This is a genomic window from Streptomyces sp. NPDC001634, assembly GCF_040298185.1.
In the GTDB taxonomy this organism is placed as follows: Bacteria; Actinomycetota; Actinomycetes; order Streptomycetales; family Streptomycetaceae; genus Streptomyces.
This window is the reverse complement of the sequence record NZ_JBEOZU010000001.1, coordinates 131,675-188,170: the sequence shown is the minus strand read 5'-3', so window position 1 is coordinate 188,170 and position 56,496 is coordinate 131,675. Positions and strand designations below refer to the sequence as shown.

The window sequence follows — 56,496 nt, the reverse complement described above, 5'->3', positions numbered from 1 at the left end:
TGCGGCAACGGCCAGCACAGCCGCCGCGACACGAGCGACTCCACGGCGGGACAGAACCCACCAGAGGGCGGCCGCGGTGAGGGCGAGGCCCACGAGTCCGGCCACGAGCAGCAGCAGGCCGCGCCAACCTCCATAGACCAAGGGCAGCAACGCGGCTGACGGTGCCGCAAGCAGAGCTGTCCTGGCCGCCCAGCTCTGCCGACGGTGAAGATTTTCTCTCGTTGCCGACCGCATAAGCCCCGCCAAGCCCCGTCAAAACCCGTCAAGACCCGCCGCAAGACCCGTCATACGCGGAACGTGTTCCCGCCGGTCTTCAATCCACTCGGTCGTGAGTCCACTCGGTTCGTGAATCCAATCAGGCGGCTGTGTCGTGAGCCCAGATATGGGTGCAATTAGGGCACTGCAGATGAACCACGTGCCCGACGTTGGACAGCAGGTACCGCCAGTGGTGCCGACAAGTGCGGCCCGCCAGGCAGATCTCGCAGTCCTCGTGGTCCCGGCACTGCGGGCAGGGGAGCCAGGCTCGGCGCCCGTCGTCGGCGTGCGGATCAATCGGCAGCATGGCCGTCCCCGAGGTCCGCGGGCAGCACTCCGGCGGCCACGAGGCGGTCGTAGATCTCCTGCTGCTCGTCGTCGAGGCCGGAGTAGAGCATGCGGTACGCCGCGTCCTCCCCCTCCAGCGCGGCCATCGGATCCCAGTCGGGTCCCATGGCGGCGAGGAACTCCGCTCGCCGACGCGCCTCGTCGGCGGTGAGATCCATCTCGAATATGTGACTGTCAGGGGTGCTCTCGTGGACCATGAGCGGGCTTTTCTGCAGGAAACCGGGCAGCTGTTCGACCTTTCTATCAGGGATGGTCCGTTTTCCGGACAGGGCCGACCCGAGATCCTGGTCACGTGGTCGGGCGGCTCTGTGGCGGCCTCCTGGCCGCGTCTCACCCTGCCCGGCCCGCGGGCCGGGCAGGAACTACCGTTGAGGGCAGCAGGCCCCATGGGTCCAGGGGTGGCACGGCCGGCGCGTCCTTCCTCGGCTCGGGGGCGGAGTCTCGCGAGACAGGGGGTGCGGCGGCATGACGGAGTCCGGCAGCAACCCACTGATCCGCAGGACCGACCCGCCGAGGGGAGACGTTCTGGCACCGTCCGTGCCGGAGACGGCCCTCCTCGCCCTGCGCACCATGGGCGACGGACTGCTGACCGTCGACGACGACTGGCGCATCGCCTTCGTCAACGAAGAGGCCGAGCGGCTGCTCGGCAACGGCCGGGCGCTGCTCGGAAGCGTCCTGTGGGACATCCCCGCGAGCCGTGTCCCTCCCCTGGAGGGCCAGTGCCGCCGGGCCCGCGCCGAGGGCACGCCGATCGGCTTCGAACTGCGCTGGCCGGCCGATCAGCGGCTGTATCACATACGGATCGTGCCCACGCGGGGCACGGGTCTTGCGGTCACCTTCGTCGACGTGACGGATCAGCTGCTGCGGGACAACGCGCGGATCGCGGCCGAGCGGAGCACCCGCATGAGCGAGCTGACCATGGCGCTCGCCGAAGCCGTGACGTCGAGGGACGTGGTCCGTGCGGTCGCGGACCACGTTCTGCCGCCCTTCGGCGCCGACGGGCTGGTGGTGGAGGAGCTCGAGGGTCCGCGTATGCGCGTGATCGACTCCATCGGATACCCCCGGGAGTTCCTCGACCGGATCGACGGAATCACGCTGGCCGCCAACACCGCGGTCACCGACGCACTCCGTACCCGTACTCCCAGGTTCATCGAATCGCCTGCCGAGTTCGACCGTGTGTATCCCGCCATGGCGAAGCTGACGAGGGCGTCGCCCAAGAACGCCTGGGTCTTCCTCCCGCTCATCGCCTCCGGGCGTGCCATCGGCTGCTGTGTCGTCTCCTTCTCCCGGCCGCGTTCCTTCAGCGAGGAGGAACGCGCCCTGCTCACGGCGCTCTCGGGTCTGGTCGCCCAAGCCCTGGAGCGGGCACGCCTGTACGACGTGGAGCACACACGCGCGCAGGGACTCCAGCGCGGCCTGCTCCCCAGGACGCTGCCCTCCCTGCCCGCCGTCGACGCCGCGGCCCGCTACCTGCCCGCGGGCCAGGGCGACGAGGTGGGAGGGGACTGGTACGACCTCATCCCGCTCTCCGCGGACCGCGTCGCCATGGTGATCGGCGACGTCATGGGACACGGAATCGCCGAAGCCGCCACCATGGGGCGGCTGCGTACCGCGGTCCGTACCCTCGCCGACCTGGAGATGGATCCGGACGAACTGCTCAGCCATCTCAACGAACTGGTCGGCGACCTGGGTCACGACTACTACGCCACGTGCACCTACGCCGTCTTCGACCCGGTCGCCCAGACCTGCACGATCTCCCTGGCCGGTCACCCGCCGCCCGTCATCGTCCGTCGCGACGGCACCGTGCACTGCCCGGACCTGGTCACCAATCCGCCGCTGGGCGCCGCCACGCCTCCCTTCGAGGTCCACGAGCTGCGCCTGCCGGGGGAGAGCCTGCTCGTCTACTGCACGGACGGCCTGGTCGAATCCACCACCCGGGACATGGGCCAGGGGCTGGACCAGCTCCAGCAGACGCTGACGCGGGCGGTGGCCCGCACGTCGTACTTCGCGGCCGGAGGTCCGGGCGACGGCCACGGCTCACTCGACGAGCTGTGCGACGTCGTCATATCGGCCCTGCTGCCCGATCGTGAGCAGACCGACGACGATGCGGCGCTGCTCATCGCCCACACCTCCTGCACCCCTCCCGGCGACGTCGCCACCTGCAGCCTGCCGGAGGATCCCCGGGCGGCCGGGCAGGCCCGCGAGTACGTCCGTGGGCAGCTGACCGTGTGGGACCTGGAGGACCTCGTCATGACCACCGAACTGCTGGTGAGCGAGCTGGTCGGCAACGTGGTCCGCCATGCCAAGGGCCCCATCCGCCTGCGCCTGGTGCGCAGCCGGACCCTGACCTGCGAGGTCTACGACGGGAGCCTGACCACTCCCCGCATCCGTCGCGCCGGGCACACCGACGAGGGCGGCCGGGGTCTGCAGCTGGTGGCGGCCCTGTCACGGCGGTGGGGCACCCGTTTCCTGCACGACGGCAAGTGCCTCTGGGCCGAACAGGGCCTTCCGCAACGCACCTGACTCAGCGCACCGCTCCGGAACGGCGAGCAACCGGGTCGCCGGACTGCACTTCTTCAACCCGGTTCCCGTGCAGGCTCTGGTGGAGATCAGTGGATGTGGAAGCCACCGTTGACGTCGTACGTCGCGCCGGTGACGTAACCGGATTCGGGTCGGGCCAGGAAGGCGACGACCTCGGCCACGTCCTCGACGCTGCCGAGGCGGCCCATCGGGATGCCGGCGATCAGGGCGGCCCTGTGGGACTCGTCCAGCCTGCCCTGGGTGATGTCCGTGTCGATCAGGCTCGGGGCAACCGAGTTGACGGTGACCCCGAAGGGACCGAGCTCGCGGGCGAGTGACCGGGAGAAGCCGAGGAGGGCGGCCTTGGAAGCCGAGTAGGCGACCCCTCCGAAGACCCCGCCACCGCGTTCGGCCGAGACGGAGGACAGGAAGATGATCCGGCCGAATCCGCGTTCGACCATTCCCGCTGCGACGCGGTGGGTGACCAGGAAGCCACCGCGCACATTGACCTCGAAGATCCGGTCCCATTCCGCGGGCGCAACGTCGAGGAAGGGAGTCGGGGATGTGATCCCCGCGTTGTTGACCAGGACACCGACCGGAGGAAGAGCGGCCTCGACCTCCGTGATCGCGGCGTCCACCGCGTCGGCGTCGGTCACGTCCGCACAGTGGGCGGAGATCTTCACCCCGTACCGGGCGGCGACTTCGCGGGCCGTTTCCCGTGCGCCCTCCTCGTCCAGGTCCAGAACGGCGATGTGGTAGCCGCCGGCGGCGAGCGCGTGCGCGGTGGCACGGCCGATGCCGCGGCGGGATCCCGCTCCGGTCACGACGGCGGTGCGGGGCGTGTGCTCGATGACCATACGGCTCTCCTGCGCGTGAGGGTCCGGTCACGGACAGGGTGGCCGAGATGTGGCGGGCCGCCCAAGGACCGCGACCAGAACCGTCACAGTCGGACGATGACCAGGGCGATGTCGTCGCGGGCGCCGCCGGCCACGCCGAGGCGGGCCAGCAGTGCGTCGGCCAGACGTTCCGGGCCCAGGGTGCTGGAGCGGCCGAGGGCGTCGGTCAGGCGGGCCAGGCCGGCCCCGATGTGCTCGCCGCGGCGTTCGATCAGCCCGTCGGTGTAGAGCACGAGCGTGTCCCCGGGGCTGTACGTCTGGCCGGCCTGGGGGCGGGGCAGGTGCTGGGGCCGGGCGGCCAGGGGCGGGTCGGTGGCCTGGTCGAGCAGGTCGCACGTGCCGTCCGGGTGGACCAGGACCGGAGGCGGGTGTCCGGCGCTGCTGTAGATGATCAAGTGGCTTCTGGTGTCCACCATCGCCTTGATGGCGGTGGTGTTCAGTGCCCCCTCGACCGATCGGGCGTACAGGCCCAGCACCTCCAGGGCCTGGGCGGGCCGCTCCAGCGCCCGGATGGCCGCGCTCAGCGCGCTGCGGAGCATCCCCATGACGGCAGCGGCCTCCAGGCCATGGCCGACGACGTCGCCGACCGCCACCGCGTAGCGGGTGTCGGACAGGTCGATCAGGTCGTACCAGTCGCCGCACACGTTCAGGGACCCGGTGGCAGGCAGATAGCGCACCGCGACGTTCTCGTGCCGGGCCAGGTCCGGTGCCTGGAGCATGGCCTCCTGCAGCGCGACGGCCACCTGGCGTTCACGGTTGTGGGCGAGCCGCAGCTCCTCGTTCAGCAGCTGCAGCTCGCGCGCCCGCGCATACAGCTCGGCCTCCAGCGCCTCCCGCTCGGTGAGCTGCCTGGGCGGCGGCTGGTCTCCCCTTTCATGCGTCTGGATGTACGCGGTCACGTCCTCCACCCGGTGGATGATCCACGCCACGCTCCCGTCCTGCTTCAGGATCGGGGTGTTGACCGGCGACCACCAGCGCTCCTCGAACACACCGGGCCGGCCCATGACGGGGATGTCGTACTTCTGCATCGCCATCGTGTCGGGCTCCCGGGAGACCAGGACCCGGTGCAGCGACGCGTTCAGGTTCCGCACCCCGTCGGCCTCGGGGTCGGCCGGGTTGTCCGGGAAGGCCTCGAAGATGTGCTGCCCGATCAGGTCCTCCCGGGTGCGCCTGGTCGCGTCCAGGTAGGCCTGATTGACCTCCACGATGATCAGGTCGGGGGCCAGTACCAGGTAGGGGCTGGGCGTGGCGGCGAACAGAGCCTCGTAGTCCATCGCTGCCATCGTCACCGTCTCCCTCTGCGCGCCTCCCCCGCTGCCCCGCCCCCTTCACGCTACGATCCGCGCAGCTCGGACGCCCACCGCGACGATACCGACCGTTCGAGCGGCCTCGGCAGCCGGCACGGACGGGCACCTGCTGCGCGATCACCGCCCGTCGCTATGCCACGGCCTCCGGCTCGGCCTCCCGGGGCTCCCCCGCCTTCTCGAACTGCGTCCGGTTCAGCTCCGCGTACCGCCCGCCCGCCGCGAGCAGTTCCTCGTGCGTGCCCCGCTCCACGATCCGGCCGGACTCGACGACGAGGATCACGTCGGCGGCCCGTACGGTGGACAGGCGGTGGGCGATGACCACGGCGGTGCGGCCCTCCAGGGCTTCCGTCAGGGCCTCCTGCACGGCCGCCTCCGAGGTGTTGTCCAGATGGGCGGTGGCCTCGTCGAGGATGACGACGCGCTGGCGGGCCAGCAGCAGCCGGGCGATGGTCACGCGCTGGCGTTCGCCGCCGGAGAGCCGGTAGCCACGCTCGCCGACGACGGTGTCGAGGCCGTCGGGCAGGGATCGTACGAGGTCGTCGAGGCGGGCCCGGCGCAGCACGTCCCACAGCTGGTCCTCGGTCGCGTCCGGGCGGGCCAGCAGCAGATTGGCCCGTACGGTGTCGTGGAACAGGTGGCCGTCCTGCGTGACCATGCCGAGGGTGGCGCGCAGGGACTCGGCGCTCAGGTCGCGGACGTCGACGCCGCCGATACGGACGGCGCCCTCGTCCACGTCGTAGAGCCGCGGGAGCAGTCCGGCGATGGTGGACTTGCCGGCGCCGGAGGAGCCCACGAGTGCCACCGTCTGCCCGGGTTCGGCGCGGAAGGAGATGCTGCGCAGGACCTCGGACCCGCCGCGGGTGTCCAGGGTCGCCACCTCCTCCAGCGAGGCGAGGGAGACCTTGTCGGCGGCGGGGTAGCCGAAGCGGACGTTCTCGAACTCCACCGAGACCGGGCCTTTCGGGACCGTACGCGGCTCGGGCTTCTCCTCGATCAGCGGCTTCAGGTCCAGTACTTCGAAGACGCGCTCGAAGCTGACCAGGGCGCTCATGACCTCGACCCGGGCACCCGCGAGGGAGGTGAGCGGGGCGTAGAGCCGGGTGAGCAGCAGCGCCAGGGAGACGACGGAGCCCGGCTGCAGGGTGCCGCGCAGGGCGAACCAGCCACCCAGGCCGTAGACCAGCGCCAGTGCCAGGGCGGAGACGAGGGTCAGCGCCGTGATGAACGCCGACTGGGCCATCGCCGTGCGCACGCCGATGTCCCGCACCCGGGCGGCCCGCGCCGCGAACTCGGCGGACTCGTCCTCGGGCCGCCCGAAGAGCTTGATGAGCGTGGCGCCGGGCGCCGAGAAGCGCTCGGTCATCCGGGTGCCCATCGCGGCGTTGAGGTCGGCGGCCTCCCGCTGCAGCCGTGCCATCCGGCGGCCCATCCGCCGCGCCGGGACCACGAAGACCGGGAGCAGCACCAGGGCGAGCAGGGTGATCTGCCAGGACAGGGTGAGCATCACGGCGAGCGTGAGGAGCAGCGTGACCAGGTTGCCGACGACGCCCGACAGGGTGTTGCTGAAGGCGCGCTGGGCGCCGATGACGTCGTTGTTGAGACGACTGACCAGCGCACCCGTACGAGTACGCATGAAGAACGCGACCGGCATGCGCTGCACATGATCGAACACAGCTGTCCGCAGATCGAGGATGAGCCCCTCCCCGAGGGTGGCCGAAAGACGGCGGCCGAGGAGCCCGAGCGCCGCCTCGGCGAGCGCGATGAGGGCGATGAGCAACGACAGTCGTACGACCGTGCTCCGGTCGCCGTGCGACACGATCGCGTCGACGACGCGCCCGGCGAGCACGGGGGTGGCGACGGCGAGCAGCGCGGTCACCACGCTGAGCACGACGAACTGTGCGATGCGACGGCGGTGCGGGCGGGCGAACGCGCCGATGCGGCGCAGGGTGGCGCGGGCGAAGGGGCGGCGCTCCTGCTGCGCGGTCATGACGCTGTGCAGCTGCTGCCAGGCGGTGGTCTCCATGCTCATGGGACAGACGTTAGAACCTCGAGCATTCTTGAGGTCAATGCGCGGGATACGACGTGCACGCAGGCGCTGGTCCCCCGGGCGGCACCCGCGCACTCGCACCCCTGCGCTCCCGGGCCTTGCCCGGCGTGTCAGCCGCCGTCCGCGCGCCCGCAACCTCACGTTGGTGCAGTGTGGAAAACCTCTCCCGATGTGACTGCCGTACGTCTCCCTCAGGGACTCCCCAGACGTGTTCCGGTCCGCCAGGTCCTGTGCCTGCTCCCGCTCGTCCTCGTGCTCGTGGTCGCGGTGCGGCACCGGTCGGTGCTCGCGGAGGGCTTCGGCCATCTCCGGTCGGCCGAGTGGCCGTGGCTGGTGGCCGCCGCCGGCGCGACCTGCCTGACCTGGGTCGCCGCCGCCTTCACCCGGCAGGGCGCGGTGGTGGAACGGCTGCCCGCGCGCCGGCTGCTCGCCACGCAGTTCGCGGCGGGCGCGGCCAACCACCTGCTGCCGACCGGTCTGGGTGCGAGCGCCGTCAACCTGCGGTTCATGACGGTGTGTGGAGTGCCGCTCGCCCGCTCGTCGGCGGCACTCGCGCTGTACCTGCTCGCCGAGTCGGTCACGCGGACCGGTCTGCTGCTGGCCCTGCTGATCGCGTTCCCGGACGCCCTCCGGCTCGGCACGGTCGTCCCCACCTCGGCGACCGGCCCGCTCCTGTTCGCGGTAGTGGTGGCGGTGTGCGTCGCGGCGACGGTTGTCCTGGTCGTACGGCGGCTGCGTACGGCCGTGTTCTCCTTCCTGCGCACGGCGCTGTGCGAGGCCCGCTCGGTGCACAGCCGCCCCTCCCGCGCGCTCGCCCTGTGGGGCGGCTCGCTGGCCTTCCCCGCGCTGCAGGCGGCCGGACTGACCGCGGTGGGGCAGGCGTTGGACCTTCCGGTGCCGCCCGCGCACATGGCGATCGCGTATCTGGCGGCGACGGTGGCGGTCGCCGCCGTGCCCACGCCCGGCGGCATCGGCTCGGTCGAGGCGGCGCTGATCGTCGCGCTGGTCGCGGCGGGCGGCCCGGTGGCGGTGGCGACCGCGGTGGTGCTGGCGTACCGGATCATCACGGTGTGGCTGCCGCTGGTGCCGGGGGCGCTGACGTTGGGGGCGCTGGTGCGCCTGAAGGTGATCTGAGGACGGACACCGACCAGTACTCCGGAGTAACGTCGGCCGGGCCAGCCCTCACCCGCTTGTGAAAGGGGCAGCCCGATGCCGGTCCGGATCGAACGTCAGGGGTATGTCACCACCGTCGTACTCTCCCGCCCCGAGGCCCGGAACGCGGTGGACGGGCCGACCGCCGCCGCGCTCGTGGCCGCCTTCCGTGAGTTCGAGGCGGACGACTCTGCGCGGGTGGCGGTGTTGTGGGGCGAGGGCGGGACGTTCTGCGCGGGCGCCGATCTGAAGGCGATCGGGACCGAGCGGGGCAACCGGGTCGCCGAGGACGGCGACGGTCCGATGGGGCCCACCCGGCTGCGGCTGTCCAAGCCGGTGATCGCGGCGGTCGCGGGGCATGCGGTGGCGGGCGGTCTGGAGCTCGCGCTCTGGTGCGATCTGCGGGTCGCCGAACAGGACGCGGTGTTCGGGGTCTTCTGCCGCCGCTGGGGCGTACCGCTCGTCGACGGCGGGACGGTGCGGCTGCCGCGGCTGATCGGCACCAGCCGGGCGATGGACATGATCCTCACCGGCCGTCCGGTGCCGGCCCGGGAGGCGTACGAGACAGGGCTGGCCAACCGCGTCGTGCCGACGGGCCGGGCCCGCGCCGAGGCCGAGGAACTGGCCGCCGCCGTCGCCCGCTTCCCCCAGGCCTGTTTGCGCAGTGACCGGGCCTCCGTCCTCGACCAGGAAGGGCTGGACGAGACGACGGCCATGCGGGGCGAACTGCGGTACGGCATGGGCGTGCTGGCGGCGAGCCTGGAGGGCGCGGCCCGGTTCGCGGCGGGGGCCGGGCGGCACGGGTCGTTCACGGATCTGTGACAGCAGGCCGAGCGGGTCCGGCCCTCCAGGGCCTGTCTTTCGGATCAGCTCGACGTCGCGGGCCCTGGCACGCACTCCCCAGAGGGGGCTCGATGGGCCGCAAGACACCGTCCCCATCGGCCGATCTGATCCGAAAGTCGAGCCCTAGTCGTGACGAGCCGTGATCCGCACGGGTCCGCCGCGCGGATCGACCGCACCGACCCAGTGCCCGACGACATGGACGGGCCGGTTCGGTACCGCCGTGCCGTGCAGCCTGTGGCGGTGCAGGAGACGGCCGTCCTGGGTGACCGTCAGCAGCGGGCGGGCCAGGAACTCCGAGGTGCGGAGCGCGAATACGTACGCGTCGGCCGGTGCGAGACGGTTCGGGGCGATCCAGCGCAGGGGCGGCTCGACGAGGACGCGCAGCGCCGGCGGCCACGGCTCTCCCGCCAGATGGTCGACCACGTGGCGGGCGGCGCGCTCGCCCTCCCGGGCCACGGCGTCCGCGCTCTCCACGGCGTGCAGCACGTTGCCGACGGCGAACACGCCCTCCCGACCGGTGCGGAACGCGCCGTCGACGGCCGGTCCACGGGTGCCCGGGTCCAGTTCCAGGCCGCCGCGCCGGGCCAGTTCGTTCTCGGGCACGAAGTCGCCGGTGAAGACGACGGTGTCGCAGGCGAGGGTAGTGGTGCGGCCGTCGCGGTGACGCAGCCCGACACCGCTCAGCAGGCCGTGCCCGAACAGTTCGGTCACGGCGGCACCGGTCAGCAGGGGGATCCCCCGGCGCAGACGGGCATCGGCCGCCCGTACGGGAGGTGCCTGGTGCCGTGGCAGGTCGGTGACCATCGCGGAGACGGCGACCCCGGCGGCCCGCAGCGTGTCGACGGCCACATAGCTCACGTCTTCCGCACCGACCACCACCGCCCGCTCACCGATGCGCTGTCCATGGCCGTGGACGGCCCGCAGCAGCTCGCCCGTGGTGAACACCCCGGCGGGTCGGGTGCCCGCCACCAGCCGTGCGGCACGCGGCCGTTCACGGGCTCCGGTGGCGAGGACGACCGCCCGGGCGGTGATCGTCTCATGGCCGTCCGGGCTGACGGTGTCCACGGCGAGCGGCCCGGACCAGCCGAGCGCGGTGACGCCGGTCCGCACGACCGCCCCGGCCTCTTCGGCGGCCCCGGCCTTCCGGCGTGCCGCCCCGGGCCGGCGCAGACGGGGCACTCCCCCGGCCGCCGGTTCCCTCTCCAGCACCTCGACGCGTCCGGCTCCGGCGGCGGCCAGCCGCGCGGCGACCGCGAGACCGGCGGGTCCGGCCCCGACGACCAGCACGTCCACGGCCCTCACGGTCGCCGCCCTTCGAAGAGCTCGCGTACGGCCGCCCCGCAGTAGAACCCCTGGCAGCGGCCGCCGCGCGCCCGGGTGCGGCGGCGCAGTCCGTCGAGGCTGTGCGGCGGGACCGTACTGGCGAGGGCGTCGCGGATCTCGCCGCGGGTGACGCGTTCGCAGTGGCAGACGAGAGTGCCGTACTCGGGGTCGGCGGCGATGAGGTCGGGCCGCTGGTAGGGGCGTGGGAAGGCCTCGCCCAGGTTGGGCATGCGCACCGGCGCCGGTTCCTCCGGCTCCCTCAGGTCGAGGCCGCTCTCGGCGAGCAGCCCGGTCACGTACCAGGCGATGGCCATGGACGCGGTCAGGCCCGTGGAGCGGATACCGCCGACGGTGACGTACCCCTGCTCGGGATGGGCGCGGATCCGGTAGTCGTCGTGCTCGGTGGCCGCGCGCAGTCCGGCGTAGACGGCGGTGACCTCCTCGTCGAGCAGGTCCGGCAGGATCCGGCGCCCCTTGTCCCGCAGCAGCGCGAGCCCCTCCGGCGTCGATCCGGTCGCCGTCCTGTCGTCCAGGTCCTCTGCGGTCGGCCCGAGCAGGACGTTCCCGTACACGGTCGGGGACACCAGGACTCCCTTGCCGAGGGCCGTCGGGACGGGGAGCAGGATGTGGTGGACCAGTTCCCTGGCGAACTTGTCGAAGACGATGAGCTGGCCGCGGCGCGGAGTGACGGTGAAGTCGCTGTGGCCGAGGTGCCGGTCGAGTTCGTCGGAGCCCAGGCCCGCCGCGTTGACGAGATGGCGGGCGCGCAGGGTGCCGCGGGTGGTGTGCAGGATGCCCGGACCCGCCGTCCTCACCCGGCAGTTGAGGTGCAGGTCGGCGCCGCTCCGCACTGCCTGGGTGGCGTATGCGAGGGTCGTCGTCCAGGGGCAGATGATGCTCTCGTCCGGGATGTGCAGGGCGCCGAGGGCGCCGGGGCCGAGGTGCGGTTCGCGGGCGTACACCTCGTCGGGGCCGAGGAGCCGGCCCTCCTCGTAGCCGTTCTTCTGCGCCTTGGCCGCCAGCCCGGGGAGCGCGGCGAGCTGTTCGGAGTCCCAGGCGACCAGCAGGGCGCCGACGCGTTCGACGGGGATCCCCGACTCGGCGGCGTACGCGGCGAGCCGGTTGGCCCCCTCCCGTACGAGCCGGGCCTCCAGCGAGCCCGGTACGGCGTCGAAACCGGTGTGCAGGATCGCCGTGTTGGCCTTGGAGGTGCCCTGGCCGACATCGTCCTGGGCCTCGACGAGGGCGATGCGCAGCCGTGGGTGACGGGCGAGTTCGCGGGCGATCGCACAGCCGACGACGCCCGCGCCGACGATGGCGACGTCGTACGGCATCTCCGGCAGCGCGCCGCTGGTGGTGACCGTCATACGGGCGTCCCGTCGAGCAGGGCGGCGACGGCCGTACGGAAGCGGGCGAGGCGGTCGGCGGCCTCGGCGGCCGGGATGCGCGGCTCGTAGACGGCGGAGGGCCGCCAGGCCGGCAGGGCCTGGTCGAGGGTGAGGGCCGGGTCGTGGCCGAGACGGGCGGCGGCGCCGACGCCGAGCGCGGTGGTGTCGGGCAGCTGCGACACCTCGACGGGGAGTTGGACCAGATCGGCCTGGGTCTGCATGAGCAGGGCCGAGCGGGTCAGGCCGCCGTCGACGCGCAGGGCGGTGAGCGGGGTGCCCAGATCGGCGGCGGCCGCTTCGGCGAGGGCGGCGACCTGGGCCGCGATGCCCTCGCACAGGGCGCGCACGACATGGCCCGCTGTGGTGTCGAGGCCGAGTCCGGTGAGCGAGCCGCGCAGATCGCCGCGCCACCAGGGGGCGGCGAGTCCGGCGAGCGCCGGGACGAAGGTGACGCCTCCGCTGTCGGGCACGGTGGCGCCGACCGGGTCGAGGTCCGCGCCGCCGGAGATGACGCCCAGGTCGGCGAGCCAGCGCACCGCGGACGCGGCGGTGTACACCTGCCCGTCGAGGCAGTAGGAGGTATGTCCGGCCAGTCGCCAGGCGACGCAGCTCACCAGCCCGGAGGTGCCGCGCCGGGGTGCGTCCCCGGTGTGCGCGAGCAGGAACGCGCCGGTTCCATAGGTGCACTTGGCGCTTCCGGGCTCGGTCACACGCTGGGCGAGGAGCGCCGCCTGCTGGTCCACGAGCAGCCCGGTGAGGGGGATACCGGGTCCGAAGGCGGTCGTGGTGCCGACGGGCGCCGCCGCGTCCACGATCTGCGGCAGCCGCTCCCCGGACAGCCCGAAGACGTCGAGCGCGGCCGGTGACCACTCCACCCGGTCCAGATCGAGGAGCTGGGTACGGCCGGCGGTGGCGGCGTCGGTGACGAAGGCCCCCGCCAGCCGGTGCACGAGCCACACGTCACTGGTCGTCACGACCCCGTCCCGGGTGAGGTGACGTCGTATCCAGGCCATTTTCGGGGCGGCGAAGTACGGGTCGAGTGGCAGCCCGGTCAGATGCCGTAACTCGTCGGCGTGCGGGGCGAGTTCGGTGCACATGCCCTCGGCACGGCGGTCCTGCCACACGAGCGCGTCGGTCAGCGGCCTGCCCGTGTCCGGGTCCCAGGCGAGAACGGTCTCGCCCTGGTTGGCGAGTCCCACGGCCACGACGGGCTCGCCCGCCTCGGCGAGCGCGCGGCGGCCGGCGGTCACGACGGAGTCGTACAAGTCGGCCGGATCCACCTCGACGAGTCCGCCGGGCAGATGGCGGGGGCGTACGGGGGCGGTGGCCGAGCCGATCACACCGCGCTCCGGGCACAGGACGAGTGCCTTGGTGCCGGAGGTGCCCTGGTCGACGGCGAGCACCGCACCACCGGTCATGATCCGCCCCGTCCGTCCGCCCTGATCATCGTGCGCCAGCCTGGCTCAGGCGGCGAGCGGACGTCAATGGCGGCTCTCCGTCGGCCCGGTGACGGACGGACACCGTCATACGGCAGGATGAATCCTCGCCCCGGACGGCGAACAACTGTCCGGAGGTGATGGTGCATCCCGTGATTCGAGCAGGTGGCAAGGTGACGACTCCTCACATCCGGCCCAGGGGCCCTCTCTCCCGTTCCGGAGGTGACCGGTGAACCGCGCGCTGACCCTGGACGATCTCATCCTCGCCGGTATCGCTCTGGCCGCCGGCGTGGTGGCGGCCTTCCTGTCGCGCACCCTGCTGCGCTGGCTGGCCAAGCACGCCAAGCGCACCCGCTGGAGCGGCGACGACGTCATCGTGGACGCTCTTCGGACGGTGACGCCGTGGGCGGCGATCGCGGGCGGTGCGGCAGCCGCGGGCGCGGTCCTGCCGCTGACACGGACGGTTCAGCACCACGTCAACCAGGTCCTGACCGTACTGCTCATCTTCGTGGTGACGGTCTCGGCGGCCCGGGTGATCGCCGGGCTGGTGCAGACGGTCACACAGTCCCGCTCCGGGGTCGCCGGATCGGCCACGATCTTCGTCAACATCACCCGGATCCTGGTCCTGGCGATCGGCTTCCTGGTGATGCTGCAGACGCTGGGCATCTCCATAGCGCCGCTGCTCACGGCCCTGGGTGTCGGCGGTCTCGCGGTCGCGCTCGCCCTCCAGGACACCCTCGCGAACCTCTTCGCGGGCATCCACATCCTCGCCTCGAAGACCGTCCAGCCCGGCGACTACATCCGGCTGAGCAGCGGCGAGGAGGGCTATGTCGTCGACATCAACTGGCGGCAGACGACCGTCCGTCAGCTCTCCAACAACCTGGTGGTCGTCCCCAACGGTCAGCTCGCGAAGACGAACATGACCAACTTCACACGTCCCGAGCAGCAGTTGACCGTCCTGGTGCAGGTGGGGGTCGCCTACGACAGCGACCTGGAGCACGTCGAGCGCGTGACCACCGAGGTCGTCGCCGAGGTGATGACCGAGATCACCGGCGCCGTGCCCGAGCACGAGCCGGCGGTGCGCTTCCACACCTTCGGCGACTCCCGGATCGGTTTCACGGTGATCCTCGGCGTCGGCGAGTTCAGCGACCAGTACCGGATCAAGCACGAGTTCATCAAGCGTCTGCACAAGCGGTACCGGGCGGAGGGCATCCGCATCCCGGCTCCGGCGCGGACGGTGGCGATCCAGCAGGGCTCGGTGCCGATCCCGCAGCAGCGGAGCCCGCAGGACGCGGGGGTCGAGCAGGGCGGAGGGGCCTCCGCCCTGCTCGACTGACGGCTCAGAGCGTCGCCGAGGCGTCGTGGTACTGCCCGTCCCTCCGGCTGTGCGGCGCGGCGAGGGAGGGGGGCACAGGCGTCACAGTCCAGTCCGGGTGGCCGGGCATCCGCGGCGTCGTCGTGCCGTACAGCCAGTCCCGCAGGAAGCCGGACTGGTCCTGGCCGGAAACCTCCGAGGCGACGGCGATGTAGTCCTCCGTCGTCGCCGAGGAGCCCCGGTGTCGCTCCAGGAAGGTCCGCTCGATGGCATTGAAGACGTCCTCGCCCACCACCTGCCGCAATGCGTACAGGACGAGGACACCGCCCAGATAGCGTTGGCTGTCGAACAGGTTGACGGCGTTGGGCGCGGCGACCGGTCCGGAGGCCTTGCGCCACTGGTCGCCACGGGAGTAGGTGTCCTTCATCCGGGCTTCCATGGTCGTCAGGCCCAGGGAGTCGGCCCAGCCGCGCTCGTAGCGGTACAGCAGCCCGTAGAAGTCGGCGTGCCCCTCGTTCAGCCACAGGTCGGCCCAGGTGGCGGGGCTGACCATGTTGCCGAAGTACGAGTGGACCAGCTCGTGCATCATGTGCGAGCCGATCTTCTTCTCCTCCTGGAGCAGGAAGTTCGGCTTGTACAGGGTGAGTGTCTGTGTCTCCAGGCCCGTGAAGCCGAAGGCGTTCGGGTCGTCGGAGTTGCAGGGAAGCAGTCCGTACGTCTCGAACGGGAAGGCGCCCAGCTTCGGCTCCAGCCACTCCAGCAGGCCCGGGGTCAGGGCGAGTGCCGGCTCCAGGGCCGCGGCGCGCGCGGTCGGGACGACGTCGCGCAGACGCAGTCCGTGCGGGCCCTGCCGGTTCTTGATCACATAGTCGCCGACCGTGATCTGGACGAGTTCGGTGGCCATCGGGAAGCGGGAGCGGTACGCGTAGGTCGTACGGCCGTCCCGGCACCAGGTGCCGACGAGGGTGCCGTTGGCGACGCCGACGAGGCCGTCCGGCACGGTGATCCGGAAGGTGAAGCGGGCCTTGTCGGAGGGGTGGTCGTTGCACGGGAAGACGGTGTGCGCCGAGTCGGGCTGGCCGGCCGTGGCGAAGCCGTCCTGGGTGACGACCCAGCCCGTGTGCGGGAGGGCTTTCGCCGGGTCGGCGCCGTACTCGACGTCGATCACGACGCAGCGGCCGTCCCTCAATGTCCGGCAAGGTGTGATGCGGAGCTTCTCGTCGACCAGATCGAAGGTCGCGCTCCGTCCGTCTACGCACACGGAACGTACGTCGAGGCCGAGGCAGTCCAGCGAGAGGCGCGACAGGTCCTGGAGGGTCTCCACGGTCAGGCGGGCGGTGGCGTCGACGCGGCGGGTCCCGGAGTCGTACGAGAGGTCCAGGTCGTACGCCGTCACGCGGTAACCGCCGTTGCCGAGCGCGGGGAAGACAGGGTCGCCGACGGTCTCGGCGCCGGGGGTTGCGGTCCGCCCCGGGGCATCGGCGCGGGCGGTGGGGGCGGTGGTCACGGACACGGCCGCGGTGCCTATGAGGGCGGCCGCCGGGGCCGTCACTCTGCTGCGATATCTCATGGGTCGCTTTCGCTCGGGCGGCCGGGTGGTCGGATCCGGCCGTCGGATGGAAGGTGCGAACTCTTTCCTTGACCGCAAGATCAGACGCTTCGGTTCCGGGCAAGGATGCACAGGGCGTCCCGGAGTGCGGACGGACCCCTGTCGAACCGAGGGCGATCACGAGATATCTTGATGTCGAGCAATGTTGCAGACGTGGAGCGGAGCACCCGGTGACTGACTCGACCATCATTTACACGCACACTGACGAGGCCCCGGCCCTGGCGACGTATTCCTTCCTGCCGGTGGTCCAGGCGTACGCCTCGCAGGCGGGTGTGACTGTGGAGACCCGTGACATCTCGCTGGCCGGGCGCATCCTCGCGGTCTTCCCCGAGTACCTGACCGAGGACCAGCGGATCGGTGACCACCTCGCGGAGCTGGGCGCGCTGGCCAAGACCCCCGCCGCCAACATCATCAAGCTGCCGAACGTCTCGGCGTCCGTCCCGCAGCTGAAGGCCGCCGTCGCCGAGCTGCAGGGCCAGGGCTACGCACTGCCGGACTACCCGGACGAGCCGAAGACCGACGAGGAGCGGGACATCCGCGCCCGTTACGACAAGATCAAGGGCTCCGCCGTGAACCCGGTCCTGCGTGAGGGCAACTCCGACCGCCGGGCCCCCGCATCGGTCAAGAACTACGCCAAGACCCACCCGCACCGCATGGGCGCCTGGACCTCCGAGTCCAAGACCAATGTGGCGACCATGGGCGTGGACGACTTCTGCTCCACCGAGAAGTCCGCGGTGATCTCCGAGGCCGGTTCGCTGCGCATCGAGCTGAAGGGCGACGACGGCTCCACCACCGTGCTGCGCGAGTCCGTACCGGTCCTCGAGGACGAGGTCGTCGACGCCTCCGTGATGCGCGTCGCCGCCCTGCGCGAGTTCCTGACGGCGCAGGTCGCACGCGCCAAGGAGGAGGGCGTTCTCTTCTCCGTGCACCTGAAGGCCACGATGATGAAGGTCTCCGACCCGATCATCTTCGGTCACGTGGTGCGCGCCTTCTTCCCCAAGACGTTCGCGAAGTACGGTGAGACGTTCGCCGCGGCCGGTCTGACCCCGAACGACGGTCTGGGCGGCATCTTCAAGGGCCTTGAGGGCCTGCCCAACGGCGACGAGATCAAGGCCTCCTTCGACGCCGAGCTGGCCGAGGGCCCGGCGCTGGCGATGGTCGACTCCGACAAGGGCATCACCAACCTGCACGTCCCCTCCGACGTGATCGTCGACGCCTCCATGCCGGCCATGATCCGCACCTCCGGCCACATGTGGGGCCCGGACGGCCAGGAGGCCGACACCCTCGCGGTCCTGCCGGACTCCTCCTACTCCGGCGTCTACCAGGCCGTCATCGACGACTGCCGCGCCCACGGCGCCTACGACCCGTCGACCATGGGCTCCGTGCCCAACGTCGGGCTCATGGCGCAGAAGGCCGAGGAGTACGGCAGCCACGACAAGACCTTCGAGATCCCGGTCACCGGCACGGTCCGCCTGGTCGACCAGGCCGGCAACGTCGTCCTGGAGCAGACGGTCTCCGCCGGCGACATCTTCCGCGCCTGCCAGACCAAGGACGCCCCGATCAAGGACTGGGTGAAGCTCGCCGTCACCCGCGCCCGCGCCACCGGCGACCCGGCGGTGTTCTGGCTGGACGAGACCCGCGCCCACGACGCCAACCTGATCGCCAAGGTCCAGCAGTACCTGCAGGAGCACGACACCGAGGGCCTGGACATCCGCATCCTGTCCCCGGTCGAGGCCACCAAGCTGTCCGTCGAGCGCATCCGCCGCGGCGAGAACACCATCTCCGTCACCGGCAACGTGCTCCGTGACTACCTCACGGACCTGTTCCCGATCCTGGAGCTGGGCACCAGCGCCAAGATGCTGTCGGTCGTCCCGCTGATGGCGGGCGGCGGCCTCTTCGAGACGGGTGCCGGCGGCTCTGCCCCGAAGCACGTCCAGCAGCTGGTCAAGGAGAACTACCTGCGCTGGGACTCGCTCGGCGAGTTCTTCGCCCTAGTGCCGTCCTTCGAGCAGTACGCGAAGACCACCGGCAACGCCCGCGCCCAGGTCCTCGCCGACACCCTCGACCGCGCCACGGCGACCTTCCTCAACGAGGACAAGTCCCCGACCCGTCGCGTCGGCGGCATCGACAACCGCGGCAGCCACTTCTACCTGTCCCTGTACTGGGCGCAGGAGCTGGCCCAGCAGACCGACGACGCGGAGCTGGCCAAGGCGTTCGCCCCGCTCGCCGAGACGCTCTCCGCCAACGAGCAGAAGATCGTCGACGAGCTGCTCGCCGTCCAGGGCAAGCCGGCCGACATCGGCGGCTACTACCAGCCCGACCCGGCCAAGGCCGCCGCGGTCATGCGCCCGTCGGCGACCTGGAACGAGGCGCTGGCGTCGCTCGCGTAAGCACCTCCTGCGGGGCACCCGCATCCGCATGACAGCCGTCCCGGCCGGATCCGATCCGGCCGGGGCGGTCGCGCATCCGTCCCCTCGGTCCTTCCCCTGGTCGGCGACGCAGGGCACTCCCGAGCATCAGCTCGACTGGTCGGAGCGACGGGACCTACGACGCCGCCTGCTGCCCGGGGGCCTCGGCGTCGGGGTGGGTCAGGCCCAGGTGGTCGCGCAGGGTCGCGCCCTCGTACTCCGTGCGGAACACGCCGCGTTCCTGGAGCAGCGGGACCACGGTGTCGGCGAAGGCGTCGAGTCCGCCGGGGGTGATGTGCGGGACGAGGATGAACCCGTCCGACGCGTCGGCCTGGACGAAGTCGTTGATGGTCTGCGCCACGGTCGCCGGGGAGCCCACGAAGGTCTGCCGGTTACCGGTGTTGATGACCAGGTCACGGATGGACCAGTTGTTCGCGGCGGCCGGCTCCCGCCACTCCCGGGCGGTGGCCGGCGGGTCGCGGTACATCCGCACCTGGGCGCGACCGCGCGCGATGTGGTGTTCGCCGAGCTCGGGGTCGATGTCGGGGAGCGGACCGTCCGGGTCGTAGGCGGACAGGTCGCGGTTCCAGACGAACTCCAGGTGTTTGATCGCCGTGGCGCCGCTGACCTGCGCCCTGCGCACCTCACGGGCCAGTTCCTCCGCCTCCGCGTCCGTGTCGCCGAGGACGAAGGTCGCGGCGGGCAGGATGAGCAGCTGGTCGGGGCGGCGGCCGTACTTGGCCAGGCGGCCCTTGACGTCCGTGTAGAAGGCCCGGCCCGGCTCGAGGGCGCTGTAGCGGCTGAAGATCGCGTCGGCACTGAGGGAAGGTCAGGAGCAACAGAGCGCGCCGGCCACGCGCAGCAGATCGATGTGGGGCCGGGAGTGGAGGCGGACGGCGTGGAGTGCACGCGTCACGTCCGCCACCTCCGTCCGTCGGGCTCGGCGGACCGCGCCGCCTGCATATCGTCGGAACAACGCCCTGGCCGCACCGTCTGTTCCTGCGTGCGGACCTGGAGGATCGTGGTGCGGCGACGCAGGGTGAAGCCGATCGACTCGTACAGCCGGATCGCCTGCGTGTTGTCCGCGCGGGCATGGAGGAACGGGGTGTCGCCGTGCTCCCGGATGCCGGCCGCGACTGCGCGGACCAGCCGGGTGGCCAAACCTCGGCCGCGGTGGGCAGGATCGGTGCAGACCGCGCTGATCTCGGTCCAGCCGGGCAGCCGCAGACGCTCACCGGCCACGGCGATCAGCCGGCCGTGGTGCCGGATGCCGAGGTAGGTGCCGAGTTCTACGGTGCGGTCCAGGAACGGCCCCGGCCTGGTGCGGGCGACCAGGTCCAGGATCTCGGGGACATCGTCCGGTCCGAGCCGTACGGCGTCGGGAGCCTCTTCGGCCCGCAGTGCGGTGTCGACGAGCTGGACGCCCTGTCCGGCCCCGACGATCTCCCAGCCGTCGGGGACGGTGTCGGCTCCCTTGATCCGTACGGCGTTTCCCGGACCGATGAGAGTGCGCAGATCGGCCCAGGCGTGCGGGTCGGCGGGATCGGCGAGGGCGGCGAAGGCGTAGACGTCCGCCGGGTAGCGGGCGGCGTCGCCTGCGCGCTCGGCGAAGCGGGCATGGTACGGACCGTCCAGTGCGGCCCATACGGCGTTGTCGAGGAGGCTCGTGGCCGGTGCCTCAAGGGCTTCGCCACCGCGGACGACGGTCTCGGAGGTCACGGTGGCGAAGTCCTTTCGGCGTACGGTCGGTCCGTTGGGGTGCGGCAGGTGATCAGGAGTTGTCGAGCGGCAGGCCGGGCGGGTTGATCTCGGACGTGGCGACGGCCTCGTTGGACAGGTTCCAGGCGGCCAGCCACTTTGCGTACTGACCGTTCCTGATCAGGTAGTTGATGGCGTCGGCGACGGGCTTGGCCAGTCCGCTGTCCTTCTTCGCGGTCGCCGCGATCAGTCCCTGGAGGGACTCGCCGGCACCGGAGAACTTGCCCGCGTTACGGGTCGCCTGAGGCGTGTTCGCGGTCTGGGTGATGTGGTAAGCGATGCCGGGGTTGGGTCCGAAGTAAGCGTCTATCTTCCCGCTGGACAGCGCCAGATAGGTGCCGTTGCGGTCCGGGAAGTACTTGACGGTGAGCTTCTTGCCCTCCTTCTCCAGCTTCGCCTTCCACTCCAGCAGAATCTTCTCCTGGTTGGTGCCGGAGCCGACGGAGACCGTCTTGCCCGCGAGGTTCTCGTAATTGCCGTCGAAGTTCCAGGTGCTCTTCTTCGGCACCTCGAAGGCGAGGTTGTCCTGACGGTAGGAGGCGAACTCGTACTTCTTCTTGCGCTCCTCGGTGTCGGTGACGTTCGAGAAGGCGACGTCGACCTTGCCGCTGTCGATGCCGACGAAGAGGTTCTCCCACGTCGAGTTCTTCAGCTCGGGCTTGAGGCCGAGGACCGCGGCCACCAGTCGGCCGAAGTCGGGCTCGGCGCCGGTGAGGGTCTTCTGGTCGCTGCCCACGTATGCCAGCGGCGCGAAACCGGAGGGCAGGGCGCCCACGCCGATGACCAATTTGCCGCTCTTGGCAACGGACTTGGGTAGTTCGCCACTGATCGACTTCACCTCGGACACCTTCAACTGGGCCTGCTTCGCGGCACCGTTGGAGAGCTGTCCCACGGTGACCGTGCCGGCCGCGGCGCTGTCGGTGTCGGTGGCGGCGTCGCTGTTGCCCCCGCACGCGGCGAGCCCGGCGGCGAGGGTGGCGACGGCGGTGCCTGCGGTGAGACCGCGAAGGAATCGGCTGCGGAGACTGAGGGTACGCATGGCTGTCCTTGTTCGGTGAGCGGAGAAACAGAAAATGGGAATGTGGCGAACGGGCGGGGCGGGTCAGAGCACCTTGCTCAGGAAGTCCCTGGTCCGCTCGTGCTGTGGGTTGTCGAGGACCTCGGCCGGCGGCCCCTGTTCGACGATCCGACCGCCGTCCATGAAGACCACCCGGTCGGCGACCTCGCGGGCGAACCCGATCTCATGGGTGACGACGACCAGCGTGGTGCCGCTGCTCGCCAGGTCCTTGATGACCGCCAGTACCTCGCCGACCAGTTCGGGGTCGAGGGCGGAGGTGGGTTCGTCGAAGAGGATGACCCCGGGGCGCAGGGCGAGCGCGCGGGCTATGGCCACGCGCTGCTGCTGGCCACCGGACAACTGCCGTGGGTAGGACCCCGTCCTGTCGGCGAGGCCGACCCGGCCGAGCAGGTCGCGTGCCAGTTCCTGGGCCTCGGGCCTGGACAGCCTGCCGGTGGCGACCGGGGCGACGGCCACGTTGTCCAGCACGGTCAGATGCGGGAAGAGGTTGAAGTTCTGGAAGACGAATCCGATGCGGCTGCGCTGGGTCAGGATGACCCGCTCGCTCAGTTCCTTCAGGCGGTCGCCGTGCCTGCGTACGCCGATGGGTTCGCCGTTGACGCTGACGTAACCGCGTTCGGGCTTCTCCAGGTGGTTGATCACGCGCAGCAGGGTCGACTTTCCGGAGCCGGACGGGCCCAGGATCACGGTCACTTCGCCCGGACGTACGGTCAACTCCACGCCTTCCAGCACCTGATGGGCGCCGTACCACTTGTGCACATCGTGCACCTCGACCGCCACGGGGTGTGTCTCGAGCGTTTCGGTGGTCATACGGCGGCCTCCCTGCGCACACGGTCCCGCAGGTCACGCAGGCCGGTGCGGAGTTTCTGCAACGGGGTCGGCGGCAGGCTGCGGGTGGCGCCCCGGGCGTAGTACCGCTCGACGTAGAACTGGATGACGGACACGACGCTCGTGAGGATCAGGTACCAGACCGTGACGACCAGCAGCAGCGGCACGATGTCGCCCGGGTAGGTGGAGCCCATGGTCTGCGCGGAGCCGAACAGGTCGAGCAGCGAGACGTAGAACACCAGCGAGGTGCTCTTGATCAGGCCGATCAGCTGGTTGACGTAGTTCGGTGTGATGGACCTGAGAGCCTGCGGGAAGACGATCCTCGTGAACTGGTAGCCCTTGGGCAGACCCAGTGCGGCGGCCGCCTCGTGCTGGCCCTGGTCGACGGAGAGGATGCCGCCGCGGACCACCTCCGCCGCGTACGCCGCCTCGTTCAGGCTCAGGCCGACGACGGCGACGGCCATGTCGGTGGCGAGCCTGGATTCGTCGAAGGAGAAGAAGGCGGGGCCGAAGGGCACGCCGATGCTCAGCGTCTTGTAGAGCGCGCTGAAGTTGTACAGGAAGATCAGCACCACGATCAGCGGGATGGAGCGGAACGCCCACACATAGGTCCAGCTGACCGCACGCAGCACGGGGCTCTTCGAGAGCCGGGCCAGCGCGAGAAGGATCCCGCCGAGCAGGCCCGACACGGCGCTGAGCGCGGCGACTTCGAGGGTGATGAGCAGTCCGTCGAGAATCGTGGGGCGCAGGAACCAGTAGGCGAAGCGGTCCCACTGGTAGAACGGGTTGGACACCAGGCCGTGGACGAACTGGGCCACCAGTACGAGGACGACGGCGGTGACGATCCAGCGGCCGGGGCGGCGCAGGGGCAGCACCCGCTGGGCCGTCAGGGGCTTGGGGGCGGTGTGGTCGTGGGGCGGCGCCGGGGCCAGGGACAGGGCGGCGCCGGGGGGTTCACTCATGGAGGCTCCAGCGGATTCGGACACCCCGGACGGCGCGCATGACGACACCGGAGCGCGGCACGGGCCGCCGGTGTGACGAGGCATGAGAAGCGCACGGGACCGGGGACGGGACGGAAACGGGGACGCACCGCAGCGGCGGTACGCGTCAGGGATTCAGAGAGCCGTCAGCCGTGACAGCGGGCAGAGCCCGGGGTGGTACACAGTGCGCTGTTGACGCGAAGAAGGTCGACGGAACGGTTCGCGCACAGCAGTACGCAGCCGCGGGGCCGCCGAGCGGCTGTCCTCGAAGCTGCGTACATCACTGTCACCGTCATTCTTCCGGCCCCGTGGGGCCTCGCGCTTACCGAAACGTCATCCGGTCCGGTCGTCACCTGGGGCACCCCACCGCGGCGCGAGGGTTGCCGGTCAGCAAGCCAGGGCTTGTCACTGACACTCATGACCGTTCTGGCCCGTAAGTCAATACAGCACCGGAGGCGCTGTCAACGCACGTCCACCAGGTGATACGTGCGACGGAGCACAGCCGGTCGGTCAACTCGGCCGCGTCGCGGTTCCGTTCGGGACGTGCGAGGCCCAGTCAAGGATCTGCACCGCCGCCCCCGCGGCCTCGAGTCCGCGGCAGTGGGTGTGGTGCCGCCGGGCGATGCCGTCGAGGTCGAGGTGCGATCCGAAGGCGGGGTGAGCGGCAAGCCGGCGGGCGTACGCCCACAGCCTCGGATGGCCGGCGATGCGGTGCACTGCGGCGGCGTCCAGGTGCCAGCGGTGCACGGTGTCGAGCTGCACCAGGCTGACCCACAACTCCACGTCGGCGATGGTGAGTTGCTCGCCCAGCAGGTACTCCTGGCGGGCGAGGCGGCCCTCCAGCGACCGCAGGGTGCAGAGCAACGAGGTGAGCGCGGTGTCCCGTTCACCGGCGTCGGTGTCGGCACGTCCGGCCCGCTGGGCGGCCGCCTCGATGCCCTGCTCGCACAGTCGCCGCACTCCCTCGATCTCCGCGTCCGCCCCCTGCGGGTACAGCGCCGGGTGATGACCGCCGAAGTGCCGGGCCAGGTCGCGCATGATGTCCGGGGCATGCGTACTGACGATCCGTCCGGACCAGTCGTCGCTGAGCACCGGAGCCACGGCGGCTCCCCGATAGCGGTGGGCACTCGCCTCGTAGAGCGGGCGCAGGCCGGAGTGCTCGCCCCCCGGTCCGTCGGGCACCGCGGGCAGCAGCGTCACGGGACAGACGGCTTCGAGCCCGAGCAGGCTGTGCACGACGGCGATCCGCAGACAGTGCGGACAGGACAGGGACAGATGGAGGCGGTAGCGGCGCGGTACGGCGTAGTGGCCGCTGCGCGCGTCGCAGCCTATGCGCCCCCGGAAGGCCGGAACGGGCTGCGCGGACGGGAGTGCGGTCGGGGCATGGACGGACATGTCTCTCCCGGGTTCTGGGACACGAAGGTGCGGAGGGTGGCGGCCCTCGGGCAGGGGGCGCGCCCCGGCCCGAACGGCGGGGGACGTGGCGCGGGCCCGGCAGAGGCCGGTTCAGCGCAGGCGGCCGGCGGCGCTGCAGACGCGCAGCAGATCGATGTGACGGCGGGAGGTCAGCAGGAGGGGCTGCCGGCGTGTGCGGTTCACACGGCCGATGACCGGCTCGAGGCGCCCCATACCATTTCCCTACCTGTTCACTAGGAAATCCCGATTGAAGTGTCGGTCCGGCGCCGGCCTGCGTCAAGAGGCGGTCCGCAGAGTGAGAGAGGGCCCCGGATGCGGAGGGATCGCCGTGGCTCGTCGTCAGGCGATTGCACCCCTCATCCAAATGTGGACGACCGGTAGACTGGGGGACCATGGCCGACTCCCCCGCCCCCGCCGATCAGCCCGGACCCGACCGGACGGACGAGGACGGGCTGCTGCCGGCCGAACTGCGCGCCTGGATGCAGCTCCTGGCCGCGGCGGGCGCGATCGAGCAGCAGCTGCGCACCCAGGTCAAGGACACCCTCGGGGTCTCGCACGACGAGTTCCTGGTGCTGTGCCTGCTGGCCGACCAGCCCGGCGCGGCCCTGCGCATGACGCAGATCGCCGAGTCGCTGGGCCGCCCCAAGACCCGTCTCACCTACCAGATCGCCTGTCTGCAGCACGCCGACCTGGTGACCCGGCGCTCGGTCTGCGGCGACAAGCGCGGCATCGAGGTCGCCCTCACCGCGAAGGGCCGCGAGCTGCTGCGCGAGGTGTCGCCCGCGCTGGCGGAGACCGTCACCCGGGCCGTGCGGCACATGGTCGACCACCGGCAGTGCGAGACGCTGAGCGGGCTGCTGCCGGGGGCGACGGAGACCGTGGAGTCCGATACCCCCGTACAGCCGTAGTACCTACAGCCGCAGATCTCGCCTAGCGTTTACGCCTGGCCGCCTTCGAGCCCTTGGCGGCCTTCCCGGCCCGGGACGCCTTCGGTCGGCGCGTCGGAGAGTACGGCTGAGGGACCGTGACGGCGCGTTGGATCGCGAACTCCCGGTTGATCTCGGTCTGGCGGCGGACGCCATCGGGCAGGTCCGGCATGGCCAGGAGCTCGTCGCACACCCGGATCGAGGTGACGTAGTCGCCGACCCAGTAGGCCGTGATCGAGTACTCGAAGAGCAGACCCCAGCGGTACACCCAGGACCTGGTGAAGAGCAGGTCGTCCGGTTCGGGCCGCCCGACGACGGCGCCGAGGAGGGCGTGGGCGGTGTGGTAGCGGCCCTGGACGCGCAGCCGTGAAGCGAGTTCATAGCAGGCTTCGAGCCGCACGGGACGTGCCTCCCAGGCGCGGGAGAAGGCGTCCATCGCTCCGGGCCAGTCGTCCGTCTTCTCCGCCTTCAGGATGCCGGCCTCCAGCAGCGAGACATAGACCTCCTCCACCCAGCCGCCCATCGCGGCGCGGCGCTCGTACATCTCGATCGCCTCTTGCGACCGACCCAGATCACGCACGGTGTTGGCCAAGTAGAAGACCGTCCGCGGGTTGGAGGGGTCACGCTTGAGTTCGCGCCGCAGCAGGCGCGCGTCGCGCTCGAACTTGTCACTGCGGCAGCCGCCGTCGGCGTGGTCCTCGATGACGAGCGCGTCGAGGTTCTCCTGGACGTCGGGCTCGTCCGTGCACGGGTACTCGTGGGTGACGCCCTCGTAGCGCCACGCCCAGTCGCCCCGCATGAGGTGCTTGAAGCGGTGCTGGGTGCCCGGGGTGTCGTAGCGCAGCATGTACGAGCTCGCGGTCAGGAGCGGCAGCGGGGCGTCCTGGCGCATGACGTGGTCGGCGTCGATGGTCAGCAGGTAATCGGCCTTGCCGCGGGCATGCTGGATGTTCTGCGTCCGGTTGTGACCGAAATCGACCCAGGGTTCTTCGTGGAGTTCGCCCGGGATGCCGTCGAGCGTCTTGCGAATGAGGTCCTGGGTGCCGTCCGTGGAGCCGGTGTCGGAAATCACCCAGGTGTCGATCAGATGACGTACGGAGCCGAGGCAGCGTTCGATCACTTGCGACTCGTTCTTGACGATCATGCAGAGGCAGATGGTCTGCTTCTTCACGGCCTCACCGGTCCCCGGGTGATGACGTTCTGGCGGAGGAACGCCGTCAACGTGACACAGGCCGGTTTTGCTCTGCACTCATCCACGCGGAAAGCGGGCAGCAAGGCGCCCGTTCGGCCGCAATGGCCCGATCTTATATAAAACTCGGCCGATAAATCGGCTAATTACCTCATCAGGAGCAGTAATTAGTCCGACTCGTTGATAAGTGGGCGTGTTCCGGCCTGATGCCCCGAGATTTTCGGCGTGCGCGAGTCAAGCTCACTCTCGGATTCGGGGAATCGCCCGAAACGGTTGACACAAGGAGCACATACATGAGTCCTGAGTACAGGACCACAGGGCTGCTCGGGCCGCTGGCGCGAGACAGGTTCAAGAAGGCGGGCATGCTCGCCTCGCTGGCGCTGGTGATGGCGACCGGAGTGGTCAGCCCCGCCGCCTCGGCGGCGAGCAACATGCATCGGACCGTGTCGTACGGCGGCGACGACAGGTGCGACCGCGACGACCACGGCCACCGTGCTGCCGCACTCGGCGACGACCACGACAAGGGCAGGAAGAACAAGGAGTGCCGGGGCGCGACCGGTGCCACGGGCGCGACCGGTGCCACGGGTGCCACGGGCCCGTGCGTCGACATCGACGCCGCGCAGGACCAGGGCGACTATGAGGTCCGATCCGCAGTGACCGGCGGGCACACGTTCGCGGGTATTCGGGACCTCCGTGGAGGCACCGGCAACCCCTTCGTCGTGAACTGGACCGACCTCAGCGGTATCAATGGCTACCCCGGCAGCGCCTTCGGCTTCGTCTGCGCCACGTCGATCAACTCGCACCAGATGGGCACAAGCGGGACCCAGAGCGACACCAAGATCGACATCATTACGAGCACCGGGGCGGTCTTCGAAATCCTCTGCAACGTGACTCACGGCACGACGCTCCCCACCGACCCCACCGTCCCTGTCCCCGCCACCATCAGCTGTCCGGGGCCCTGGAACTTGCTGGTGAACCAACCGTAGTGGTCCAAGCCAGTAAGCCGAACATCGCCTGAGCCGCCCTCCCTCCTCCGGGGAGGGCGGCTCAGGCTATCCGCCCCGCACGCCCCTGACCAGCGTTTTCCTCACGGTGTTCAGGTTGCTTTCAGGATCCCGGACCCGTGTGGCAACTCATGCACCAGAAGCCCCAAAACAATGGCAAAGGCCTCTGGGGAAACAGCACTTCACCATGTCATCGTGCGTGCCATGACCACAGAGCACGTCCTTGATGACCGGCGCCAAGCCCACACCCGCATAGGCCAGATGGCGAACAAGGTGCCGGAAGTGACCGTCTACTTCTGGATCATCAAGGTCCTGACCACGGGGATGGGCGAGACCGCGTCCGACTTCCTGGCCCACAAGCTCGGCCCGATCCCGGCCGTCGGCCTCGGCGGTCTCGCGCTGCTGGCGTCGCTGGTCCTCCAGTTCGCCGTCCGCCGCTACGTGGCCTGGGCGTACTGGACCGCCATCGTCATGGTCAGCGTGTTCGGCACCATGGCCGCCGACGTTCTGCACGTGGGCCTCGGCGTCCCCTACGCGATCTCGACCCCCCTCTTCATGGTGGCGCTGGCCGCCGTCTTCGCCCTCTGGTACGCGAGCGAGCGGACCCTGTCCATCCACAGCATCAACACCCGCCGCCGCGAGACGTTCTACTGGGCGACCGTCCTGGCCACGTTCGCGCTGGGCACGGCCGCGGGCGACCTGACGGCCACCATCGGCCTCGGCTACCTGGGGTCCGCCGTCGTGTTCGCCGTCGCGATCTGCGTACCGGCCGTCGCGCACCGCGGAGGCATCCTCGGCCCGGTGACCGCGTTCTGGTCCGCGTACGTCATCACCCGCCCGCTCGGCGCCTCGATCGCCGACTGGATGGCACTCCCCCACAGCCGCGGCGGACTCGGCTGGGGCCTGGGCCCGGTCACCCTCTCCTGGACGGTCGCGATCCTCGGCTTCGTGGCCTATCTGGCACTCTCGCGGCGCGACGTGCAGAACGAGACGCTCGCCGCCTGAATCCTCCCCTTGCGGTGCGCCATGTTGGGCCGATCGCCGCTCAACGGTGCCGGGCCTCAGCCCAGTTCCGTGTCCAGCCACTCCAGGACGTCGGGCGTCACGGGGTCGGTGATGTCGGCGAACTCGTCGTGCTTCTCCAGGAACTTGGCCACGTACGGGCAGACCGGCACGATCCGCTTCCCGGAGGTGCGCACATCGGTGAGCGCCTGCTGGACCAGTTGCGAGGCAAGGCCCTGGCCGGCGAAGGCCTCGTCGACCTCCGTGTGGTAGAAGACTCGCTGCGTACCGCGATCGCGGTACGCGGTCAGGCCGGCGCGTGTGCCGTCGACCAGGATTTCATAACGGTGCTTGGCGTCGATCCGCTCAACGGTCGGAGCGGCGGAAGGCTGGCTCATCGGGTGCCTTTCAGCTGTAGGTCCCTGGCGCGGTGGATTCCGGCGCGGCGCAATGACGGCATTCGGCAGGGCGGGAGCGGGAAGCCGGTCCCCGGCATATCCTTCGACCGCGCCGAAACGATCGGAGGAGTTCTCCCAGTCCTCCCGGGCCCGGACGATATCTTCATGGCTCCGGCCGATGAAATTCCACCACATGACGATCTCTTCCTCGAACGGCGTTCCGCCGAGGAGAACCACCCGGGCCGTGCCGTCGGATTCGTTCGTCAGCGTCAGCGCTTCGGCTCCGGTGGCCGAATAGCCCAGCTCCGCGGGGCGCAGCACGGTGCCGGCCATGCGGACGTCCCCGTGGTCGACGAGCAGGCCGTGTTCGAAGCCGGGATCCACGGCGAGCGTCACCGTCGCGCGGGGCTCCAGGGTGATCTCGGCGCCGAGCAGTGGTGTGAAGGTCCTCACCGGGGAGACCGCCCCGGCGAGCGAGCCCAGGAAGACCCTGGCCTCGGCCCCGTCGAGCCGTACGGGATCGGGTATGTAGTGCTGGAAGTCCCGTTCCGTGTGCCGGTGCTCTCCGGGCAGCGCGACCCACAGCTGCACGCCGTGCAGGACCGTCGTCCGCGGGGTGGAGACCTCCGAGTGGCAGATACCGTGGCCGCCCGTCATGAGGTTCAGCTCGCCGGGCCGGACGAAGGCGTGGCTGCCCAGGCTGTCACGGTGTTCGATCTCCCCGCTGAACAGCCAGCTCACCGTCTGCAGTCCGGTGTGCGGATGCGGGGCGACGTCCATGCCGCCCGTCTCGGAGACGTCGTCGGGGCCGTAGTGATCTGCGAAACACCAGGCTCCGATCAGCGTCCGGGCCCGCTGTGGCAGGGTACGCCGTACGGTCATCGCCCGGGGGCCGCCGAGCGGCACGTCACGCGGGGTGAGCACGTCGATCTGCGGAGCCTGCGCCCCGTGCGGGCCGCCCTCGGGTTCTCCGCAGCGCACTGCGACGGGCTGGGTTTCCAGGTTGCTCATCGCGGACCGCCTTCCACCGGCATAATTGTTTTAGATTCAACAACCACGTCCCGATCATAGGACGAAGCCCGCACAAGTGCACCACGGAGCAAGGGAGCCGGCCGCGGCTCCCGGAGGAGTCCCAGGTTGAGCACCCAGACGACGGGGTCCGCGGTCCAGCGGATCTTCATCGACAAGCAGAGCCCGAAGGCCTACCACGCGCTGGTACAGACGTCGGAAGCGGTGCGTGCGGTCGCCGCCGACTCCGGGCTCGACCGTACCGTCGTCGAGCTGATCAACCTTCGTGTGTCGCAGATCAACGGCTGCGCCTACTGCCTCGACATACACACGAAGGCCGCCCTGCGTGTGGGCGAGACCACACAGCGGCTGGGTGTGCTGGCCGCCTGGCGGGACACCGAACTGTTCACCCCCCAGGAACACGCGGCACTCGCGCTGGCGGAGTCGGCCACCGACCCGTCCGACGCCGCCGCACAGGAATCCGCCTACGCCACCGCCCGCGAGGTCCTCACCGAGGACCAGATCTCCGCGGTGATCTGGGTGGCGATCACCATCAACGCCTTCAACCGGGTGTCGATCATGAGCAAGCATCCGGTCCGGGCGACCGCCCGGCGGTAACCCGCCGGCGCTTGGCCACTCGAACGGCGAGGGACTGCCGGCCGCGGGGAGGTGCGGCCGGCAGCCCTTCGGGGGAGGGATGCCGTGACGGCGTCACCTGGCCCTGTTCACGAAGTCGTCGGTGTACGTTTTTGACAGGTCGATGGGGTGGCCCTTGACCGTGGGGTCGAAGGCCGAGAGAACCTTCAGGACGGTACGCGGGCCGTCGCCCGGCATCCGGCCGGTCGGCGAGTACATGTCCTTCTCGTACTGCAGCGCCCTGGCGTAGACGTCCTTGCCGACACCCAGGTAGTCGTCGGCCGGCAGTTCGTCGGTGATCTGGGCGGCGGTGTGGGACTGGATCCAACGAAGCGTCTCGACCAGGGCGTTGACGAGTCTCTGCACGATCGCCGGGTTCTTCCGGACGTACGCCGGGGTCATATAGAGGCAGGACGCCGGGTACGTACCGCCCAGCACCGCCTTCGCGTCGGCCACGGTGCGCAGGTCGACCAGCGGTGTGGCCAGCTTCTCCTGCTCCAGCAGGGAGATCGTGGGTTCCGTGGTCATACCGGCGTCGATCTGCTTGTTCCGCATCGCCGCGACGAAGCTGGCACCCGCGCCGACGGCGACCGAAGCGGCCTGGCCCGCCGTGACGCCGTGCTTGGCCTCCAGGTACTGGGTCAGGAAGTTGGTGGAGGAGCCGAGGCCGGTCACCCCGAGACGCCTGCCCTTGAAGTCGGCTGGGCTCTTGATGCTGCCGGCCTCGTCATCGCGGACCATCTCCGCCTCGCCGGGTGCCTGCAGCAGCTGGACCACGGACTCGGCGGACCTGCCCTTGGACTGCAGGTCGATGGTGTGGTCGTAGAAGCCGACCACCGCGTCCACCTGGCCCAGGAGCATGGCGGTCTCGGCCTCGACGCCGCCCGGCTCGTCGGCGAACTGCACATTGAGGCCCTGCGCTTGGTAGTAACCGAGTTCCCGGGCGAGCACCACCGGCAGATAGATCTGCTTGTCCAGGCCACCGACCATGATTCTCACGGGGGGCGTGCTTCCGCCTGTCGTGGACGGGACCACGCCGCCGGCCCTGCCCCCGCCGCTGCAGGCGGCCAGCGTCAGCGCCAGGGCGGCGCAGGCGGCCGTGGCGAGGAAGGACGTATGGACCGGCTTCATCCCTGGTCTCCTTCGCGAGGGGGCGGGGGGAGGATACGAGTTCTTCGGCGCTCACGGCACGGGGCCGCCCGAGCGGCAGTCACCTGGGCGGCCCCGTGAGCGTCGGAGACTCAGCCGTTCGACCCCGCCGGGGACGTCGTCGTGGTGAAGCCCTCCGTCTTGTTGGCCTGGATGGCGAAGTCATTGGTGAACGTCGTGCCGAGGTTCACCGACGAGGTTGCGTGGCCGACCAGCTCCTCGGTGGCCAGAACGTTCTTCGGGCCGCCCGCCGGCATGATGCCGTCCGGGAGGAACTGCCCCTTGTCCTGGGTCAGGGCCTTGATGTAGTCGTCCTTGGTCACGAGCTGGTTCTGCACGAACGACTGCGGCAGCTTGTCGGCGATGTCGGCCGCGCTGTGCTTGTCGATCCAGTGCATGGTGGCGACGAGCGCGTTGACGACCTTCTGCACCGCGTCCTTGTGCGAGTTCACCCAGTCGGTACGGGCGATGACGCTCGCGGCCGGCCAGGCGCCGCCCGTCGCGGCCTGGGCGCCCGCGGTGGTGGCCAGGTCGACCGCGGAGGAGCCGACGCCCTTCTTCTCGATCGCGGCGACCGTCGGCTGCGTCGTCATCACGCAGGCCGTCTTGCCGTTCTGCAGCGCGGCGATGGCGGTGGAGCCCGCGCCGACTCCGATCCGGCTGAAGTCGCTGGTCTTGAGGCCCTTCTTGGCGGCCAGGAACTGGGTGAGGGTGTCGGTGCCCGAACCCAGGTCGGTGACGCCGAGCGTCTTGCCCTTGAAGTCGGCGGCCGACTTCACTCCGCTCTTCGCGGTGCACATCTCCCGCTCGCCCGGCGCGCCGGACAGCTGGACGACGTCCTCGACCGCCTTGCCCTTCACCTGGAAGTCGATCGTGTGGATGTACCAGGCGCCCGCCATGTCCACCTGGCCCGAGGCCATGGCGTCCTCGGCGCCGACGCCGCCGTCCTGCTCGGTGCTCAGCTGGACGTTGACGCCGTACTTCTTGTAGAAGCCGAGGCTCTCGGCGAGCTGGTACGGCAGGTAGATCTGCTTGTCGATGCCGCCGACCATGATCTTGACGGTCGGGGTGCCGCCTGAGCCGCTCGAAACGGAGCCGGAGCTGCCGGAGCTGCTGGAACACGCGGTGGCCGCGCCGAGGGCGAGAACGGTGACGAGCGATGCGGTGAGGGCTCTCTTGAACATGGCGGCTCTTCCTTTTCGGGTTTTCAGGGGAAGCAGAACGTGGGACGGGGGTGACGAGGGACGGTCAGAGGCTGTTGGCCTCGGAGGGGGACGGCGGACGCCAGGACAGAAGCCGGTGCTCGAGCTTGCCGATCAGCCATTCCGCACCGAGCACGATGACCGCGATGACGAGCATCGCCGCGAACACGCCGTTGGGGTCGAAGTTGTTCTGCGCGGTCTTGATGACGAGGCCCAGTCCGCTCTGTGCGCCGAGCACCTCGCCGACGAGCGCGCCGACGATGGCGAAGCCGAAGGCGCTGTGCAGGCTGGCGATGATCCAGGTCAGCGCGGAGGGCACGATGACGTGCCGGATGATCTGCATCTGGGAGGCGCCGAGCACCTTGGCGTTGGCGAGGATGTTGCGGTCGACCTCGCGGACGCCCTGGAAGGCGTTGAAGAAGACGATGAAGAACACCAGCACGGCGGCGAGCAGGATCTTCGGGGTCACGCCGATACCGAAGGCGACGATGAAGATCGAGCCGAGGACGATACGCGGGATCGCGTTCACCATCTTGATGTAGGGACCGAGCACATCGGACAGGAAGCGGCTCTGCCCGAGCGCGACGCCGACGATGACTCCGGTGACGGCGCCGAGGGCGAAGCCGACGAGGGCCTCCTGGATGGTGGTCCAGATGTTCGCGTAGAAGGAGCCGAACTCGGTGCCGTGCTGGAAGAGGTCGATCAGACGCTTCCAGATTCCCGACGGCTGCCCGAAGAAGAACGGGTCGACGATGCCCCAGGTGGTGAACGCCTGCCAGCCGCCGATGACGATGGCCGCGAGGCCGATACGGCCCGCCCACACCAGCGCGATACGCCGTCGGGCGGCGCGTTTGGCGACCGCCGCGGCCGAAGCCGGCCCGCCGTCGGTGACCGTGGCGGCGGGAACGGTGGACGTCGTGCTCATGCCTTTCCTCCTGCGGTGCGTGCGTAGGCGCGCTCCACTTCCTCGCGCAGCGTTTCCCAGATCTGGTGCTGGAGTTCGATGAAGCGGGGCTGGAAGCGGATCTCCTGGACCGAGCCGCGCGGGCGCGGCAGGTCGATGTCGAAGACCGCCTTGACCGACCCGGGGCTGGACGTCATGACGACGACCCGGTCGGCGAGCGCCACGGCCTCGTCGAGGTCGTGGGTGATGAAGATGACGGACGGACGGATCTGCTCCCACAGGCCCAGCAGCTCGGTCGACATGATCGCCTTGGTCTGCACGTCCAGGGCGCCGAACGGCTCGTCCATGATCAGGATCTTGGGTTCGTTGATCAGCGCCGCGGCCATCGCCACGCGCTTGCGCATACCGCCGGAGAGCTGGTGCGGGTAGCGGTCCTCGAAGCCGGACAGACCGACCCGGCGCAGCCAGTCGCGCGCCGCGGCCTGTGCCTTCTGCTTGGGGACACCGCGGAAGATCGGGCCCATCAGCACATTGCCGAGAACGGTCTTCCAGGGCAGCAGCGCGTCGGCCTGGAACATGAAGCTGACGCCGTCGGTGATGCCGTCCACTTCACGGCCGCCGACCTTGACCGAGCCCTCGCTCGGCCGGTCGAGCCCGGACACCATGCCGAGCGTCGTCGACTTGCCGCAGCCGGTGGGGCCCACCACCGCGCAGAACTGGCCCGGCTCCACGGTGAACGAAACGCCTTGCAGCGCCGTGAACACCTCACCGGCAGGAGTCAAGAATCGCTTGGTGAGCCCGGAAATCTCGATACGCGCACTCTCGCGGTCGGTTCCGCCGGCGATCGGGCTCGTCGCGACATCGTTTCGCGAAGCCATGTGGGGCCGTCTCCTTCCTGTCCTCGGAGGTCGAGGAAGGCAGACGCTAGAGGCCACCCGGTGTTACGTCGCTGTTTCCGATGTATCCCGCGATAGTTGCGTAAACCCGGGTTCTGCTCATTGCGCTCAAGGCCGGCCGGAAGCCGCCGAAGGCCCCCGGCCAGGCCCGCCCGCCTTGCGTTCTGCAAGTTCAATCGGGTTCTGCGCGTTCTGCTCAGCGGACCGGGGGGTGGGCAGAATCCCGGCCATCAGGCACAATCACGCCACCACGGGTACGGCGCAGGGGCCGAGCCCGGCACCACGTAAGACCGGGGCGAAGAGGCACCTGTGATACCCATCCGTATCCCGATCGGCCGCGGCGGGAAGGGGAGGCTCTCCGCGCGGATCCTGGCCAACCAGCTCCTCATCCTCGCGCTCACCGGCATGATCGGCTTCGTTCTGTTCGCCGTCGCGCAGCGGGCCGAACTCGACCGCTCCTACGAGGCACGGGCGCTGGCCATCGCGCAGACCACGGCCGCGGAGCCGCAGATCCAGCAGGCCTTGGAGTACGGGGGCGGTGGCGATGTGGTGCAGACGGTCGCCGAACGGATCCGTCAGGCGTCGGGGGCGTCGTACGTGGTCGTGATCGACCTGCACGGCATCCGGCATTCGCACCCCATCCCGGCCCTGGTCGGCGAGCCGGTGGGCGATCCGATCGTGGTGCTGGACGGCCGCCCGCACGTCGGTTCCGACCAGGGCGCGACCGGGCGGTCCGCCAACGGCAAGGCCCCTCTGTACGGACCCTCCGGCGCTCTGGTCGGTGAGGTGTCGGTGGGCATTCCGGAACACGACGTGCTCGGCGAGCTGTGGCGTGAACTGCCCACCTTCGGTCTCTACGCCGCGATCGCCACCGCGCTCGGTTCGGCGGCCGCGTACCTGCTGGCCCGGCGGCTGAAGCGGACGACGTTCGGTCTGGAGCTGGAGGAGATCGCCGGGCTGCTGCAGGACCGCGAGGCGATGCTGCACGGCATCCGGGAGGGCGTGGTCGCCTTCGACCCCGACGGCCGGATCACCGTCGTGAACGACGAGGCACGGCGGCTGCTCGGCCTCGGCACGGCGCTGGGCAGCACGCTCGAGGAGGTCCTGCCCGACGGACGGCTGCGCCGGGCGCTGGACGGCACCCTGACCGGCACCGACGTGAGTGTCCTGACCGACGAGAACTGCCTGGTCGTCAACCGGATGCCGGTGACCCTGCACGGCCGTGAACTGGGCGCGGTGGTCACCGTCCGCGACCGCACGGAGATGGTCGGGCTGCTGCGCGAGCTGGACTCCGTACGCGGGCTGACCGACGCACTGCGTGCCCAGCAGCACGAGTTCACCAACCGGATGCACACCCTGGCCGGGCTGCTGGACATCGGGGAGTACGACGACGCGTACGAGTTCGCCGTCGGGTCGGCCGCTGCCGGGCAGGCGCTGACCGAGTCGGTGCGCAAGCGGATCGGGAACTCGCTGATGGTCGGACTGATCGTGGCGAAGACCACGGTCGCATCCGAACGCGGGGTGCGGGTCGTGCTCAGCGACGACTCCGCGCTCGGCCAGGACCCGCCGCATCTGCGACGGCTGCTGACCATCGTCGGCAATCTGCTGGACAACGCGGTCGACGCGGCGGGCGACGGTCCGCCTCCCGCGGGCGGCCGCGAGGTGCGGCTCACGCTCGCCGAGGAACCCGGCCAGGTGACCGTGCGGGTGGCGGACACCGGACCGGGGGTCCCTCCGGGCGCCGCCGAGTCGATCTTCGAGGACGGCTGGTCGAGCCGGCCCGAGCGGGGCACCGCCCGGCGCGGCCTGGGCCTTGCCCTGGTGCACCGGCTGGTGCAGCGGCACGGTGGCACGATCACGGTGAGCGAAGGACCGGGCGCGGTCTTCACCGTCGTGCTGCCGCTGCCCGACACGGCTCCAGCACCTCAGGGCGCACTGTTCACTACGGCGTTGCCCGTGGGAGGTGACCGCTGATGATCCGCACCCTGGTGGTGGACGACGACTTCCGGGTGAGCCACATCCACAGCGAGTACGTCAGCCGTGTCGAGGGCTTCGAGGTGGTCGGCGAGGCGGCATGCGTGGCCGACGCCCTGGAGGCGGTGCACACCCTGCACCCGGACCTGCTGCTGCTCGACGTCTTCCTGCCGGACGGCAGTGGGCTCGACGTGCTGCGGCGGCTCACCGGGGACGAGGGCGGCTCCCGGCCCGACGCCCTGATGATCACGGCGGACCGGGACATCGAGTCGGTCCGTACCGCCATGAAGCTCGGCGCCGTCGGCTATCTGGTCAAGCCCTTCGGCTCCCCCGACCTCGCCGAGCGGCTCAACGCCTACCGCGAGCTCCAGCACCGCGTGCACGCGCTGGCCCGTACCGCCGAGACCGAGCAGGCCGACGTGGACGCCCTGTTCAGCGCCACCCGCCCACCGGCCGTCCCACGGGTACCGGCCAAGGGCCATTCCGCGCCCACCCTCACGCTGGTGCACGAGGCACTCCGCTCCGCGCGCGGTGCAGTGTCGGCGGCCGAGGCGGCCGAACTGACCGGTGTCTCCCGCGCCACGGCCCAGCGGTATCTGTCGTACCTCGTCAAGGAGGGCATGGTCCGGCTCGAACTGCGCTACGGAGCCACCGGCCGTCCGGAGCACCGCTATCGCATCGTCTCCTGACCGATTTCCGGCTTGAACGAGGGGTGGACGGGGCCCGGCCGTTCGGGGTCGTGACGCTGCCCATCCGTGTGACTTGCGTCTGACCTGGTGCGACACGCGCACAGCGCGGGCTGTTGACCGTACGATCAGGCAATGCCTGACACGACCGAAACCACACCCGGCTGGCTGAGTGCCGACGAACTCGAGTCGGCGCGTGCCCGCATGCCGATCCTGTATGTGGAAGCCGTGCCCGTGCGCGTCGACGAAAGCGGCGAAGTCACCAGCATCGGACTGCTGCTGCGCATCGGACCCGACGGGACCGTCAGCCGTACCCTCGTCTCCGGGCGGGTCCTGCACCACGAACGGGTCCGGGACGCCCTCCTGCGCCACCTGGAGAAGGACCTCGGCCCGGTGGCACTTCCCCGGGTCCCGGCCTCGCTGCAGCCCTTCACCGTCGCCGAGTACTTCCCGACGCTGGGGATCACGCCGTTCCACGATCCCCGGCAGCACGCGGTGTCCCTCGCCTACATCGTCCCCGTGGCCGGTGACTGCGCCCCTCGGCAGGACGCGCTCGACCTCGAGTGGTTCAGCCCGCAGGAGGCCTCCTCGGCCGTCGTCCAGAACGAGATGCCCGGTGGCCAGGGTGTCCTGCTCAAGCAGGCCCTGGCCCACGTGGGCTGCCTGTCCTGACCGACGCGTTCCGGCCCGGCGCCCCTGCTGAAGCGGCGCCGGGCCGAAGGGCGTGCCTCAGTGCGCCGCGTCCAGCCGCGCCCTCTGCTCCGCCGTCAGTTGCAGGTCCACCACCTTGTTGACGGTCGCGCCGGTCTCGCGGGCCATGTCCCGCAGCACCGCGAGCCGCGCGGGGGTGCCGGGGCGGCCGTAGTCGAGCGGCAGCGGCTTGTCCGGACGTCCGTAGGCGCCGTTGAGCGGCGGTGCGGAGGCGACGAGGGTCAGGGCGGGCTCGGCCCGCAGACAGCTCAGCAGTTCGGCACCAGCCTCGCCGAGGCTGCCGTCCGGGAAGAGCGCGCTTGGCATGCCGGAGCGCGGGCGCAGATGGCTGTGCCGGTACTGGAGCACCTCGTAGCCGGGCGGTCCGGCCGCGGCGGCGAGGGCAGGGGCACGCTCCACCCGCCAGACGGCGTGGTTGCTCACGCGAGCAGACCGACGGTGCCCTCCGTGACGAGTTCGGCAAAGCCCTCGACGGTCTCCCGCAGGGGGACGGTGCGGTCCTCGATGTGGGTACAGCACGTCCCGTTCCGCCACGCCGAGCCTCCCCCACGCTCGGCTGCGCTCGCGCGGGCGGCACCCGCATCCGCTTACGCTCGGCGGACTCGCGGATCACCTTGGCCGACAGCCCTTCCGGGTTGTCGACGAAACCGGTGCCGGGGGCGAGCGGGCGGACGCCGAGCTTTCGCGCGATCACGATCTCGTCGCCGATGGCGCGGCTGTGCCGCCACCGCCCGTGGTCCCTCCCGTTCGGGCTCGCGGGTGCGGGCCCGAACGGGAGTCTTCAGTTTGAAGCGCACTTCAGGTCAAGGGCCGCAGTCGAGGGCCCTGAGGTCGACGGCGTCCGCCATCGCCTGCATGCCCTTGTCGTTCGGGTGCAGATGGTCGCCGCCGTCGAAGAACGGCAGGATCCGTTCGTGGTCGTAGGGGCTGCGCAGAATGCGGTCGAAGTCGGTGACCGCGTCGAACTCCCCGCTGTCCCTGATGAACGCGTTGACCTCCTGGCGTACGGTCTCGGCGGCCGGGTCCCACTCCGGCCAGCCCTTGAAGGGCGCGACGGTGGCCCCGACGACACACTCGCCGGCCGCGTGGGCGCGGTCGACGATCTGCCGGTAGCCCGCGATCAGGTCCTGTGCCATGACACCGGTGTGGGCCTTGAGGTCGTTGACGCCCTCGAAGAGGAAGACCGTACGGACGCCCGGGTGCGAGAGGACGTCCTGCTGCAGCCGGTTCAACGCACTCCGGCCCGCACCGTCCGCCAGGACCTTGTTGCCGGAGATCCCCTCGTCGGCCACTCCCTTGACCGTCGTGTCCGCCTTCTGGAGCCGGCGGGCCAGGTAGTCGGGCCAGCGGCGGTCGGTGTCCGTCGTCGACGCCCAGCCGTCCGTGATGGAGTCGCCGAGCGCAACCACGGCTCCCGTCGCGGCGCTGGTCCGTACGGAGACGGCGTCCAGGTAGAACCAGGAACCCGTCGGATCCGTCCAGTTGGTTCCGTCCTCCTCGGCGGTGTGGTCGCCCCGGGCGGTGTACGACGTCTGCATCGCCATCCCGTGACCGGTCGCGGGACCTGCCGCGTCCGGGGTGTGAAGGCTGATCACCAGATCGGTCGCGGCGGGCAGCCTGCCGGGCAGCGGGTCGCTGTACGCCGTCGCTCCCGCGGGTACGGTCACGAAGCGGGCGCCGCCGAACGTCAGCCGTCGGTTGCTGTCGTGGACCAGTGCCGCGCCCTGCCGCCGGAGCCCCGCGTAGACGCTGTCGAAGGTCACCGGCCGGTCGCCGAAGGCGTTGGACAGCCGGATGCGAAGGTCGTCCCCGGCCACGCTGGTGCGCACGACCAGCCGGTAGCTCCGGTCGGCGACGGCGTCTCCCAGACGGTCGGCGCTCGCTCCCCAGGTGATCACGTCGTGCCGGCTCCCGGACGAGTGCGCCGACGCGGGCGCGGCCGGGGCGCACGCGGCGACGAGCAGCACCGCGAGCATGCGGCGCACACGGGTGGACCGGGCCCTCACCGGACGAAGTCCTTCAGCGTGACGGACTCGCCCGGCTTCAGGGTGACCGTCCGGGACGTACCCGCGTACGCCACCGTCGTGGTCCGGCCGCCGATGCTGCGGATCCTGGCCTCGGTCGGTTTCCCCTCCCGCCAGCGCAGGTCGACGACGAATCCTCCCCGCGCGCCGGCCCCGCTGATCGAGCCGGACGCCGCCCAGGCCTCCGGGAGCGCCGGCAGCAGCTCCAGATGGCCCGGGCGGGAGTACAGCAGCATCTCGGTCATCGCCGCCGGGGTCCCGAAGTTGGCGTCGATCTGGAAGATGCCGCGCCCCTGCCCCACCTCGTAGATGTCGAAGAGGTTCGGGGCCGTGCCGTTGGAGCCGTCCGTGGACGGGCGGAGGTTGTTCACGACCAGCTGGTACGCCTTCTCCGCGTTCTTCAGCCGGGCCCAGCACAGGCTCCGCCAGGCGTTCGCCCAGCCGAAGCTGTTCATGCCGCGCGCGGTGAGCAGGGCGGTGGCCCCTTCCACGATTCCGGCCGGGGTGGAGCCGTCGGGGCGGATCCGGTCCCCGGGGAAGAGTCCGACGAGCGGGGACAGATGCCGGTGGGTGGTCTCGCCGAGGTTGTCGGGGGACATCCACTCCTCCAGCCAGCCGGTGCTGGGGCTCACCCGGGGAAGGTACAGTCGCTGCTGGAGTCCGGCGATGGTGTCCGCGTACCCCGTGTCCTTCTTCAACTCGGCACAGGCGCTGCGGTAGTTGGCGAACAGGGCCCACACCAGCTCCTGGGCGTAGGTGATGCCCTTGGCGTCGAGCGGGCCCTGCTCCGGCGACCAGTCGCTGTCGGCGATCAGCACCTCGCGACCGCTGTCCGGGAGCCTGTACGGGATCAGCCTCGCCTCCCAGAACTCGCAGGCACCCTTGAGGAGCGGATGGATCCGCTCCAGATGGGAGCGGGAGCGTGTGTACTCGTAGTGCTCCCACAGGGTGTTGCACAGCCAGGCGTTGCCCGCCGGATGCCACCACCAGCCCAGTCCGCCGTGCGGGTTGGTGGAGATGGCGACGGTCCACCCGGCGACCTTGCCGGTGGAGTTGCGGTAGCGGTTGCGCGGGTCGTTGAAGCGGGTGCGGGTCAGCTCGGTCCAGGACGGGAGCTGGGCGAGGCAGTAGTCGGTGAGGGCGTCGAAACACTGCGACAGGCCGGCCCGGTCGGCCATCCAGTAGTTCATCTGGAGGTTGATGTCGGTGTGGTAGTCGCCCATCCAGTCCGGGTCGTTTCCGTCCAGCCAGGGCCCCTGGAGGCCCAGTGGGAGACTGCCGCGCGATCCGGAGATCATCAAGTAGCGGCCGAACTGGAGGTAGGCGGCCTCGAGTTCGGGATCCGGGTCACCGTCCAGGGCGCGTGCCTTGATCCGTTCCCAGGTGTCCAGCGCACGCTGCGCGGCGGACGACGTGCCGAGTGAGACGTCCAGCTGCCCGAACAGAGCGTGATGGTCGGCGACATGGGTGTGCAACAGCGTGTCCGCCGAGAGCCCGGCCGCGGCACGGACCTTGCTGCGGGCCAGGCGCTCGGGGTCGAGGGACGGGTCGCGGTAGTGGGCGGCGGCGTCGGGCGCGTAGTTGGTTCCGCCGCTCATCACCACGGTGAGGCTCGTGCAGCCGGAGAAAGAGATCTGCGAGCCGTTCACGCTCACCCTGCCACCGCTGCCGTACGCGGTCACCGCGGCCCCGTAGCGCAGGCCGCCCGGGAACGAGGCGCCGAACGAGGTTGCACCTTGCGGGGTTTCGCCGTGGGTTCCCTCCAGCATGACGGTGCCGGTGTACCGCCCGCCTCCGCTCTGGGTGAAGTGCAGCACGATGACGTCGTCGGGGCGGCTTGCGAAGATCCGTCGCTCATATGTCACTCCGGAGCGCACGTACGACGTCGTCACCACACCCCGGGCGAGGTCGAGGGCGCGGCGGTAGCGCGAGACGGCGGACAGGTCGTGGTCGGGAATGCCGACGGTGAGGCGGGCGAGCAGGGTGAGGGAGCCGAAGTGCTCGCGGTCGTAGGGGAACTGGCCGTCGGCGTCGAGGGTGTCGTTGAGGCCGCCGGTCCACATGGTGGCGTCGGTGATCAGCAGGAGTTCACGGCCGGGGTCGTTGCTCGCGAGGGCCCCGAGCCGGCCGTTGCCCACGGGCAGGCCCTGCTGGATCATCGATTGCTCGTCGGCGGGGGCTTGCCACCACAGCTGGGGCCCCTTGATGTCCGGTGAGCCGACGGGGCGTCGGGGTGCCGCGGAGGCGGTGAAGGCGGGCAGGGACGCGAGTGCTCCGGTCGCCGCGGCGAGGGCGAGCAGACTGCGTCTGGGCAGCCGGTCGGACGGGTCGGTGTCCATGGCGGGCTCCGTAAGGGGGGTCAGTCGTCAGGACGTCGGTACGTCGATGCGGTCGATGTCCGGGGCGTAGCCGGAACCGCTGTCGAAGGTGATCGTGTTGGCGCCCGCCTTGAGGGTGATGGGCACACTCACCGTCTCGACGGTCCCCCAGTCCCCGGTGGACGGGAACTTGTGGGTGGTCGCGCCGTTGCCGTTGGCGGAGACGGCGGCCGAGCGGGCGTCACCGCTGACGTAGGCGACCTTCACCAGGTAGGTGCCGGCCCTGTCGACGACGACGTCGTTGAAGCGGAGGCTGCCGCCGAGGTAGAGGTTGCCGACCTTGTGGGCGCCGGAGCAGGCGGAGCAGTCGGCGACGGAGGCGTTGCCGCTGAGGGTGTTCGCCGGGGACTCGGCCTCGTAGGCGGTCGCGGTGAGTGCGCGGCCGTGCGGGGTGACCGTGAACAGGCGGGAGCCGTGGGCGGGGAGGGCCTCGGTCACCTTGTCCTTGTACGTGCCGAGGTTCTCGTGGTTCCACAGGTCCCGGACGGCGGCCCTGCCGCTGAAGCCGAGGGATGCCCAGTGGGCGGTGACGGCGGCGGGAGCGTCGGCGAGGTTGAACAGAGCGACCGTGTAGCTTCCGTCGGGGTTCCGGGCGGCCCACACCTGCTGGGCGTCGGCCGGGGTGACGGGGCGGGCGGGCGGCGCGGCGCTCTGGTCGACCGCGATGACCTCGCGGTTGGTCAACAGGGAGAGGCCGTAGGAGTCGAGGCGGGTGAGGTCGTCCCCCGTGTAGAGCGGGGACTTGGCGATCGCCCACAGCGTGGCGTAGCTCTGCCGCTCGGCCTTGGTGAGACCGTCCATGGCGCCGTTGCCGACGTCGAGGGAGTCGAGGTCGTTCCAGCCGCCGGGGCCCGCGTGCCGACTCCAGGCGGGGGCGTCGTCCCAGCGGTCGTCGACCGAGTTCTCCCAGCTCACCAGGGTGTTGCAGTAGCACTCGACATCGGTGTCGATGCGCCAGCCGCCCGAGTACTTCTTCCAGTCGGCAGCGTGGCCGATGTCCAGCGACCAGGAGATCTCGAGGTGGATCGGGCGGCCGGTGGCGGCGATGGCCTTCTGCCAGGCGGCGACGTCGGCAACGTTGTCGTACTGGTCGCCGCTCTTTCCGGAGCCGGGGCCGACGCCGTCGAGCTTGAGGAAGTCGTAGCCCCAGTCGGCGAGCAGCCGGGCCTGTGAGTCGACGTACTTCTGTGCGCACGGGCGGGAGAGGTCGAGCTTGTACGCGCTGTCCCAGCCGTTGGTGGTGCGCAGGTCGCCGTGGACGATGTCGGCGGTGGTGCAGCCGGGGGCGTCCTTGATGGGTATCCTGCCCCCGCCGTAGGCCTCCTTCTCCAGGCCGACGGGCAGATAGATGCCGGCCTTGAGGCCCTTCGCGTGGATGCGGTCGGCGACCGCCTTCATTCCGTCCGGGAAGCGGTGCGGGTCGGCCTGCTGGCGGGCGTGGTCGTCGAACTCCGGCTTCCACGCGTTGTCGCGCCACCAGCCGGCGTCGATGTTGACGTACTGGTAGCCGTACTGCTTGAGCCGGGCGGCGAGGGCGTCGGTCTGCTTCAGGACGTTCGCCTCGGTGAGATAGCTGTAGTCGCCGGTCGGGTTGAGGCCCGGGTACTTGGACGACTGCATGCTCCAACTCGACCAGCCCATGTACGGCTTGGCGGCGACAGCCGGGGCGGGGTTGGCCGGGGGAGCCTGGGCCGGGCCCGCGTGTGCCGTGGGGACGGCCGTGGCGATCCCCCCGGTGAGGGCGAGGACGAACGCGGCCCTCAGGGTGCGGGGGGAGGCCGGTCTGGTGCGGAAGGGTCTGCGGCTCTGCAGCATCATCGCTCCTCCTCGTACGGTCCAGCCGTACGCGTCAGTGGTGCGCCTGTGATCTGATGAAGGACTGAATGGCGGTGGCCGCGGCCCCGCGCGCCCACTCGTCGAAGGGCAGCGGGCGGGTCTGCAGGTCGCACTGCGCAGCCGTGCCGAAGGCGGAGGCGGCGAACGCGTCTCGGATCTGCTCGGCGAACAGGTCGTACGCCGCCAGGCCCTCGCCGGAGATGATCACGCGTTCGGGGCCGAGCAGATTGGCGACGGTGCCGATGGCCCGGCCGATCGCGTCCCCGGCCCGGGTGTAGACGTCCCGGGCACCCCGGTCACCGCGGTGAGCCAGGTCGACGGCCTCGGCGGCGTCGGCCACGGCCACGCCGGTCGCCTCGCGCACCGCCGCGACGATCGCGGGATCCGCGGCGATGGCCTCGACGCAGCCGCGGTTGCCGCAGTGACAGGCCGGGCCCGCCGGGTCGATGACCACGTGCCCGATCTCGCCTGCCACGCCGTGGGCGCCGGAGACGACCTGCCCGTGCACGACGAGACCGCAGCCGATACCGGCGCCGACGGTCACCAGTGCGAAGTCGGACAGACCCACGCCCGCGCCGAACCACTGCTCGGCGACCGTCAGTGCGCGCACATCGTTGTCGACGGTGACCGGCAGCCCGGTCGTCATCTCCATGAGTTCGGCGAGCCGGACGTCGCGCCACTCCAGGAAGGGCGAGTAGCGCACGACCCCGGCCGCACGGTCCACGTCACCGGAAACGGCCACGCCCAGGCCCTGCACCGCAACGCCGAACCCGTCGGCCTCCGCAAGCAGTTCGCGCACCGGCTCCGCCGTCTGCGCCAGGACCGCCTTGGGATCGCGGGCGGTCAACGGCAGATGCCGGGCCACACGGATCCGGCAGCACAGATCGGTCAGTACGGCGATGATCCCATCGCCGGTGATCTTGACTCCGATGAACAGCGCCCGTCCGCCGTTCACCCGCACGGGGTTGGCGGGCCGTCCCAGCGACGATCGTGCCTCCTCACCGGTGTCCTCGGCGTTCTCGACCAGGTATCCGGCCTCGATCAGGGGCCGGACGGCCTTGGTGACCGCGGCCGCCGACAGCCCCGCCAGCCCCCCGACGTCCGACCGGGTGAGGGGACCGTGGGAGAGCACGGTGAGGAAGACCTGGGAGGCGGCCGGCGTGTGCGCCGGGAACGCCTCCGTACGAGGAGTCGCAGGCATGGCCCCGGAACCTAGGACCCTTCTTTTCCGCTGTCAATAAAAGAAACAAGAGCCTTCTGAAGATTTCCTGTTGGGTTTCCATGCCTTTCAAATGCGAGGCCATCCGAGGGAGTTGGCAGGACATCCAAGGACGGTGTTGCGCCCGACACTGAGCCATGTGACATAGTACTGATGTGAGCGAGCGACTGACCTGCGATGTCGTGGTCGTCGGAGCCGGCATGGTGGGCGCGGCCTGCGCCCTGTACGCCGCCCGGGCCGGTCTTGACGTCGCGCTCGTCGACCGCGGCCCGGTGGCCGGCGGCACGACCGGCGCGGGCGAGGGCAATCTGCTCGTCTCCGACAAGGCACCCGGCCCCGAACTCGAACTCACCCTGCTTTCCCGGCGGTTGTGGGCCCGCGTGGCCGAAGAGCTGGGCGGGGCGGTCGAATACGAGCCCAAGGGTGGCGTCGTCGTCGCCTCCACCCCCGAAGGGCTCACCGCCCTGGCGGACTTCGCGGCCGGACAGCGGGCCGCAGGGGTCGAGACGGTGGACGTCCCCGCCGACCGCCTCCATGAGATCGAACCGCACTTGGCCCCGGAACTCGCGGGCGCCGTGCTGTATCCACAGGACTGCCAGGTGATGCCGACGCTCGCGGCCGCGCATCTGCTACGGGCGTCCGGCGCGCGCCTGCTGACCGGCCAGGCCGTGACCGGGGTGCTCCGCACTTCGAAGGGGGCCGTACGCGGGGTGCGCACCACCGGCGGCGACCTCCACGCCCCGGCCGTCGTGAACGCCACCGGAACCTGGGGCGGTGAACTCGCCGCACTCGCGGGGGTGCACCTGCCGGTCCTCCCCCGCCGTGGATTCGTCCTCGTCACCGAGCCGTTGCCGCGCAGGGTCCGGCACAAGGTCTATGCCGCCGACTATGTGGCCGACGTGGCCAGCGACTCGGCGGCCCTGGGGACCTCACCGGTCGTCGAGGGCACTGCCGCGGGGCCGGTCCTGATCGGTGCGAGCCGTGAACGGGTCGGTTTCGACCGGTCGTTCTCGCTGCCGGTCGTACGTGCACTGGCGGCCGGGGCGACCCGGATGTTCCCGTTCCTTGAGCGGGTGCGGGCAATGCGCGCATACCTGGGCTTCCGGCCGTACCTGCCCGACCATCTGCCCGCGATCGGCCCGGACCCGCGGGTACCGGGGCTGTTCCACGCCTGCGGTCACGAGGGGGCGGGGATCGGGCTCGCCACCGGCACCGGGCATCTGATCGCGCAGGTACTGAGGGGCGAGACGCCGGAACTGGATCTCGCACCGTTCCGGCCGGACCGATTCGGGAGGGAGGCCTCGTGAATCCGCTGGAGTTGGCCCGGGCGCAGCCGGGTCACGCCTTCACGGTCACCTTCGACGGCCGTGAGATCGAGGCGCTGCCGGGACAGACCCTCGCCGCCGCGCTCTGGGCGGCCGGCATCACCTCCTGGCGCACCACCCGGCGCGAGGGCCGTCCACGCGGGATCTTCTGCGGGATCGGCGTCTGCTTCGACTGCCTGGTGACCGTCAACGAGCGGCCGAACCAGCGGGCCTGTCTCGTGCCGGCCCGGCCGGGCGATGTGATCCGCACCCAGGAGGGGACGGGCCATGCGGAGTGACCTCGCGGTGATCGGCGCGGGCCCGGCGGGGCTCGCCGCCTCGCTCACGGCGGCCGCACGGGGCGTACGCGTCACGCTCGTCGACGCGGCCCCCGAGGCGGGCGGGCAGTTCTACCGTCAGACCGCCGCCGGTCTCCGCGCACGGCGCCCGGAGACCCTGCACCACCAGTGGCGTACCTGGCTGCGGCTGCGCGAGGGACTCGACGGACACATCGCGGCCGGGCGCATCAATCACCTGGCGGATCATCATGTGTGGTCCGCGGAGCGGGAGTCCGGGGGATTCACCGTGCACGCTCTGCTCGGGCCGGAACAGGAGCAGCCGGTCGCCGTACGGGCCGAGGCCGTGCTTCTGGCCACCGGAGGCTACGAGAAGGTGCTGCCCTTCCCCGGCTGGACCCTGCCGGGTGTCGTCACCGCCGGTGGCGCGCAGGCCATGCTGAAGGGCTCTCTCGTGGTGCCGGGACGCAGGGCGGTCGTGGCCGGGACCGGGCCGCTGCTGCTGCCGGTCGCGGCCGGGCTCGCGGCGGCCGGTGTCACGGTCGCCGCGCTGGTGGAGTCCGCCGATCCGAGGGCCTTCGCTCGGCACGCCGGAACCCTGGCCGCCCAACCGGACAAGGCAGTCGAAGCGGCCCTGTACGCGGCCCGGCTGCTGCGGCACCGGGTACGGATCCTCGCCCACCACGCCGTGGTCGAGGCCCATGGCACGGACCGGCTGGAGGCGGTGACCGTCGCCGCGCTCGACACCGACGGACGCGTACGGTCCGGCAGCGGTCGGCGTATCCCCTGCGACACCCTCGCCGTCGGGCACGGCATGCTCCCGCACACCGACCTCGCCGAGACCCTCGGCTGCCGCCTCGACGGGGTGAACGTGCACGTCGACGACGAACAGCGCACCGACGTCCCGGGGGTGTGGGCCGCGGGCGAGGCCACCGGCATCGGCGGCGCGGCGCTCGCTCTCGCCGAGGGGCACATCGCCGGGCGGTCGATCGCGGCCCGCCGCACCGGCTCCGCACCTGATCCCCGGGAGTGGGAGCGCGCCGCCAGGAGCCGGGCGGCGCTGCGAAGGTTCTTCGACGCGGTCGACAACGTGTACGCGCCGCCCGGCCACTGGACCGATCAGGTCACCGACGACACCGTTGTGTGCCGCTGCGAGGAGGTGCCCGCCCGGGCCGTACGGGCGGCCGTCGAGGAGTTGGGCGCCGGTGACCTGCGGACCGTCAAGCTGCTCACGCGGGCCGGGATGGGCTGGTGCCAGGGGCGGATGTGCGGGCCCGCGGTCGCCGGGATCGCCGGGTGCGCGGAGACGGTGACGCGCAGGCCTTTCGCCCGGCCGGTTCCGCTGGGAGTGCTGGCCCGGGAGCCGGAACAGGACCATCAGCACGAAGAGGACCATCAGTAATATGTCACACATCATTCGAATGGGGGATCGCGTATGACCACCTCCCAGCACCGTCCCTGGCGCGGCGTCCTCGTCGCCACCGCCCTCCCGCTCACCGCCGGACTCGGCGTCGACCACGGCCGGTTCGCCGAGCACTGCGCCTGGCTCGTGGAGAACGGCTGTGACGGCGTCGTGCCCAATGGCTCGCTCGGCGAGTACCAGGTGCTCACCCCCGAGGAGCGCGCCAAGGTCGTGGAGACCGCCGTGTCCGCGATCGGCGGGGCGCGGGTGATGCCCGGGGTCTCCGCGTACGGGTCGGCGGAGGCCCGTCGCTGGGCCGAGCAGGCACGGGACGCCGGCTGCGAGTCGGTGATGCTGCTGCCGCCGAACACGTACCGCGCCGACGAGCGCTCCGTCCTCGCCCACTACGGGGAGGTCGCGCGGGCGGGCCTGCCGATCGTGGCGTACAACAACCCCATCGACACCAAGGTCGACCTCGTCCCCGAACTCCTTGCCCAGCTGCACGTCGAGGGCTTCATCCAGGGGGTCAAGGAGTTCTCGGGCGACCCCCGCCGCGCCTATCGGCTTGCCGAACTCGCCCCGGAACTCGATCTGTTGATCGGCGCCGACGACGTTCTGCTGGAACTGGCGGTCGCGGGTGCCAAGGGCTGGGTGGCCGGCTATCCGAACGCCCTGCCCCGGGCCTCGGTGCAGTTGTACCGCGCCGCTGTCGCGGGCGACCTCGACACCGCCCTGCCGCTCTACCGGCAGCTGCACCCGCTGCTGCGCTGGGACTCCCGGGTCGAGTTCGTACAGGCGATCAAACTGTCGATGGACGTCGTCGGCCGGTACGGCGGTCCCGTGCGCCCGCCCCGTGTCCCGCTGCTGCAGGACCAGGAGGCCGCCGTCCGCGCCGCCACGGAGAAGGCCGTCGCGGCGGGGCTCGCGTGAACAAGTCAAGCGAGTGAGCCGAAGGGGCGCGCCTGTGTCGAGAGGCCATGGGGGCACCTCCCTGCTCGAGCGAAGTCGAGAGCTTGGGGGAGCGCGGAGGCCCGAAGGGTTGAGCACGGTCGGTCTCGACACAGGCTCAGGCGCCCCGGAGGCGAACCGAGCGCAAAACAAGGAGCGCCATGCGCAGCAAACTCGTCCTGCACGCCGTCGACTCCCACACCGAGGGCATGCCGACCCGCGTGATCACCGGCGGGATCGGCACCATCCCCGGCGCGACCATGAACGAGCGGCGCCTGTGGTTCCGTGAACACCGGGACGACGTCAAGCAGTTGCTTATGAACGAGCCTCGCGGGCACGCGGCGATGAGCGGCGCGATCCTCCAGCCGCCCACCCGCCCCGACTGCGACTGGGGCGTCGTCTACATCGAGGTCTCCGGCTATCTGCCGATGTGCGGGCACGGCACGATCGGGGTGGCGACCGTGCTCGTCGAGACGGGCATGGTCGAGGTGGTCGAGCCGGTGACCACCATCCGTCTGGACACCCCGGCGGGACTGGTCGTGGCCGAGGTCGCGGTGGAGGGCGGGGCCGCGAAGACGGTCACTCTCAAGAACGTGCCGTCCTTCTCCGTGGGCCTCGACCGCAAGGCCACCCTGCCCGACGGGCGGACGGTGACGTACGACCTCGCGTACGGCGGCAACTTCTACGCGATCCTGCCGCTGGAGGAGTTCGGGCTGCCCTTCGACCGCTCCCGCAAGGACGAGATCCTCGCGGCGGGGCTGTCGCTGATGGACGCCATCAACGCGGAGGAGGAACCCGTCCATCCCGAGGACCCGACGATCCGCGGCTGTCATCACGTCCATCTGTACGCACCGGGTGCCACCGCCCGTCTGTCCCGGCACGCGATGGTCATCCACCCCGGCTGGTTCGACCGCTCCCCGTGCGGTACGGGCACCAGCGCACGCATGGCCCAGCTGCACGCGCGCGGTGAACTCCCCCTGCACACCGAGTTCGTGAACGAGTCGTTCATCGGTACGCGGTTCACGGGACGCCTGCTCGGCACGACGGAGGTAGCGGGTCTCCCCGCGGTGCTGCCCAGCTTCACAGGGCGGGCCTGGGTGACCGGTACGGCCCAGTACCTTCTGGACCCGGAGGATCCGTTCCCGGCGGGCTTCGCCCTCTAGCCGCCACGCGCCGCCTCCCCCCTCGCGGGGATACTGGTGGCGCGTGACATTGCACCCTCCCGAGGAGACACCCCATGGCCGCCCCGCGCACCAGCTCGCCCTCCGCCGCTCCCGCCCTGCCCACGCTGGGCGGCAAGAAGAGCAGCTACCGGGAGCGGGTCGCCGACGCGCTGCGGGCCGCACTGATCACGGGCGAACTGCGCCCCGGCGAGGTGTACTCCGCACCGACGCTCGCCGCCCGCTTCGGTGTCTCGGCGACCCCGGTGCGCGAGGCGATGCTCGATCTGGCCAAGGAGGGGCTGGTCGACACCGTCCCCAACAAGGGCTTCCGGGTCACCGTCGTCTCCGAGAAGCAGCTCGACGAGTACACGCACATCCGCTCCCTCATCGAGATCCCCACCACGGTGGAGCTGGCGCGCACCGCCGACCGGGTCTCGCTGGAGGCCCTGCGCCCGGCCGCCCGGGAGATCGTCGCCGCCGCGGCGGCCGGGGACCTCATCGCGTACGTCGAGGCCGACACCCGCTTCCACCTCGGCCTGCTCGCCCTCGCCGGCAACGCGCACCTCGTCGAGGTCGTCGGCGATCTGCGCAAGCGGTCCCGCCTGTACGGGCTGACCGCCCTGGTCGAGGCCGGCCGGCTGCTCGCCTCCGCCGAGGAGCACCTCGAACTCCTCGACGCTCTGCTGGAACGGGACGAGGAGGCCGTGCGCAAGGTGATGACCCGGCACCTCGGGCATGTCCGCGGCCTGTGGGCGGCCCACGACTGAGCACACCGCGCGCCCCCGGCGTCGGTCCTGCCCCGGGATGACGTCACGCTCGCCGCGGGCGATTCCCTGCTCTCCCCGGTCGCCACCCGGGCCCTCATCACCCGCTTCCTGAGCGCGCCCGCTCCGGGCACACCACTGCCCGCCCCCGAGACCCTGGCCTCGCTCACCGCCCGGGAACGCGAGGTGACGGCCCTGGCCGCGGAGGGCCTGTCGAACACCGAGATCGCCGAGAAGCTCTTCGTGAGCCCGTTGACCGTACGCACCCATGTCCACCGGGCCATGACGAAGCTGGACGCCCGCGACCGCGCCCAACTGGTCGCGATCGCCTACCAGTCCGGCCTGGTCCGGACGACACCTCCCCAGGTCGGCTGAGCGGCCGTCATCATGTGACCGGGCAGTTCCGGGCAGCCGCCGGGCCACGGCAGTTCGACGGACCTCGCGGAGGACTCGATGCGGAGGGACACGATGCGGATCTCCTCGTTGCCGTACATCGATGAGCACACGACGGACATCGCGGCCGGGGTCGACGACGTCTGGCGCAGCCTGGGCAGGACACTGGACCGTTCCTTCTCCCGTCCCGGCGCGGCCGGTTACGCGCGACTGGTGGGTTGCCCGGACCGCACGGCGGCCGGGCCACGACCCCTTGCCGAGGGCTCGACGTTTCCCGGCTTCCGGGTCGTCGCCGCGGTTCCCGGACGAGAGCTGATCCTTGAAGGGAGCCATCGTTTCTCGTCCTACGCACTCATCTTCCGGCTCGAACACGTCGGTCCGTACCACTCGCGATTGCGTGCCGAAAGCCGTGCCGTCTTTCCCGGCCGGGCCGGCGGCCTCTACCGACGACTGGTCATCGGGACCGGCGGGCACGCGATCGGCATGCGCCGTCTGCTCTCGGCGATACGCGATCGCGCCGAGTGACACCTGCCGCGCCCACGCGGCAGGGCGTGCCGGGGACGCCTGCACCTTCCTCCCGATCCGGTCCGCGTCGCCTCGGTCGGCTGCCGTGCCCGGCCAGTTGCGCCGGCTGTCCGCGAGCGTGCCGATATCCACCGCGTCGTAGCCCAGGGCGTCCAGCAGCCGGGCCACGTCCGCCTTGGCGGCCGCGTCGTCGCCGGTGGCCCGGCCAGGTGCGGCCGAACCGGCTCGGCGGAGGTCGCCATGACCGTCCCCCAACCACTCCGGCGTCGCGGGCGGCGTGTTCATCACCGGACGCCACGTCGGCGGTGCCCCGGCGGCGGCCGTGTTCGGCACGCTCGACGCGGACCGCGTCCGGATCCTGAACGGCCTGAGCGAAAGCCTGGTCATCGCCGCGTCGGTGGCCAGGTCGGTTCGGGTGTCGTCGCCAAGGACGTCACCGTCGGCCCGGAGACCGACTCCACCGTCCACGACCGGATCGATGTGCCGCGCACTGCGCCAAGTACGGCCGCCACGGCGCTGTGTACATCGACCCGGTGGTGGCCCCACCGGCCAGGCCGTCAAGGCTCGTGTCGCGCCATGCCGGCCGATACCGTCCGCGAAGCGACTCATCATCGCCTCGTGAGCAGGGAACGCCCCGGAAAGACCCAAGACGTCCATGAACCACTCGGAGACATCATGACAACCATCGCCATCATCGGAGCCGGTCCCGGTCTCGGCGCCGCCGTCGCACGGCGGTTCGGGCGTGAGGGCTACGACGTCGCGCTGATCGCCCGCGATCAGGAGCGGCTGGACGCCCTCGCCTCCGAGCTCGCAGCCGATGGCGTGACCGCTCGCGGTTTCGCCGCCGACGTACGCGACCCGACAACGCTCACCGCGGCCCTCGACGCGGCGACCGCCACCCTGGGCCCGATCGAGGTTCTCCAGTACAGCCCGGTCCCGCACACGGACTTCATGCGCCCCGTCCTGGACACCGCCCCCGACGACCTCGAAGGCCCGATCGAGTTCTCGCTCTACGGCCCTGTCACCGCCGTACGACACATCCTGCCCGGCATGCGCGAACTGGGCCGCGGCACCGTCCTGTTCGTCAACGGCGGCACCGCCGCTGTCCCGCACCCCGAACGCGCGGGAACCTCGATCGCCTTCGCCGCCGAGAGCGCCTATGGCCGGCTGCTGCACGACACGCTCGCGGACGAGGGCATTCATGTGGCGCAGCTGATCATCCCCGGCGCGATCATCCCCGGACACCACAGGAAGGACCCCGCCGTCCTCGCCGACACCCTGTGGAGGCTCCACCGGGACCGGCACGGCTTCCGGCACTTCGCCGACGACCTCGAACCGGCGCCGCCAGGTCACCGGTTGCCGGAAACACAGTAGAGCCCCGCCGATCCCGCTGGTTAGGGTCGCGGGATGAGTACTCGTACCTTCCGTGTCATCGTCCGCGGTGTCTTCGACGGACTCACCCCCGACCAGCGGGCCGAACTCCAGTCCCGGGCCGCGGAGCACGACGTGCTGCGCGCGGCGTTCACCCCTGAGGGACACCTCAGCTACGACCTCGCGGCACGGTCCGCCTTCACCTTCCGCTTCCTGGACTCGGGAGAGGAAGAGGAGGACATCCTGGAGGCGACGGAACGCGCCGAAGAAGCGGCGAAGGCCTGGCTGACCCAGCGCGGCTACGGCTACAAGAACCTCAGGTCCACGGCCGAGGACCTCTCCCAGGCACCCCTCGGCAAACGGCAGCGCCGCGCCGCAGCCCAGAAGTACACCTGATTCCTGCCCCGACCGTCGTCCACCGCGGCCATCAACTGAACAAATCCTTGACTGCTCAACTGTCCTGTAAGCTTGAGCAGTCAAGGAGGTGGCAATGAGTGATGCCCTGGACGCGTCATTGCGTCTCGTACGGGCGCAGGTGACTCTCGTGAAACGGTTCGACGCGAGCCTGGGCGGGCTCCACGGTGTGAGCCTGGCCGACTTCACGATGCTCCTGCGTCTGGGGCAGGCCCCCGGCGGCCGAATGCGCCGGGTGGACCTGGCCGAGGCGCTGGGGCTGACCGCCTCGGGGGTGACCCGGGGACTGGCGCCGCTGGAGCGGATCGGGCTGGTGACCCGCGAGACGGATGCTCGTGACGCCCGGGTGGCCTATGCGGCACTGACCGACACCGGCCGAGAACGCCTGACGGACATGCTCGCCACGGCCGAGCAGATCGCCGGCGAGATCTTCGCCGCGCCCCCGTGGAGCAAGGAGGACATCGGCCGACTGTCCGCCCTGCTGACGCGCCTCGGCGGCGCGGGACTCCCCGGCCACGGCACCCCGGCCCTCTGACCGGGGCCCTCGGTCATCTCGCCCTGCGCCCTTGCCTCCACGGCGGCCGCACGGACCCTTCCGGATTGCGCTCCCGCCCACCTCCACCTTTCGTGACAGTCGCCTCCCCCGCGAAGCGGGCTCCGTGGGCTTTCGGGCGACTCCCTGAGGACCCCCTGAGGACTCCCAGAGAATCTGTGCAGGAGGGACACACGGGCTGCACACAGCCTTTAAGAAGCCTCGTTAGCGTGCTTGACGCTCGATCCCATATGCGAACAAGCACACGCCGCGGCCGGGCGGGCCGATGGCGCAGCCAACTCAGGAAGACCACAGATGGACTACTGCTCCTCGTGTCGCCGACATCTCAACGGTGCCCTGGTGTGCCCGGGGTGCGGCGCCTACGCTCCTGACATCACCCCGTTCGCCGACGGTCGCAGCGGCCGGGTCGCGGCGACGGTGGGCGGGGCGGCGAGCGGTACGACGCCATCGGAGTTCGCGGCCTCGGACACGTGGCACGACGGCCCTCTTCATGACGAGGCGGCGATCGGGGCGGGGCCGGACTCCGTCCCGCAAACGGGCCCGGCCGACGACGTCGACGGGGTGCCGCGCCCGTCGCAGGGGCGCGCCGCCCGGCGTCGCCAGCTGGCCCGCTGGAGGAAGAACAAGCGCAGGGCCGCGGTCGCGACGGCCGTCGCACTCGTCGGGGGCGGCCTGACCCTGGCCGCGATGGACCGGCAGTCCGCCGACCGGGCACAGGCGGCCACGGCACCCGAGGACGGGAGCCTCGGCGCCACCGAGGAGCAGCAGACGCAGCCCGCGCATCCGCTCTCCGCCGGGCCCGACGCCCATCGCTCCTCGCCCACCCCCCAGGTGCGGCCGACGGAGACCAATCTCCCCCGGCAGCAGACCCTCTCCGTCGTGCCCAGCACCACGCCACCGGGCATTCGGCCGGACGCCGCCGCCTCGCCCCGACAGACGACACCGTCGGCTGCTCGGCCGCAGACCGCTTCACCGTCCGCACACGCAACGACCGCCACCCCCACGCAGACGACGCCGCAGCAGACGTCCCCGCCCGCGCACGGCACGGACTCGTCAGGTACGCAGGCGAGCCCCGCGCCCACCACGGGTTCGCCGTCGCAGGTCTGCGTGCTGGTGGTGTGCCTCGGCTGACCGCGCCCTCGCCGCTCAGGCCGACCGTCACCCCGGCAGCGGGAAACACCCGTGCCACCGGCGTGTGGCGGGGCCGGGGGGGGCCCCGCAGGCGGGGGGGGGCGGGCGGGGGGGGGTGGTGGGGGCCCGCGCCCGCCCGCCGACCCGCGCGGGGGAGCGCGAGGGTTTGTGGGGGGGGCGCCC

At 70.7% G+C, this 56,496-nt stretch carries 50 protein-coding genes, 5 pseudogenes and 1 riboswitch (1 of these 56 running past the window's edge); of the genes and pseudogenes, 25 read left to right on the top strand and 30 right to left on the bottom strand.

Annotated features, from left to right (window positions below):
- From ABT186_RS01000 to ABT186_RS00990, 3 genes are all read right to left on the bottom strand, one after another.
- Positions 1-234 carry the beginning of a diacylglycerol/lipid kinase family protein gene (locus ABT186_RS01000; RefSeq protein ID WP_351222204.1) on the bottom strand. Its footprint begins 1,113 nt before the window's first position, so 234 of the gene's 1,347 nt are visible here — the first part of the coding sequence; it begins with the start codon at positions 232-234; the stop codon falls past the left edge of the window.
- Positions 235-355: 121 nt separating this feature from the next.
- The gene (locus ABT186_RS00995; RefSeq protein WP_351222206.1) at positions 356-562 is read right to left on the bottom strand and encodes a hypothetical protein; all 207 of its coding nucleotides are present in this window, start codon (positions 560-562) and stop codon (positions 356-358) included.
- Positions 549-800 carry a DUF6400 family protein gene (locus ABT186_RS00990; protein WP_351222208.1) on the bottom strand — a complete coding sequence of 84 codons (252 nt, stop codon included), beginning with the start codon at positions 798-800 and terminating at the stop codon, positions 549-551. Before ABT186_RS00990 ends, ABT186_RS00995 begins: the two co-directional genes overlap by 14 nt.
- Before the next feature lie 268 nt (positions 801-1,068).
- Between ABT186_RS00990 and ABT186_RS00985 the strand changes: the two genes are divergently transcribed.
- Entirely contained in the window at positions 1,069-3,126 is a 2,058-nt protein-coding gene (locus tag ABT186_RS00985; RefSeq protein ID WP_351222210.1) for an ATP-binding SpoIIE family protein phosphatase, read from the top strand.
- Between the two features lie 28 nt (positions 3,127-3,154).
- A pseudogene (locus tag ABT186_RS00980) lies at positions 3,155-3,238 on the top strand (3-hydroxyacyl-CoA dehydrogenase NAD-binding domain-containing protein); the annotation flags it as partial.
- Here ABT186_RS00980 and ABT186_RS00975 read toward each other — a convergent pair.
- The 3 genes from ABT186_RS00975 to ABT186_RS00965 form a co-directional block, all read right to left on the bottom strand.
- The gene (locus ABT186_RS00975; RefSeq protein WP_351922807.1) at positions 3,213-3,980 is read right to left on the bottom strand and encodes an SDR family NAD(P)-dependent oxidoreductase; all 768 of its coding nucleotides are present in this window, start codon (positions 3,978-3,980) and stop codon (positions 3,213-3,215) included. The pseudogene ABT186_RS00980 and the gene ABT186_RS00975 overlap by 26 nt on opposite strands.
- Before the next feature lie 83 nt (positions 3,981-4,063).
- Entirely contained in the window at positions 4,064-5,302 is a 1,239-nt protein-coding gene (locus ABT186_RS00970) for a PP2C family protein-serine/threonine phosphatase (RefSeq protein ID WP_351922805.1), read from the bottom strand.
- Positions 5,303-5,456: 154 nt separating this feature from the next.
- The gene (locus tag ABT186_RS00965; RefSeq protein ID WP_351922884.1) at positions 5,457-7,349 is read right to left on the bottom strand and encodes an ABC transporter ATP-binding protein; all 1,893 of its coding nucleotides are present in this window, start codon (positions 7,347-7,349) and stop codon (positions 5,457-5,459) included.
- 195 nt (positions 7,350-7,544) lie between these two features.
- Here ABT186_RS00965 and ABT186_RS00960 point away from each other — a divergent pair, with 195 nt between their 5' ends.
- Positions 7,545-8,507, top strand: coding sequence for a lysylphosphatidylglycerol synthase transmembrane domain-containing protein (locus ABT186_RS00960; protein ID WP_351222216.1), 963 nt, complete (start codon positions 7,545-7,547; stop codon positions 8,505-8,507).
- A gap of 75 nt (positions 8,508-8,582) precedes the next feature.
- A complete protein-coding gene (locus ABT186_RS00955; RefSeq protein ID WP_351222218.1) occupies positions 8,583-9,347 on the top strand; it encodes a crotonase/enoyl-CoA hydratase family protein in 765 nt (254 codons plus the stop codon).
- A gap of 144 nt (positions 9,348-9,491) precedes the next feature.
- On the opposite strand, the gene ABT186_RS00950 is transcribed toward ABT186_RS00955, so the two are convergent.
- The 3 genes from ABT186_RS00950 to ABT186_RS00940 are packed head-to-tail and all read right to left on the bottom strand — an operon-like array spanning position 9,492 to position 13,497.
- The gene (locus ABT186_RS00950) at positions 9,492-10,670 is read right to left on the bottom strand and encodes an NAD(P)/FAD-dependent oxidoreductase (protein WP_351222220.1); all 1,179 of its coding nucleotides are present in this window, start codon (positions 10,668-10,670) and stop codon (positions 9,492-9,494) included.
- Positions 10,667-12,058, bottom strand: a complete 1,392-nt coding sequence (locus ABT186_RS00945; protein WP_351922803.1) for an FAD-dependent oxidoreductase — start codon at positions 12,056-12,058, stop codon at positions 10,667-10,669. The genes ABT186_RS00950 and ABT186_RS00945 overlap by 4 nt, the downstream gene beginning before the upstream one ends.
- Positions 12,055-13,497 carry an FGGY family carbohydrate kinase gene (locus ABT186_RS00940; RefSeq protein ID WP_351922801.1) on the bottom strand — a complete coding sequence of 481 codons (1,443 nt, stop codon included), beginning with the start codon at positions 13,495-13,497 and terminating at the stop codon, positions 12,055-12,057. The genes ABT186_RS00945 and ABT186_RS00940 overlap by 4 nt, the downstream gene beginning before the upstream one ends.
- A gap of 247 nt (positions 13,498-13,744) precedes the next feature.
- On the opposite strand from ABT186_RS00940, the gene ABT186_RS00935 reads away from it, so the two are divergent.
- Positions 13,745-14,851 (top strand): mechanosensitive ion channel family protein, encoded by a 1,107-nt coding sequence (locus ABT186_RS00935; protein ID WP_351922799.1) that lies wholly within the window; start codon positions 13,745-13,747, stop codon positions 14,849-14,851.
- Between the two features lie 4 nt (positions 14,852-14,855).
- Here ABT186_RS00935 and ABT186_RS00930 read toward each other — a convergent pair whose 3' ends face one another.
- Positions 14,856-16,400 (bottom strand): M1 family metallopeptidase, encoded by a 1,545-nt coding sequence (locus ABT186_RS00930; protein ID WP_351922797.1) that lies wholly within the window; start codon positions 16,398-16,400, stop codon positions 14,856-14,858.
- Positions 16,401-16,609: 209 nt separating this feature from the next.
- On the opposite strand from ABT186_RS00930, the gene ABT186_RS00925 reads away from it, so the two are divergent.
- Entirely contained in the window at positions 16,610-18,829 is a 2,220-nt protein-coding gene (locus tag ABT186_RS00925; RefSeq protein ID WP_351222230.1) for an NADP-dependent isocitrate dehydrogenase, read from the top strand.
- 154 nt (positions 18,830-18,983) lie between these two features.
- On the opposite strand, the pseudogene ABT186_RS00920 reads toward ABT186_RS00925, so the two are convergent.
- The 8 genes and pseudogenes from ABT186_RS00920 to ABT186_RS00885 form a co-directional block, all read right to left on the bottom strand.
- Positions 18,984-19,664 (bottom strand): annotated as a pseudogene (locus tag ABT186_RS00920) (LLM class flavin-dependent oxidoreductase); the annotation flags it as partial.
- A 12-nt stretch (positions 19,665-19,676) separates the two neighbouring features.
- Positions 19,677-19,763: a putative leader peptide gene (locus ABT186_RS00915; protein WP_351922882.1), complete on the bottom strand. Its 87-nt coding sequence runs from the start codon at positions 19,761-19,763 to the stop codon at positions 19,677-19,679.
- Entirely contained in the window at positions 19,760-20,566 is an 807-nt protein-coding gene (locus ABT186_RS00910) for a GNAT family N-acetyltransferase (protein WP_351922795.1), read from the bottom strand. Before ABT186_RS00910 ends, ABT186_RS00915 begins: the two co-directional genes overlap by 4 nt.
- A 52-nt stretch (positions 20,567-20,618) precedes the next feature.
- Positions 20,619-21,644 (bottom strand): ABC transporter substrate-binding protein, encoded by a 1,026-nt coding sequence (locus tag ABT186_RS00905; protein WP_351222236.1) that lies wholly within the window; start codon positions 21,642-21,644, stop codon positions 20,619-20,621.
- A gap of 63 nt (positions 21,645-21,707) precedes the next feature.
- Entirely contained in the window at positions 21,708-22,493 is a 786-nt protein-coding gene (locus tag ABT186_RS00900) for an amino acid ABC transporter ATP-binding protein (RefSeq protein ID WP_351922793.1), read from the bottom strand.
- Positions 22,490-23,473 carry an amino acid ABC transporter permease gene (locus ABT186_RS00895; RefSeq protein ID WP_351222240.1) on the bottom strand — a complete coding sequence of 328 codons (984 nt, stop codon included), beginning with the start codon at positions 23,471-23,473 and terminating at the stop codon, positions 22,490-22,492. The genes ABT186_RS00900 and ABT186_RS00895 overlap by 4 nt, the downstream gene beginning before the upstream one ends.
- Positions 23,474-23,804: 331 nt before the next feature.
- Positions 23,805-23,914, bottom strand: a riboswitch (SAM riboswitch).
- 87 nt (positions 23,915-24,001) lie between these two features.
- Positions 24,002-24,886, bottom strand: a complete 885-nt coding sequence (locus ABT186_RS00890; RefSeq protein WP_351922791.1) for a glutathione S-transferase C-terminal domain-containing protein — start codon at positions 24,884-24,886, stop codon at positions 24,002-24,004.
- Positions 24,887-24,997: 111 nt separating this feature from the next.
- Positions 24,998-25,120 carry a hypothetical protein gene (locus ABT186_RS00885; protein WP_351922789.1) on the bottom strand — a complete coding sequence of 41 codons (123 nt, stop codon included), beginning with the start codon at positions 25,118-25,120 and terminating at the stop codon, positions 24,998-25,000.
- A gap of 179 nt (positions 25,121-25,299) precedes the next feature.
- Between ABT186_RS00885 and ABT186_RS00880 the strand changes: the two genes are divergently transcribed.
- Positions 25,300-25,815, top strand: coding sequence for a MarR family winged helix-turn-helix transcriptional regulator (locus ABT186_RS00880; protein WP_351222246.1), 516 nt, complete (start codon positions 25,300-25,302; stop codon positions 25,813-25,815).
- 22 nt (positions 25,816-25,837) lie between these two features.
- Here the strand turns inward: ABT186_RS00880 and ABT186_RS00875 are convergent, their stop codons facing one another.
- Complete coding sequence (locus tag ABT186_RS00875) at positions 25,838-27,004, bottom strand: glycosyltransferase (RefSeq protein WP_351922787.1); 1,167 nt, start codon at positions 27,002-27,004, stop codon at positions 25,838-25,840.
- 311 nt (positions 27,005-27,315) lie between these two features.
- Here ABT186_RS00875 and ABT186_RS00870 point away from each other — a divergent pair, with 311 nt between their 5' ends.
- Positions 27,316-28,008, top strand: coding sequence for a hypothetical protein (locus tag ABT186_RS00870; RefSeq protein ID WP_351922785.1), 693 nt, complete (start codon positions 27,316-27,318; stop codon positions 28,006-28,008).
- A gap of 222 nt (positions 28,009-28,230) precedes the next feature.
- Positions 28,231-29,031: a COG4705 family protein gene (locus ABT186_RS00865; protein ID WP_351922783.1), complete on the top strand. Its 801-nt coding sequence runs from the start codon at positions 28,231-28,233 to the stop codon at positions 29,029-29,031.
- Between the two features lie 56 nt (positions 29,032-29,087).
- On the opposite strand, the gene ABT186_RS00860 is transcribed toward ABT186_RS00865, so the two are convergent.
- Both ABT186_RS00860 and ABT186_RS00855 read right to left on the bottom strand, forming a co-directional pair.
- A complete protein-coding gene (locus tag ABT186_RS00860) occupies positions 29,088-29,426 on the bottom strand; it encodes a GNAT family N-acetyltransferase (RefSeq protein WP_351222325.1) in 339 nt (112 codons plus the stop codon).
- A gap of 27 nt (positions 29,427-29,453) precedes the next feature.
- Positions 29,454-30,437, bottom strand: a pseudogene (locus ABT186_RS00855) (pirin family protein); the annotation flags it as partial.
- Positions 30,438-30,563: 126 nt separating this feature from the next.
- On the opposite strand from ABT186_RS00855, the gene ABT186_RS00850 reads away from it, so the two are divergent.
- Entirely contained in the window at positions 30,564-31,052 is a 489-nt protein-coding gene (locus tag ABT186_RS00850) for a carboxymuconolactone decarboxylase family protein (RefSeq protein ID WP_351922781.1), read from the top strand.
- Between the two features lie 93 nt (positions 31,053-31,145).
- Here the strand turns inward: ABT186_RS00850 and ABT186_RS00845 are convergent, their stop codons facing one another.
- From ABT186_RS00845 to ABT186_RS00830, 4 genes are all read right to left on the bottom strand, one after another.
- Entirely contained in the window at positions 31,146-32,201 is a 1,056-nt protein-coding gene (locus ABT186_RS00845; protein ID WP_351222256.1) for an ABC transporter substrate-binding protein, read from the bottom strand.
- 110 nt (positions 32,202-32,311) lie between these two features.
- Entirely contained in the window at positions 32,312-33,403 is a 1,092-nt protein-coding gene (locus ABT186_RS00840; RefSeq protein WP_351222258.1) for an ABC transporter substrate-binding protein, read from the bottom strand.
- Positions 33,404-33,467: 64 nt separating this feature from the next.
- Positions 33,468-34,346 (bottom strand): ABC transporter permease, encoded by an 879-nt coding sequence (locus tag ABT186_RS00835; RefSeq protein ID WP_351222260.1) that lies wholly within the window; start codon positions 34,344-34,346, stop codon positions 33,468-33,470.
- A complete protein-coding gene (locus ABT186_RS00830; RefSeq protein ID WP_351222262.1) occupies positions 34,343-35,203 on the bottom strand; it encodes an ABC transporter ATP-binding protein in 861 nt (286 codons plus the stop codon). The genes ABT186_RS00835 and ABT186_RS00830 overlap by 4 nt, the downstream gene beginning before the upstream one ends.
- Positions 35,204-35,530: 327 nt before the next feature.
- On the opposite strand from ABT186_RS00830, the gene ABT186_RS00825 reads away from it, so the two are divergent.
- The 3 genes from ABT186_RS00825 to ABT186_RS00815 all read left to right on the top strand — a co-directional run bounded on the left by ABT186_RS00825 (position 35,531) and on the right by ABT186_RS00815 (position 38,553).
- Complete coding sequence (locus ABT186_RS00825) at positions 35,531-37,195, top strand: ATP-binding protein (RefSeq protein ID WP_351222264.1); 1,665 nt, start codon at positions 35,531-35,533, stop codon at positions 37,193-37,195.
- Positions 37,195-37,884 (top strand): response regulator, encoded by a 690-nt coding sequence (locus ABT186_RS00820; protein WP_351222266.1) that lies wholly within the window; start codon positions 37,195-37,197, stop codon positions 37,882-37,884. Before ABT186_RS00825 ends, ABT186_RS00820 begins: the two co-directional genes overlap by 1 nt.
- Positions 37,885-38,016: 132 nt before the next feature.
- Positions 38,017-38,553 carry an NUDIX hydrolase family protein gene (locus ABT186_RS00815; protein ID WP_351222268.1) on the top strand — a complete coding sequence of 179 codons (537 nt, stop codon included), beginning with the start codon at positions 38,017-38,019 and terminating at the stop codon, positions 38,551-38,553.
- A gap of 57 nt (positions 38,554-38,610) precedes the next feature.
- Here ABT186_RS00815 and ABT186_RS00810 read toward each other — a convergent pair.
- From ABT186_RS00810 to ABT186_RS00790, 5 genes and pseudogenes are all read right to left on the bottom strand, one after another.
- Positions 38,611-39,325 (bottom strand): annotated as a pseudogene (locus tag ABT186_RS00810) (aldo/keto reductase); the annotation flags it as partial.
- A 70-nt stretch (positions 39,326-39,395) separates the two neighbouring features.
- Positions 39,396-40,598 (bottom strand): SGNH/GDSL hydrolase family protein, encoded by a 1,203-nt coding sequence (locus ABT186_RS00805; protein WP_351922779.1) that lies wholly within the window; start codon positions 40,596-40,598, stop codon positions 39,396-39,398.
- Complete coding sequence (locus ABT186_RS00800) at positions 40,595-42,955, bottom strand: glycosyl hydrolase family 95 catalytic domain-containing protein (protein WP_351922777.1); 2,361 nt, start codon at positions 42,953-42,955, stop codon at positions 40,595-40,597. Before ABT186_RS00800 ends, ABT186_RS00805 begins: the two co-directional genes overlap by 4 nt.
- A 27-nt stretch (positions 42,956-42,982) precedes the next feature.
- Positions 42,983-44,809, bottom strand: coding sequence for an alpha-galactosidase D (locus ABT186_RS00795; RefSeq protein WP_351922880.1), 1,827 nt, complete (start codon positions 44,807-44,809; stop codon positions 42,983-42,985).
- 34 nt (positions 44,810-44,843) lie between these two features.
- A complete protein-coding gene (locus tag ABT186_RS00790) occupies positions 44,844-46,031 on the bottom strand; it encodes an ROK family transcriptional regulator (protein WP_351222274.1) in 1,188 nt (395 codons plus the stop codon).
- A 173-nt stretch (positions 46,032-46,204) separates the two neighbouring features.
- On the opposite strand from ABT186_RS00790, the gene ABT186_RS00785 reads away from it, so the two are divergent.
- The 12 genes and pseudogenes from ABT186_RS00785 to ABT186_RS00730 all read left to right on the top strand — a co-directional run bounded on the left by ABT186_RS00785 (position 46,205) and on the right by ABT186_RS00730 (position 56,313).
- Entirely contained in the window at positions 46,205-47,356 is a 1,152-nt protein-coding gene (locus tag ABT186_RS00785) for an NAD(P)/FAD-dependent oxidoreductase (RefSeq protein ID WP_351922775.1), read from the top strand.
- Entirely contained in the window at positions 47,353-47,652 is a 300-nt protein-coding gene (locus ABT186_RS00780; RefSeq protein ID WP_351222278.1) for a (2Fe-2S)-binding protein, read from the top strand. Before ABT186_RS00785 ends, ABT186_RS00780 begins: the two co-directional genes overlap by 4 nt.
- A complete protein-coding gene (locus tag ABT186_RS00775) occupies positions 47,642-49,051 on the top strand; it encodes an FAD-dependent oxidoreductase (protein ID WP_351922774.1) in 1,410 nt (469 codons plus the stop codon). The genes ABT186_RS00780 and ABT186_RS00775 overlap by 11 nt, the downstream gene beginning before the upstream one ends.
- 33 nt (positions 49,052-49,084) lie before the next feature.
- On the top strand, positions 49,085-49,981 hold the full coding sequence (locus ABT186_RS00770; protein ID WP_351222282.1) for a dihydrodipicolinate synthase family protein: 897 nt from the start codon (positions 49,085-49,087) through the stop codon (positions 49,979-49,981).
- Positions 49,982-50,160: 179 nt separating this feature from the next.
- Complete coding sequence (locus tag ABT186_RS00765) at positions 50,161-51,162, top strand: proline racemase family protein (RefSeq protein ID WP_351222284.1); 1,002 nt, start codon at positions 50,161-50,163, stop codon at positions 51,160-51,162.
- A gap of 74 nt (positions 51,163-51,236) precedes the next feature.
- Positions 51,237-51,929, top strand: coding sequence for a GntR family transcriptional regulator (locus tag ABT186_RS00760; protein WP_351222286.1), 693 nt, complete (start codon positions 51,237-51,239; stop codon positions 51,927-51,929).
- A gap of 45 nt (positions 51,930-51,974) precedes the next feature.
- A pseudogene (locus ABT186_RS00755) lies at positions 51,975-52,301 on the top strand (response regulator transcription factor); the annotation flags it as partial.
- A gap of 93 nt (positions 52,302-52,394) precedes the next feature.
- Positions 52,395-52,844 carry a hypothetical protein gene (locus ABT186_RS00750; protein WP_351922878.1) on the top strand — a complete coding sequence of 150 codons (450 nt, stop codon included), beginning with the start codon at positions 52,395-52,397 and terminating at the stop codon, positions 52,842-52,844.
- A 675-nt stretch (positions 52,845-53,519) separates the two neighbouring features.
- The gene (locus ABT186_RS00745) at positions 53,520-54,218 is read left to right on the top strand and encodes an SDR family NAD(P)-dependent oxidoreductase (protein WP_351222288.1); all 699 of its coding nucleotides are present in this window, start codon (positions 53,520-53,522) and stop codon (positions 54,216-54,218) included.
- Positions 54,219-54,251: 33 nt separating this feature from the next.
- A complete protein-coding gene (locus ABT186_RS00740; protein WP_351222290.1) occupies positions 54,252-54,611 on the top strand; it encodes a DUF6204 family protein in 360 nt (119 codons plus the stop codon).
- Between the two features lie 94 nt (positions 54,612-54,705).
- Positions 54,706-55,164, top strand: coding sequence for a MarR family winged helix-turn-helix transcriptional regulator (locus tag ABT186_RS00735; protein ID WP_351222292.1), 459 nt, complete (start codon positions 54,706-54,708; stop codon positions 55,162-55,164).
- A 312-nt stretch (positions 55,165-55,476) separates the two neighbouring features.
- The gene (locus ABT186_RS00730) at positions 55,477-56,313 is read left to right on the top strand and encodes an SCO2400 family protein (RefSeq protein ID WP_351922772.1); all 837 of its coding nucleotides are present in this window, start codon (positions 55,477-55,479) and stop codon (positions 56,311-56,313) included.
- The last annotated feature ends 183 nt before the right edge of the window (positions 56,314-56,496 follow it).

Coding starts and splice junctions, on each gene's coding strand:
- ABT186_RS00995 (WP_351222206.1), bottom strand. CDS start 562: ATGCTGCCGATTGATCCGCACGCCGACGACGGGCGCCGAGCCTGGCTC.
- ABT186_RS00990 (WP_351222208.1), bottom strand. CDS start 800: ATGGTCCACGAGAGCACCCCTGACAGTCACATATTCGAGATGGATCTC.
- ABT186_RS00985 (WP_351222210.1), top strand. CDS start 1,069: ATGACGGAGTCCGGCAGCAACCCACTGATCCGCAGGACCGACCCGCCG.
- ABT186_RS00975 (WP_351922807.1), bottom strand. CDS start 3,980: ATGGTCATCGAGCACACGCCCCGCACCGCCGTCGTGACCGGAGCGGGA.
- ABT186_RS00970 (WP_351922805.1), bottom strand. CDS start 5,302: ATGGCAGCGATGGACTACGAGGCTCTGTTCGCCGCCACGCCCAGCCCC.
- ABT186_RS00965 (WP_351922884.1), bottom strand. CDS start 7,349: ATGGAGACCACCGCCTGGCAGCAGCTGCACAGCGTCATGACCGCGCAG.
- ABT186_RS00955 (WP_351222218.1), top strand. CDS start 8,583: ATGCCGGTCCGGATCGAACGTCAGGGGTATGTCACCACCGTCGTACTC.
- ABT186_RS00945 (WP_351922803.1), bottom strand. CDS start 12,058: ATGACGGTCACCACCAGCGGCGCGCTGCCGGAGATGCCGTACGACGTC.
- ABT186_RS00940 (WP_351922801.1), bottom strand. CDS start 13,497: ATGACCGGTGGTGCGGTGCTCGCCGTCGACCAGGGCACCTCCGGCACC.
- ABT186_RS00930 (WP_351922797.1), bottom strand. CDS start 16,400: ATGAGATATCGCAGCAGAGTGACGGCCCCGGCGGCCGCCCTCATAGGC.
- ABT186_RS00905 (WP_351222236.1), bottom strand. CDS start 21,644: ATGCGTACCCTCAGTCTCCGCAGCCGATTCCTTCGCGGTCTCACCGCA.
- ABT186_RS00900 (WP_351922793.1), bottom strand. CDS start 22,493: ATGACCACCGAAACGCTCGAGACACACCCCGTGGCGGTCGAGGTGCAC.
- ABT186_RS00895 (WP_351222240.1), bottom strand. CDS start 23,473: ATGAGTGAACCCCCCGGCGCCGCCCTGTCCCTGGCCCCGGCGCCGCCC.
- ABT186_RS00890 (WP_351922791.1), bottom strand. CDS start 24,886: ATGTCCGTCCATGCCCCGACCGCACTCCCGTCCGCGCAGCCCGTTCCG.
- ABT186_RS00885 (WP_351922789.1), bottom strand. CDS start 25,120: ATGGGGCGCCTCGAGCCGGTCATCGGCCGTGTGAACCGCACACGCCGG.
- ABT186_RS00880 (WP_351222246.1), top strand. CDS start 25,300: ATGGCCGACTCCCCCGCCCCCGCCGATCAGCCCGGACCCGACCGGACG.
- ABT186_RS00870 (WP_351922785.1), top strand. CDS start 27,316: ATGAGTCCTGAGTACAGGACCACAGGGCTGCTCGGGCCGCTGGCGCGA.
- ABT186_RS00865 (WP_351922783.1), top strand. CDS start 28,231: ATGACCACAGAGCACGTCCTTGATGACCGGCGCCAAGCCCACACCCGC.
- ABT186_RS00860 (WP_351222325.1), bottom strand. CDS start 29,426: ATGAGCCAGCCTTCCGCCGCTCCGACCGTTGAGCGGATCGACGCCAAG.
- ABT186_RS00845 (WP_351222256.1), bottom strand. CDS start 32,201: ATGAAGCCGGTCCATACGTCCTTCCTCGCCACGGCCGCCTGCGCCGCC.
- ABT186_RS00840 (WP_351222258.1), bottom strand. CDS start 33,403: ATGTTCAAGAGAGCCCTCACCGCATCGCTCGTCACCGTTCTCGCCCTC.
- ABT186_RS00835 (WP_351222260.1), bottom strand. CDS start 34,346: ATGAGCACGACGTCCACCGTTCCCGCCGCCACGGTCACCGACGGCGGG.
- ABT186_RS00830 (WP_351222262.1), bottom strand. CDS start 35,203: ATGGCTTCGCGAAACGATGTCGCGACGAGCCCGATCGCCGGCGGAACC.
- ABT186_RS00820 (WP_351222266.1), top strand. CDS start 37,195: ATGATCCGCACCCTGGTGGTGGACGACGACTTCCGGGTGAGCCACATC.
- ABT186_RS00815 (WP_351222268.1), top strand. CDS start 38,017: ATGCCTGACACGACCGAAACCACACCCGGCTGGCTGAGTGCCGACGAA.
- ABT186_RS00800 (WP_351922777.1), bottom strand. CDS start 42,955: ATGGACACCGACCCGTCCGACCGGCTGCCCAGACGCAGTCTGCTCGCC.
- ABT186_RS00795 (WP_351922880.1), bottom strand. CDS start 44,809: ATGCTGCAGAGCCGCAGACCCTTCCGCACCAGACCGGCCTCCCCCCGC.
- ABT186_RS00790 (WP_351222274.1), bottom strand. CDS start 46,031: ATGCCTGCGACTCCTCGTACGGAGGCGTTCCCGGCGCACACGCCGGCC.
- ABT186_RS00775 (WP_351922774.1), top strand. CDS start 47,642: ATGCGGAGTGACCTCGCGGTGATCGGCGCGGGCCCGGCGGGGCTCGCC.
- ABT186_RS00770 (WP_351222282.1), top strand. CDS start 49,085: ATGACCACCTCCCAGCACCGTCCCTGGCGCGGCGTCCTCGTCGCCACC.
- ABT186_RS00765 (WP_351222284.1), top strand. CDS start 50,161: ATGCGCAGCAAACTCGTCCTGCACGCCGTCGACTCCCACACCGAGGGC.
- ABT186_RS00760 (WP_351222286.1), top strand. CDS start 51,237: ATGGCCGCCCCGCGCACCAGCTCGCCCTCCGCCGCTCCCGCCCTGCCC.
- ABT186_RS00750 (WP_351922878.1), top strand. CDS start 52,395: ATGCGGATCTCCTCGTTGCCGTACATCGATGAGCACACGACGGACATC.
- ABT186_RS00745 (WP_351222288.1), top strand. CDS start 53,520: ATGACAACCATCGCCATCATCGGAGCCGGTCCCGGTCTCGGCGCCGCC.
- ABT186_RS00740 (WP_351222290.1), top strand. CDS start 54,252: ATGAGTACTCGTACCTTCCGTGTCATCGTCCGCGGTGTCTTCGACGGA.
- ABT186_RS00735 (WP_351222292.1), top strand. CDS start 54,706: ATGAGTGATGCCCTGGACGCGTCATTGCGTCTCGTACGGGCGCAGGTG.
- ABT186_RS00730 (WP_351922772.1), top strand. CDS start 55,477: ATGGACTACTGCTCCTCGTGTCGCCGACATCTCAACGGTGCCCTGGTG.